This window comes from Lactiplantibacillus daoliensis (assembly GCF_005405005.1).
Classification (GTDB): Bacteria; Bacillota; Bacilli; order Lactobacillales; family Lactobacillaceae; genus Lactiplantibacillus; species Lactiplantibacillus daoliensis.
Map to the genome: position 1 here is coordinate 288,356 of NZ_BJDH01000002.1, position 57,671 is coordinate 346,026.

Below are 57,671 nucleotides of genomic sequence, written 5' to 3' on the forward strand. Positions count from 1 at the left end.
GGGTGAAAGATAATATCAGTAGAACCGCTTCTGAATTATTTAATCAAAAAGGCTATAACAACGTTACCTTCTTTTACCAGGATTCAGAAACAGCACGCGTTAACATTGATCGTTTTGGCAAAAAAAGGGTAATTCTGGGACAAGATTCCCAGCTCACGTATTGAAAAGGACTGTTCCGAGAAATCGATAATTTCTCGGAACAGTCCTTTTTTTGAATCTTATGTATAACACAGAGATGATAATCCCTGCTATTCTTATGGCACTGAACCCAAAAAGAAAAGAAATTATTAACTCTATGCAAATAAAATATACCAGTAATCAAACCACTTTAAAACTCAACTTAACTTGAAAACCACAGTCAAACAGCCTTGCTGGGCGATTAACACCATTGTCAATGATATTTCAACCAACGTTAATCAAACCAGTTTGACCCCGACTCTTTTTGCCATTAATCTTCCGAATCAACTTTAGCTTGATGTTGACGTTCCAACTCACGTAATTCGTTTTCAGTCGATACCATATGATCATCATAATGATTTAATTTATAATTCAGATGATCGATTGCCGCCTGTAAATCGTCACGTTTCTCTTCCATGACGGCCAGTTGCTCGGTCAAAATGGCTTTTTGTTCCTTCGTATTATCTTCCTGAGCATCGAATAATTGGATATAACGCCGCAAGCTTTCAATACTCATGCCAGCTGACCGCATTTGGGTGACAAAGCGAATCCGTTGCAAAATCCGGGCGTCAATATCGCGATTACCAACTTCAGTCCGGTCAATCGGCGGAATCAAGGATTCTTTTTCATAATAACGAATCGCCGCTGACGAAACGCCAGTCTGCTCACTAGCTTCTTTAATATTCATTTAAAATTCCTCCTAATAGACAGGCCGGTCTTCGCCCTGAGTGGCGGGATCAGCAATCCCAATACTATCACGACTGTATTTATCTGGACTAGCAATAACCTGTAGCACCACGTCAGCAATACTCTGCCGTGACCCAGAAACGCCATTATAAGGCTGATCCTTAGTTGTGACCGTGTACTTCACCACATCACGATCGTTCAACCATGGCAACCGCAACGTTGTGTAATCTAAACCAGAGGATTGCAATAAATCGTCTGAACGCCGTGCACTTGTCAAGCCGCTGCCAATCGAAGCAGCATTCCAACGACCAAATTCACCAGCAACTTCATTGTAGATCCCGAGGACATTTGTAAATAAGACCCGTTCCACATGGTTAGCCTGCATCCCGGCAATCACGTTTTTCGTCAATCGATTCTGAGCATCATGATCAACCACCGCCACAAAGACAATATCTTGGGCAACCATCGCCGCACTCACCGCCTGAGAATCCGTTAAATCACCATCAATCAACTTGACCCGCGGATTATCTGCTAAATCACTGAGCCAATTCGCATGGCGTAAGAACAAGGTCAAGTCGACGTCTTCGAATGCCGATTCCGTTAAAATCCGATGTTCAACCAGCTGGGCAATTTGACCATTTGCAGCTAAAATTAAGACTTTTTTCATTTGATTAACCTCTAATTTCTATTTGATGTGCTTAGCATAACCCCTTGCAGTAACTTCAAGGCAAGCCAGAAAGCAATATTAATTTTCTTTTTGCCACCAAGTTTGTAAAATCGTGTTTGCTTTAGCTAATTGCGACCCACTCAGCCCAATTCCCGCTTTAAAAGTTACGGACCCAGGCAATAATTTTTCGAAATCAGCTTCATAACTTCCTGGCGTTCCTGCATCCGTATAGAACGGCAACATGATGCCGCGAAAATCGCCTAACTGAGCTAAGAAGCGCCGCACGGGTGTCGCAACTTTGGCCGACCAAACCGGGCCACCGACTAAAATTGTGTCATATTGCCTCAAATCAGGTAACGAATTCGTTAATGCCGGTAACTTGCCACTCGCAAGTTGTTGGTTCGCAATATCCGAAGTCGCGTACATATCTGTTGAAAATGTGTCCGCTGCAACAGTCAACATGACTTGATCAGCACCTGTTACTTGCTGTAAAGCCGTGGCCATTTTAGCGGTATTGCCGGACCACGAATAAGTCACAATTAATCTTTTAGTCATTATTACTATCACTCCTTATTTTTCAACTTCAAGCTCAGTTTAACCCTTAAAGTGAACTTTAACGCAACTAAAAAGCGGCATCCCCTTTGACAGGTAACGCCGCTAAACACACATACTAGTTAGTCACCGACTGGATGATAACCATTACGATCAACCATGGCATTTAAAGTTGCCATATCCTGATCATCAATTTCAAAATCAAGTTGCGCGTTGGCTTCAACATGAGCCATCGCCCGTGCCTTTGGTAATGGCGCAACACCATTTTGAATAATGAAGCGTAAGGCCAATTGTGGCACGGAAACTTGATACTTGTCCGCCAACGCCTTTAAGCTAGCATTGTCCAACAAGCCACCGGTTGCCAATGGTGAATAGGCTTGAACCACGATCTGATTTGCTTCCGCCGTCTGTACGACAGTTTTCTGCGTATGACCAACATAATATTGAATTTGGTCAACAGCAGGTTTAACAGTTAAACCATCCCAAGTCAGCAAGTTTTCCAAATCAGCGGAATTAAAGTTTGAAACCCCAACCGATTTAGCCCGACCACTCTTATAAATATCTTGCATCGCACGCCAAACTTCACGATTTTCAGCATCATGGTTGGACCCCATCTGAGCCCATGGCCATGGCGCGTGAATAATGTATGAATCAACGTAATCCAAATCTAAGGCCGTCAAACTACTTTCAAAATCTGCCATAGTCGCGTCATAACTCTTAGATTCAGCAGGTAATTTTGTTTGGACAAAAATGTCTTCACGTTTGACATTGGCATCATGTAACGCCTCACCAACACTCTTTTCATTACGATAAGCTTTGGCAGTATCAATAAAACGATAACCAGCTTTCAGCGCATTGCTAACAGCATCATAGGTTTCTTGACCCGGTTTCGTCTGCCAAGTCCCAAAACCAACTTTTGGCATTTTTAAGCCGTTATTTAACGTAAAAGTCTCTGTAATTGTTGTCATGTAATCACTCCTAATTTGATGATTGACACTAGCTTACCCCCTTAGTCCTACACTAAGGCAATCTGCTTGTCTCAAAAAATTCAATCTTTTGATCATACATAAATAAGACCATTCCGAGCGTTAACCCAGAATAGTCTTATTAAATAATGGCACTACCTTAAAAATGAACGAATTTTAAAACTAAAGCGAAGTACAGTAAGACGGCGATGCCAACACCCAATGTATAGAGCAACGCCAACCATTGACCTTTAGCTGTGCGACCTGTTGGCCCAAAACAGAGTGCCACGCCACCACACAATACACTTAAAGTGCCAAGTTCTAGGCCCCAGTTATGATTAAACATCATGACAAACGGACCAATTAAGGCAGCCACGATGGCGACCCACTTAGCAATGACTAGCACCGTGCGCCCAACTTTTCGATCATAGGCATCATATTTTTGTTTGGCCATTTTTTCACCCCCCTAATTAATTTGTGCATACAAATCTTCTTAACTAGTATGCCGTAGATTGACCAATTGTTCAAGAAGGCGCTTACTTTTTCAAAAAAAAAAGAACCCTCGTTACCATTCGAGGATTCCCACTTAATTCCACTAAGTCTAACACTTGATAGCTTTTACAATCATTATCATAAATTTTAAAGTCCACTTTAAGTCAAGATCTATTTATAAGCTTGGGCAACTACATCCCAAGCATCGGCACCCTTAGCGGTATCTTGTTTTTCAAGTTGTCCGTTAGCATTCACCCGGAAAATGCCGGCTAAATGTGAAACTTGATTATTACCGGTTTCTCGAACTTCAATATAAACCAACCCGTCTGCCTTTTTCGTCTGATTAAAGCCAAAATCTGCTTTAGTGGTTTTAGTCCCTTGATATTCAGCAGCCAATTGTTGCCAGACCCAGTCATTGATCTGATCAGCGCTTAAGTTATCGGTTGCGACTGTTCCAGTGGCGCTCGTACTTGTCGCAGTAGTCGTCGGTTTTGTTTTAGCTGAACTCGACTGACTTGTTTCTGTGGGTGTTGTTTGCGACGAAGATGTTGATTTGCTTGAATCATTCGCCGACTGCTTCGAACTAGTCTTCGTTGATGCCGCCTTAGCGGCCGGGCTAGTGACTTTCTTAGTGACTGCCGAACTCGTCGTAGTCGTCGCAACTGGCGTGGCACTTTGGGACCCGTTTGGCCAAAGCAAATAACCGCCCCCCAAGACTGCTACGCCAACCAATACGGATGTACTAATCATTAATTTCTTCATTATGAGTCAACTCCCCAAAATTATTAATCTGACTCTTGAGACAAGAATACCTTAAGTTGTGTGAATTTACCAACCTTTTTCAGGATTAAACACAATCTTAACAATTCGAAAAAAAGAGCGAGCCGACTGTATAAATACAGTTAGCTCGCTCTAGTCACGGCGCTGGCAAAAAACCAACGGGGGTGACGCTCCACAACGTCATTGACCCAAACATTCCGAAATACGTCGGAAAAACATGTCCCGCTATCAATATTAGTCACAAGCCGCTCGCGCGGAACCACCATCACTGATGATCTGACTTTATCGACTCATCGCAATAGCAACTCTATCATCTTTCATCCCTAGTTGCAAGTTTTGCTCGTCATTATTCTTGGCGCTCCAACACAAAAATGGTATATTAAGTCGGTATCACAGGAGGAATTTTTATGACATGGCTTACCATTGCCTGGACGATTCTCTTACGTCCATTGAGTTACTTAGTTGCCATAACCAACCAAATTGGCGGTTGGTCTTATGGGTTACTGTTCACTATTATCTTCTTAGAATCAGCCTTTCTAGCGTTCGCTTTTTTGCCCGGTCAATCGTTATTGTTCCTCAGCAGTTCGATTGCCGCCAACGCAAGTTCACAGTTAAATATTTGGCTATTATTACTTATTTTTATTACCGCAGCCACTAGCGGTGCCATGTTGAAATACACTCTGACACGCCGTACCGAACGGCGACTGTCCCATCAAAATCGCCTTAAACGGGAACTAAACTCCCCAAAACTAGACGCGACCCGTACATTATTTGATGAACATGAAAAGCCCTCTATGCTGTGGGGGCGCTTTATTCCCTTCATTGGCTTATTTATTCCAGTGATTGCTGGCACCACGGCAATGGATTGGCGCCACTTTCAGTTTTGGAATTTCATGGGCGTCCTCATCTGGGTCGGCAGTTGTTGCTTCTTCGGCTACTATTTCGGAGATTGGCCCTTTGTGGAAAGTAATTTCACTTGGATCATGCTCGCCTTAATCTTTATTCCGATGCTTGGTCGTTATACCTATCAAGCCTTTAAACAGCACCATGTCGCCACAAATTAAAAAAGCCATCACCACTGATTGGGCGCTCTCCAATCAAGGGTGATGGCTTTTTCTCGTTCTGAAGGTATTAGTTTGGCTCTGATACCATGTTCACATTATAACTGATTAATGTAAATTTATCATTAAAGTGCTGTAAAGATTATTCGCCTGCAGACATAATTTCGTCTAACCGCTCTGTCTGTGTCGCCAACCATGTCGTTAGTAAATCTTTAGCCGCAACTCGATCAGCTAAGACTTTCTCAGCTGAACCTAATTCATCAATCCTGAGACCGGATCGAAAAGCTTCTGATTCAGCAATCATATACAGGTTGATTGGCATCGTTTCTTCTGCAACCGTCACTTTGCCGATTTCAGTCAAGTTCGCCAATGGTAAATTGATGACACTCGTTTCCAACCGAAAACTAATCGCTGGTTCATGCTCAGTGGTTAGCGTTGCCTGCGCCAATTTGTCCGCCTGCACGTTGTCTAAGAAGCCATCTAACCAATTAGCTACTTGCGCATCCAAATGCTCGTACGCGGCTTTCACAGTCGTCTGAGCAAGTTTCTCTGCAGTTACTTCATCAATAAATGTTTGTACGTTTCGTTGCATACTATCCCTCATTTAGTTAGTTTTGTGACGCCAACGAGTCAATAAGACTACCGTATAGAAGTTAACGACCAATCCAATCGCGGCCACAACTTCAAGTAGTAATTTGACTTCCATGCCCGCATTGCTCTGATAACCAGACATCAAAGCACTAATCAGCCCCAATGAATAAATCACTAAGACTAACCCTAGGACATAAAAACCCAGCATCCGATTCAGATAAACCGCTAGTGTCCCAAGTAAATACAGTACTAAGGCAATTAATAAGCCTTGCCACATCTGACCACTTGCGACCTTAGTCGTTTGTAGTTGCAAATGACTGGTCGACATCATCCAATTGACGATACCGTAACAAAAAAAGGAAACAAACGCAAATGCGACTAGTCGTGTGAGTTTCAAACAATCACTCCTGTTATTCGGCGATTAGGTCGATAACATCTTCGCGAGGAATTCCTGTAAAGTAACGATTCAAATCAAGGTCCGCTAACTTTTCAGCAATCACATTATGGTCATAACGTAGGCCAGTCAAGGCTTTTTCAACGTCATGCACGTCTCCGCTACCAAAGAAATCGCCGAAGAATTTAATATTTTGAATATGACCATCGGTGACTTGTAACCGCGCATCGATCGTCCCCATGTCAAAATGTTGACGCCGTTTTACTGAGAATTCAGGTGATTTACCGTAAACCCAGTCCCAATTAGCATAATAGTCTTCATAAATTTTATCAATGGCTTTTTGTTGTTCTGGGGTGACTTGATATTCTTTATCCTTGATTTCATCTAATGAATCAACATGGAATAATTTTGTCAATAACGTGTCCCGGAATTCTGGTACCGTGATATCTTGATATTCAGGTGCTAAGAATGGGCGCAAATTAGTGACCCGGCTACGTACCGATTTGATACCTTTAGAAGCAATCTTGTCCGTTGGTACCGTTAAAGCATTAGGCACAACGTTCAGATCAACATTCAACATCAAGGTTCCATGTGAGAACGTCTTACCATTTCGTGAATACATGGCGTTGCCAGAGAACTTTTTACCATCAACTAATAAATCATTGCGGCCACTGACATTGGCAGTCGTAGCGCCCATTTCATGCAACACATCAATAATTGGTTGCGTAAATGTCTTAAAGTCCCCAAATTCTTGACTGTCACTATCTACCACAAAACTAAAGCACAAGTTGCCAAGGTCCTGATAAACCGCCCCGCCACCAGAAAGACGACGAGTTACTGTAATGTTATGTTCACGCACATAGTCCGCATTGATTTCTTCCAATGTGTTTTGATTACGTCCAACAATAATACAAGGTTCCTCATAATAAAACAGGACTAATGGTTCATCAAATTCGACATTGTTCATCAAATATTGTTCAGTTGCTAAATTCCGACCAATTTCATGGTCTTTCATTGAAACATAGTACATTTAATATCAGCTCCTCAGCTTTAGGTTACCTTTATCATACTATACGAAATAAAAAAGAGCCCCACATGTGAGCCCTGTTTTGGAAGAATCATAAAATTGAGTGTGGAATTCTTCATCCCTCAAACATCATTGCGTCACAATCCACATCCTTGAGCATTTGATTGGCGGCTACATGCCCTCCATGGATATTTCGTGCCATCAATAGATGGAAGTTGGTCAGCTGGTTATCCGAAATTAGCGGAAACGCTGTATACTGCACTAGCTATCACTTGACGGGTTTGTTACAACAATTGGGTAACGATGCTACTGACCTGAGATTCTTCCGATGGATTTAGTATAGCAGACAATGTAAGCGATTGCAATGATTCGCAAAAACAACCCGGTTAGCTAATTGCCAACCAGGTTGTCCGTTTTCCATTCAGGAAATTTTTATTTATCTGACCTTGATTACGTTACCGTGGCACGTAATGCGTGGCACCTGAGTAACTTAGGTATTTCAGCCAAGTTCGGCCCTCAGCCTTAACCGTGCCATTATAGTAAACAGTTTCGCCTTGGTTATAGCGACCGACCACACCGGCACTCATGCTCGGTGCATTCCGGATTTCGGTTGTATTTGTGAATCGGAATGCCCCGCTATCATTAGTGACACTTGTTGTGCCAGCATTAGCAACACCACTGATGGCCACATAATGTGTCGCACCAGAATAAGCCTGATACTTCAACCACGTTTGGCCATTGGCAATGACTTTGCCGTTGTAATAAACGGTGTCACCAGCGCCATAGGTCCCGACAGTACTAGCATTGGCGTTTGGTGCACTCTTAATGGCTGTCGTCGTGGTAAAACGATAACTACCACTTTGCGCAATGTTTTGAGTTGGTGCTGAGCTGCTGACATTACCACCAATTGCAACATAGCGCTGAACACCAGAATTGGATTGATAACGTAGCCAAGTTTGACCATTTACCGTAACTTTACCGTTGTAGTAAACGGTGTTACCCGCATAGTAAGTTCCCACGGTTTGAGCGTTATTGTCAGGAGCACTCTTAATGGCAGTTGTTTCATTGAACCGATATGATCCGGTCTGTGGTAACACCACAACTGGCTTCGTATCCTGATTATTATTGTTATTACTTTCGTTAATAGCAACATAGTGTACAGCACCAGAATAAGATTGATAACGCAGCCAAGTTTGGCCTTCTGCTGAAACTTTACCATTATAATAAACGGTTTCCCCAGCGCGGTACGTCCCGACCGTTTGGGCATTGGTCTGTGGCGCAGTCTTGATTGCCGTATCATAGTTGAAACGATATGAGCCGGACGCTGGAACTACGGTTGGTTGATTTGGCGTTTCGACTGTATCACCGGTAGTTGCCACGTAGCGTGTTGCACCAGAGTAAGAGGTATATTTCAGCCAAGTTAAGCCTTCTGCAGTCACTTTTCCATTGTAATGAACGCTTTCGCCGGCATTATAAGTCCCGACTGCCTGTGCCGACTTGCTAGCCGCATTACGAATAGTCGTCTTGGCACTAAACTTGAAGTTGCCACTTTCAGTGGTAACGTTGGTCTGTCCACCATTATTGTTACCGTTATTACTATTGTTGTTATTTTCATTGCCATTGCCGTTACCACTAATTGCAATGTAGTGAGTCTTGCCAGAATAAGCTTGATACTTCAACCAAGTATAGCCATTGGCTTCAACCTTGGCCGAGTAGTAGACACTTTCACCGGCGTTATATGATCCGACAACTGCTGAAGACATGTCGGCTTCGGCATGAATATCTGTTTTGGCTTTGAAAACATAACGACCAGAATTAGTATCCGTTCCACTATTATTGTTGTTATTATTGCCACTGTTCGTATCACCTGGAACTGGATCTTTACCCGGTGTAATATTGGCAACCTCTTGATCCCAACTTTGCAGACCATAGCTATTAACCATATTGATTAAAGCATTCGCATAGTTAGGATCCGTCGCATAACCATCTTGTTGAAGCAATCGCGCAACCTTTTGATAGTCACGTTCACCTAGTAAATTACTGTAACGGGAATTTTCATCTAAGAAACGGCCGTGGTCTTCCACACTGGCTGACCAATTAGGGTATTTTCTAAACGCAGCATTAACCGTGTAATATCCATTTGGTCCCCATTCTTGAGTTGGGAACATAATTGATTGACCGTTGTAGCTCCCCTTAATCCCGAACAGGTTATTTCCTTGAGTTGACAACTGAGAACGCCCCCAGCCACTTTCAAGAATAGCCTGAGCAGCAGTGATTGACGGTAAAACACCGTACTTCTGCCAGCCTGAAATGGCGCCAGCTTTAATTTCACTAAAGAATTGGTCCTGATAACCAGCTAATCTTGGCGTAATCACAATATCATCGTAATACCCCGGTCCAAGTGTATTATTAGACTTAACTTTAGAATTATCTGGTGCAGGCGTCGTTGCTTCGGTCGCAGACTCGCTGGTTGCTTGCGAGCTTTGGCTGGTCGCTGAGCTTGCAGAACTTTGTGAACTTTGGCTTGTCTCCGAGCTGGCACTTGTTTGTGAGCTTTGACTCGTTTCTGAACTCAAACTAGCACTAGCCGGTGAAGTTTGACTCGTTGGTGCAGCCAAACGTGCTCTTGATGTTTGACCGGTTGCTGAATTAGGTTCAGCTTGTGATCCTTGGCTGGTAGCAGACCCGGCGCTGGCTGCTGATTCTTGACTAGTGGCAGAACCAGCGCTGGCTTGTGAACTCTGACTAGCGGTTGAGCTGGCTACGCTCCCTGCCAGTGGCATTGTTGCAGTACTATTGGCGACCACCGTCTTAGTCAACTCGGTCGAAACCGCTTGCTCGCGCAGTAGCGATGAGGAGACCACCACTTCTTCTGGATCAACTTGAGTTTCACTGGCCTGTACATACGTATTCTGCTGCTTATTCGTTGAATCAGTACTGCTATCATCCGCTTGGCCTGTTTTAGCCGTAGCTGGCTTGGAACCGCTTGTTGCTGAGTCGGCCTTACTGACAACTACCGGTAAAAGTGCTGTGCTAAGCATGAGCGATGCGATTACTTTTGTCATTCCCAGTTTCAATTGAAATTCCCCGAATCTTTCGTTGATTTTTTTAATTTTCCGTTCATTACAAAACTAACTTAATTTACTGAGCTTTGCTGTTACAGCAATTATAGTAGCATCTAGTCGTGTGACATTCAATTCAGATGCTGTAATATAAATCTATTAATATCGCCAAAAACAAGTAACCCGTATCTCATCCTATGAATAATTTGTTATTTTTATTATCTGTGTACATTGTCATCAAGTTTTTAAAAATGTCGTAATCAAGGTTGCCCCTTATATTAAAGCGATTACTTTTTCTTATTTTTATAATTTATATGATTAACTAGATTTTTTCAACTAAAAGCAAATCTGAATTAATCATGAACAGCATTCCCAAAACACCAATCATCGACGCTTACAAAAAAATTTCAAATTTTAATGATAATTACAATATCGATAGAAAACTTTACAATTTGTAACAAAGTCGGTTCTCGCTTACGAACTTCTGAACTAAAAGGCTTACAGTTCTGAAAATTAATGCTAAAATAAACATATTAATCACGAAACACAAACGGGGGTAACCATTATGTTACAACAATATCAAAATATCTTGGTACCAGTTGACGGGTCCAAGGTCACCGAAGAAGTTTTAAAACGTGGGATTGAAGTTGCTAAACGCAACCAAACTCACTTAGATATTCTAAATGTCTTGGAAGTCAATCAATTCAGTGATACGTATGGCGGTGCGGTCAGTGGCGATGTGATTTACAAGTTATCTGAAGATGTACAAAAACGCTTGGAAGAACTCAAACAACAAGCTATCGACGCCGGCGTGAGTGACGTTGAAATGCATGTCCGTTTTGGAAATCCCAAGACAGTCATCGCACGGGAATTTCCAGCCGATCACCACAACGAATTGATTATGATTGGCTCAACTGGGCTTTCAGCGGTTGAACGTCTCATGGTTGGTTCTGTGACCACTTACGTCAGCCGAAATGCCGTTTGTGACGTTTTAATTGTAAAGCCTGACAAATAACTAGCTTTGATAGCGCGAGTTTTCGCGCTATTTTTTTGACCAAGAAAGGGAAATTAACTCGTGCAATGGACATATCGATTAGCTATTCCAGCCGCTCTAAATAGAAAAACCGTTCGTGATTGCTTAAAGGAATGGTTGATTCCAAAACGAATTCAAGGACAACTACGGCAAGGACGACGCCTATGGGTCAATACTGTCCCCGCTTCAGTGGCAACCATTGTGACGACTGGTGATCAACTAACCCTGCAATTTTTACCGAGTGACTTTCGGACACCGACTTCCAATTATGCCCCGGACAGTCCGAACTCAGTCGTCATTTTATATCAAGACAACGATCTATTAGTCGTCAATAAACCGGCTGGAATCAAGTCTCATCCCAATCAGCCAGGCGAAGTTGGCTCGATTCTCAATCATTTAGCTGCCTTCCTGGCCCCGACTGATCAAGCCCCTTACATGGTCCACCGACTTGACCAAATGACTTCTGGTGCGATGCTAGTCGCGTTAAATCCAGTTGTCGTTCCGATCTTAGACCGTCTCATTAGCACCAAACAGATTCACCGCACTTACTACGCCTGGGTTCGTGGTCATTTTTCACAACCACAAGGTCAATTTAACGACGCAATTGGCCGTCATCCAACCGATAAACGTAAGCGCTGGATCAATGTTCCTGACGCGCAGGAGGCTCTGACCGATTATCAGATCATCCGAACGACAGCGCATCAGAGTCTCGTTAAACTAACGTTGCAAACTGGTCGCACGCATCAACTCCGCGTTCATTTAGCTGCCAACGCCCACCCGATTATTGGTGATCCCTTGTATGATGACCAAGCTGATACAGCACCACGTCTGATGTTACACGCCATTCAGCTGCACATTCAACGACCATTCAGTACTCAGATGGTTGATGTTTCTGCACCACTACCCTCACTTTTTCAAAATGACGATTTAATCGATACATTCTAAAAAAAGCTGCACGCAACGACCTTATCAGGTCAGTGACGTGCAGCTTTTTTAGACAATTTTGGTGTTAGAAATCAGCGTTACCGGGTGTCCGTGGGTAAGGGATCACGTCACGAATGTTTTCCATCCCAGTGACGTACATCAATAGACGTTCAAAACCAATCCCGAAACCGGAGTGAACCGTTTCGCCGTACTTTCGGAGTTCCAAGTACCATGCATATTCTTCTGGTGGCAACTTATAATCCTGAATCTTCTTGGCGAGTTGCGCTTGCCGTTCTTCACGTTGACTCCCACCAACTAATTCTCCAATTTCAGGGACCAGCATATCAACGGCCGCAACCGTCTTACCATCTTCGTTATCACGCATGTAGAAAGCTTTGATTTCTTTTGGATAATCCGTGATAAAGGTTGGGCGCTTGTAAACTTGTTCGCACAAGTAACGTTCATGTTCAGCTTGTAAATCTAAGCCCCAGTAAACAGGAACATCAAATTTAACTGGTGCCCTTTTCAATTCTTCAATTGCTTCCGTATACGTAATTTGCGCAAATTTTTCATCAACCGTTTGGTGTAACCGTTCGAGTAAATGTTCATCGACTGAACTGTTCAAGAATTCCAATTCATCCTTAGCATGTTCAAGTAAGTAGTTAACAACCGACTTCAACAAGGCTTCGGAGGTCACGATGATGTCGTGTAAATCAGCAAACGCCATTTCTGGTTCAATCATCCAGAATTCTGAGGCATGCCGTTGCGTATGTGAATCTTCGGCCCGGAAAGTTGGCCCAAAGGTGTAAACATTCCGTAATGCCAGTGCAAAGGCTTCGACAGGTAATTGACCACTAACCGTTAAGTTGGTTTCCTTTTTAAAGAAATCTTCGTGATCATCAACCTTACCATCCGCCGTCTTAGGCAAGTTGTTCATGTCTAACGTGGTAACCCGGAACATTTCCCCGGCCCCTTCACTATCACTGCTCGTAATGATTGGCGTATTCACATAAGTGAAGCCATGTTCTTGTAAATACTGATGAATGGCAAACGCTGCAAGTGACCGAATCCGGAAAACAGAATAGAACGTGTCTGTCCGTGGGCGCAAATGCGCAATCGTCCGTAAATATTCATACGTGTGCTTTTTCTTTTGTAAAGGATAGTCATTATCTGATGCCCCTTCTACTTCGATCGCAGTTGCATGAATTTCTAGTGGCTGTTTGGCCGTTGGCGTGTAAACAACCGTCCCGGTCACCTTAATGGTTGTACTTAAAGGTAACTTTTTGAATTCCTCAAAGCCTTCCAAATCGCTGGCCATGACAATCTGAGCATGCTTAAGCGTTGAACCATCACTTAATTCAATGAAGCCAACCCGTTTTGAACCCCGGGCAGTTTTAACCCAACCGTGTAGGACAACAGTTTCATCTTCAGCAAACTGCTGATCACTAAATAAATCTTTAACTAAAACTTCCGTCATCTTAAATCTCCTCCTATGACAACTAAAAAAGAGCCTTCATCCCTAATAACTAGGGACGAAAACTCTTTCCGCGGTACCACCCAAATTGTTCTTATTTCAAAACCAACTTTAATAAACGTCCATATAGACGTTCCCGCTTGATAACGTGTCGGTTACGGCTCAGCCTACTCTTTTCATTTCAGCCAGCAACAAAAACGGGGTTATCCAAACCGGACAGTTGACTAAGCTCTCACTATCCTTAGCTCGCTATGCACTGTTGCCGGCTCGGCGTTGACCGTTTCAATTCTTTTTAGTCTTATTTAACTTTTGTCAGCGTATCACAAAAAGACACGAAATACAACTTGGGCACGACTGACAAGTCATGAATTTTGGCAACGTGTTATCAACAAAAACTGCGATCAACTAACAAGCACAGCTCGTTAATCAATCGCAGTTTAATTAGCTTAGTTTAAATTCCTGAACAGCTTATTTCAAGCCTTTCCATTGCCAGTCATTAACCTCTGGCAAGTCGGTCCCAGCATCCCGAATGTATGCGTTGTGCTTAGCTAACATGTTATCCATGTCTTGAACAAAGGCTGCGCCGGTATCTTCCATTGCTGGTTGCGCCGCAATCGCTGCTTTTGCCAAGTCGAAACGGTCCATTTGGTTCATGACCCGCACATCGAATGGGGTCGTAATATCCCCATTTTCACGGTAACCATGCACATGAAGATTGTGGTTATGACGATCAAAGAAGATGTCACGAACCAAGTCTTCATAGCCATGGAAAGCAAAGATAACTGGTTTATTCTTCGTAAAGTAATGGTCGAATTCTTCATCTGACAAGCCTCGAGGATCTTTCTCAGGACTCCGTAACTTCAACAGGTCAACCACGTTCACAAACCGAATCTTCATGTCAGGGAAACTGTCATGCAACAATTGAACCGCGGCTAATGCTTCCAAAGTTGGTTCAGTCCCAGCAGTAGCGAAGACAATATCTGGTTCACTGCCTTGATCGGTACTTGCCCAATCCACGATACCTAAGCCATTATCAACCAATTGTTTAGCTTCTTCAATGCTGAACCATTGTTGACGTGGGTGCTTGGAAGTAACCACGTAATTAATTTTTTCTTGGCTTCGGAAAATAACGTCACCAACGGCTAACAACGTGTTCGCATCAGCTGGCAAGTATTCGCGGATATATTCAGGTTTCTTTTCAGCCAAATGAGTCAAAGCACCAGGATCTTGGTGGGTGTAGCCATTATGATCTTGTTGGAAAACAGTTGAAGCCGCAATGATGTTCAATGATGGGTACTTGTTACGCCAATCAAGTTCATTAGCTTTCCGTAACCACTTGAAGTGTTGCGTCAACATTGAATCCACGACCCGTAAAAAGGCTTCATAGCTTGCAAACAGACCATGACGACCAGTTAAGACGTAACCTTCTAACCAGCCTTCAGCTTGATGTTCAGATAACTGAGCATCTAAAACTCGGCCAGCTGGGGCTTCAAATTGATCACTGTCTGGATGAATGTCTTCCAGCCATTGACGGTTAGTCGCTTCAAAAATACCATAAAGCCGGTTAGACATGGTTTCATCAGGTCCGAACAAGCGGAAGTTATCAGGATTTTTCTTGATCACATCACGCAGATAATCTGACCAAACGATCATGTCTTGCTTAACATTTTCGCCGCGCTTAGTTGTATCAACAGCATAATCACGGAAGTTAGGTAAGTTCAAGGCCTTTGGATCAACCCCACCATTGGTGATTGGGTTAGCAGCCATGCGACTCTGACCAGTTGGAATAATGGCCTTGATATCATCCTTCAAAGTCCCATCTTCATTGAAAAGTTCTTCTGGTTTATATGATTCCAGCCAGTCAACTAAGGCTTCTGAATGTTCCATATCGTTTTGATCAACAGGAATTGGAATTTGATGGGCTCGGAATGAGCCTTCAATCTTTTCACCATCCCATGACTTAGGACCGGTCCAGCCTTTAGGAGCGCGGAAAACGATCATTGGCCAAGTTGGTAAACTTGGATCATTGTTTTCACGAGCATTCTTTTGAATGGCCTTGATCTTTTCAATCGCTTCATCCATGGCTTTTGCCAATAATGGATGAACCTTTTCAGGATCGTCACCAGTGACAAAGATTGGTTCCCAATTCATGCTTTCGAAGTATTTCGCGAGCTTTTCATCTGAAGTCCGACCAAAGATGGTTGGGTTAGAAATCTTGAAACCATTTAAGTTTAGGATTGGTAAAACTGCCCCGTCGTTGATTGGGTTGATGAACTTCGTGGATTGCCATGAAGTTGCTAATGGGCCAGTTTCGGATTCCCCGTCACCAACGACAACGGCGGCGATTTCGTCTGGGTTATCTAAGATTGCACCGGTACCATGTGAGATCGAATAACCAAGTTCACCACCTTCGTGGATTGAACCAGGTGTTTCAGGGGCAGCATGAGAAGCCACACCACCTGGGAATGAGAATTGTTTGAACAACTTCTGCATCCCTGCCTTGTCCTGCGTAATTTCAGGATAAATATCGGTATAGGTCCCATCCAAGTATGAATTAGAAACCATCACTTGGCCACCATGACCGGGACCTTCAACGTAGAACATCTTCAAGTTATATTTATTAATGACACGGTTTAAATGCGCGTAAATAAAGTTTTGTCCGGCAATCGTACCCCAATGGCCGATTGGATGGACCTTAACGTCGCTCGCTTTTAATGGTTGTTGTAATAATGGATTATCTTTTAAATAAAGTTGACCAACGGATAAGTAGTTGGCAGCCCGCCAATACTTGTCAACTTCTTGCAAATATGCTGGTGATGAGTAATCTGTAGCCATATTCAAAACACTCCTTAATTTGCTTTAAGTTATTGTCTGTAACCGACATTGTTTACAAGTACTATCTTAACAGCTTACTTGTAAAAATCAACCTTTTTGTCAATTGGGACGGTCCAATTAAAACGACTAATTTTATTGTGATACATAAAGGGTGTAAGACTCAAAAACATCACAAATGTCGCAGTACCAGTAACCGTTACGTTTAAAGTAGAATTTAGCGCTCCGTCAGTCAGAATCGGTGTACTGTGGGGGACGGCACCAGCCAAAGTCCGGTCTGCCACCTCAATTCCAAGCCGATAAAACACGTCTTTGAAGTGCCCCGCAAGATTAGTCAGCCAAGAACGCCGACTAATCTTGCCGACACTGCACACCGATTCTAACTGACTCCGCTAAGCATAAATAACAGATTTTATCTCTTGAAAACCACTGATTAGCTGGAGGTTGTTGCTGATAACATCGGACGTGCAGGTAGCGTTTGACCGGCGTTCTTTTAGCCGACCTTACACCACGGACGGCTCGGAAGATTTGCGGTTTTGGCAAAGTTTCCGAGCGAGGTTCAAGACGTTTCTACGGCTTGAACCGGTCCCTCGGCCGCTTGTTATCAGCAACAACCGGAAGTGGCAGTTATCGACTAGTTTTCATTACCTAATCGTTGATGTCCACGTGCAGACTGGCCATTTTTAACTTTCAACCTTTTGGTGATATATAAAAACCAGCATCAACCCTAGGGTGACACTGGTTTTTATCGATACCATTATTGTTCAGTTGAGACAAATGTTGTATATTTCATATACTTGTAATGCAGGCGCATATTGGAGACCTCAAACGGGGTTCCATCATCAAGAAAGAAAATCCCGCCCATGACGCCAACTGGCTCGGTGGCCTTCAGAGAAAGTAATTTTTGATCCGTTGCCGTCGAAACATCCGCCGAAATCGATAAGAAAGATTTAGTCACCGCCGACTTTAGCGCTTTTTGCACATATGAAAAGATTGAACCACTCACAATTTGTCGATTCAGTTCAGGGACAAGTTTAATCGGAATATAACCCGTTTCAATCATAAAAGGTTGCTCGTCCAATAGCCGCAACCGTTTGATTTCATAAACAAATTCATCCGGAGCTAAAAATAAATCTTGTTGCAACTCTTGACTTGCAGGAATCACCTGAAAGTCTAATAATTGAATACTGGGTTGTGCCCCTTCTGTATTTAAACTATCTGTAATTCCTAAATTTGTGCCTTCATACTTAAATGAAGATTGATTTTTAAGATATAATGGATTAATAAACGTTCCTGAACCCCGCTTCTTGAAAATGAGCCCTTGATTGGCTAACACGTTGAGGGCCCGCTTAATAGAACTACGGCTCACTTGGTACTGTTCACTGAGGCTCCGTTCATCTGGTAATTTCTTATCAACAAATTCATTGGCCATAATACGTTTGTTAAGGTCTGTGATTACTTGTTGATAAACTAAATCTGCCATCATGATTCCTCCTCGTCTTTGATTTGCTAACTAGAGTATAGCAGAAATTTGACGGTCTGCGTGAATTGCACCGGTCCATTTTAAAAATTGGGACGACTATTTTAATTGGTGAGGATGAATAACATGTCAAAAAAGCGTAAAAACAAAGACGGCTTAGGCAAAACCTTAGTTGAGAAGATTTTGGATAAGGCTAATATCAGTTATCAACAATATGAATTTCCAACCAAAACCGAGGGTGACGTTGAACAATTGCAAGTCGACCATCTGGGCGTTGACGAACATCATATTTACAAAACCCTCGCATTGATTGGCAATAAAACTGGACCATTAGTTGGCGTTTTGCCTATCGATGAACATCTGAGTTATAAAAAATTAGCCAAATTGTCCGGCAACAAAAAGGTCGGAATGATTCCGTTGAAAGACTTGGAACGCACTACCGGTTATGAACATGGTGCTAATACTCCGGTGGGAATTTGGGAAACTAAAAAGTTCCCGATTTACTTAAATGACAGTGCCAAAAAGCAAGGTCAAATCTTAGTCTCGTCTGGTAAGATCGGTCGCTCCATCGAAATCGACGCCGATGATTTACGTAAATTAGTCCACGGGACCTTTGGCGAAATAACGGAGTGATGACTTGGCACAATTTATCTGGAACCTCCTATTAGTACTTTTTACTTTATTGGGATTACCGGCTGGATTGGCTTGGTTGCTAACCATCGTTAATCGCCATACTAAAGCAAACTTAGTCAATCGATACGGCATCAACAGCCAAGTTTATCTGGGTTGCTTAGGTATTATGATTCACGAACTGAGTCATTTAATCTTGGCAGTCGTTTTCCATCATCACATTCAATCAGTGCGACTCCTCAAATTACCGCACCTAAATCAGGATACTGGCGCTCCTGAAGATCTCGCACTGGGTTATGTGAATCATACTTGGAGTCAGTCAAGTATCTATCAAAATGTCGGCAATTTATTCATCGGCGTTGCACCAATCTTCGGCTGTACCGCTAGCTTGCTAGGCTTAGATGCCCTACTCTATCCAGGCTTAGCCCAAGCCATCTTCCGACTAGCTGATCATCCCTTCGATCCAGATTGGTCCGGCAGTTGGACGGCTTTAACGACCAACGTCAGTAGCTGGTGGCAATTATTATTATTGCTTATCCTAACAATTCTAATCGTTATCGGTGGTTTTGATCTCAGCCCCGCCGACTACCAGAATAGTTCATTAGGCTTATCCACGATGTTGATTTTCTTAACTGTCGCCACTATTATTTTTTCGATTTTTGATCAGCAAGCGCCCATCATTTTAAAGGCGATCACCTCATTTGGCTTCACATTAGCCATGATTCTAGGCTATTCACTCCTAGTTTCAATTGTGGTAATGCTGATTACGCGGTTACTACCGCAACGACGACGCTAAAAAGGCTCAGGGAAAAATTCCCTGAGCCTTTTTTTAACCAGTCATAATTTGATTAATCAGGCCAACCGTTATTTGACCATTTCTGTATGCGTCGCCTTAGCTAACTTTTCAACTAAGGAGATGCCGGGATTCAAATCTGCATTACCATTCGTATAAATGGCAATCACATACCCTTGTGGATCCTGTTTACTATAGACATGACCGATACTATCCACAATCCAACTATTATCAGCCTCACTTAGCCAACCATTCTTCAACTGATACTTAGAAGCACCGCTTGAAATTCCCCAAGTCTGTTCAGTGCTAACAGTTCCCATCAATTGTTGGACAGTTTGTCGCGATTCTTTTGACAAATAATCTTTTTGATAATAAATCATCCGTAGTAATTTAACTTGATCAGCTGCCGTTGTCTGTGTGTGTCCCCAGTGACCAGCGGCCATATCCTGAGTGTTCGTCATCTTCAAGTTTGAAAATAAGGTGTTCAAGTTTTGATAACCACCTAAACGACTATCAAGTAAAAAGGTGGCCGCGGCATTATCACTATTTTGCATCATGGTTGTCGCATTAGCCATATCGTTATCATCAAACGTCAAATTTCCTTGATCACGTTCATGCAAGACCTGTGTCAAGATACTAACTTTCACCGAACTGGCAGTGTAATATGGCGTTCCGCTGGGATCTTTGCTGTATTGATAAACTTGCTGCGTCTTTGGTGAATAAACCGCAACATCAATTTTTTCACGATGTGGTGCGATGATTGTTTTCCAAGTAGTTTGTAATCGCTGGCCCAATTCAGGTTTTGCATTTACCTTCGCTGACGCTTGCTTTTTAGTTGTCACTTTCGTTGTTTTTACGTTTCTAGGATTAGCGGTGGCCGTTGATTGCTGTACTGAAAATACCCCTGTTACTGCAACTAAACAGCCTACTGCCACGGCCAAGAAGCGCCGCTGTTGTTTGGCACTGGCCCCGACACAGAATCGTTCAAAAAAGGTCAAGCTTAGTGCCCCGCAACCTAATGCGAGTATGGCGGCTACTATAAATTTCATGCTAGTTGTTTTAACTGGCAGCATCATGAAAAATGGCCAGAAAAATAAATAGCTCAGTACACCCCCACGTAAAACTAAATCTGTGCCGGTGATTAGCCCTGCTTCATAAGACTTTTGAATCGTATAAACGATCAGTGCTGAACATAAACTGGCTAGTCCAAAAATGATTAAGCTCAGTCTGAGCCCTTTGAACTGTCCAAGACTGCCAAGTAACACGCCCACCAAGCCAATCAAGAATAGGCCTAAGTGAAAGGAAGTCGCCACAAAGACTTGCCGATGGCGCTGCTTGAAAAACTGCACTGCAATGATCGCCCCAAGTGAAAATGGCAATAAATAAGCGAAATTAATCAAGTCTTTAGCTGCCATCTCATTTTGACTAGCAATAATAACCAAAACAATCAGGCTCACGCCACCCATCACTAGGATGTAACGATTGAAAGCACTGACAAAGTTTGTCGCCTGCTTCGTTGCGAGCCAAGCACCGATTAACCATAGTACTAAAAACAATAGGTAGGTCCAAAATGGCCATAAATGTGCCAACCAACTCGACCGAGCAATTGAACGACCATCCGTCTGCGTCAAATACGCAAACAAACTGGGGGCACCGTTCCCAAAGCTTGGCGTCAAATGATGATTAACACTTAAATCTAGCGGTACCATGATTAGAAATAACCAGAATATTCCCTGTAGAATAAACATGAATTCAGTTCTAATCAACCGAATGACGCCTTTTCCTGTCACCGCTTGGGACATATCAAAAAATTGTTGAGTCAAAAAGAACCCCAACAAACAAAACACTAACGTAAAACTAATTAACTCACCACTAAAATTGCCTCGTAACAGATTAATTAGCACTAATCCAACGGTTACCCCGCCGATGCCTAACCACTTATCACCCTTCAAACCAATACCTTACAACATCCGTTCTCCAACCGAACTTCACCTTCAAAACAAGATGCGCCTTTCAAATATTAATAATATATTAGTAATGTTACCATACAAACCAACTATTCCCAGTTACAGTTTGATGTCAAAATAACTTGACTAAAGGTTGAAAGTTAAAAATTGCTTGGCTACACGATTACCTCAACAATCAGGTATCGTGCAGACTAGTCACTTACTACCGTTTCCGGTTGTTGCTGATAACATGCGGACGAGGGACCGGTCCAAGCCTGAGAAACGTCTTGAACCTCGCCCGGAAGATTTGCTAAAAACGCAAATTTTCCGGGCCGTCCGTGGTGTAAGTCCGGCAAAAGGTACGCCGGTCAAACGCCACCTGCACGTCCGATGCTATCAGCAACAACTTCCGGCTAATCAGTGGTCTTTAAGAGATAAATCAGTTATTTATTGCTTAGCGGAGTCAGTCGAAAGCGGTGTACAGTGTCGGTAAGATTAGTCGGCGTTCTTGGCTGACTAATCTCGCGGGGCAATTCAAAGACGTGTTTTGTCGGCTTGGAACTGAGGCGTCAGACCGTACCTCGGCTGGCACCGCCCCCCGGTTTTGGCTAACGGAGCGCTAAATTTAGGTGAGTCTACTTTAGACGTAGTAGTTACTGGTACTGGGACATTTGGGATGCTTTTGAGTTTTTCAAGCTTTAGATGGCTTGACATTTAAACATAAAAAAAGCAATCGAACTGGCATTATTTGCCAATTTGATTGCTTGATTCGTTGTCCAATTTTAATGATCATCCGCAGCCCATTCGGACTTGAATTGGGCCACAAAATCTCGCATAACTTGTGTGCGTTGATGTGCCAACTGCTGAGCTGTTGGGGTATTCATTAACCCTTCCAACTTAAATAGCTTTTCATAAAAATGATTAATGGCGGTGCCAGGTTCTTGCCGATACTGTGTCTTCGTCATATGCTCGCGTGGCGCGATTGCGGGATCATAAATTTTTTCACCCACATGACCAGAATAATATAAGGCCCGGGCAATCCCAATCGCCCCAATGGCATCAAGTCGGTCCGCATCTTGAACGATTTGACCGGCTAACGTTAACGTCTGGCTGCCCGCTAACGACTTGCTAAATGACATGTGATCAATAATGTCAAAAATAGCGGCCTGATCTGCTGGTGTGAGATGCAGCCCAGTTAATTCGTCGGCCAGGGCTTGATGTGCCTGAATCGGATCAGCCATTAATTTATCATCAATCACATCGTGGAGCCAAGCAGCTGCGACCGTCAAAGGCAAATCAGCCTTTTCAGCCTGCGCCAGCCGCGTCGCTAGTTGGACGACCCGTTCTAAATGATCACTCCCATGTCCACTGTGATCCTGTGCCAATCGCTGTAACGCATAGGCTCGAATCGCCATTAGTTGTGTCTGAGTTATCATCTAATCATCCTATTCCTGAGTTTGATAATACGCTCGTAACTTCTTAATTGTGCCGCGACTAAAGTCCAGTCGATCACCGTTAGTCATGGTAACCCAGCCTTTGCTAAAATCGACCGTTACAATTTTATTGAGGTTAAGGGCGTAACTCTGGAAATCGTTGAAAAAGTGACTCACATGAAGTTGTTCTTTAATCGTACTCAGATTTTTATGCACTAAATACGCCTGATTTTCGGTCACAATTCGTGCGGTTCGCAAACCATGCACTTTTTCACAATACACGATATCCTTCAAATTCAATTTTAATAGTAATGCCCCACTGTGTAAATTCAAAGTTGGTTCCGGCGCATCATTCAAGACTAACAAGCGCTTCTTGATCACTTTTAAAACCGCCCGAACCCGCGGCGTAAACTTTTCTTTATTGAACAAGTTCATCTTCGAAATAAATCCGGTTGGCGTTGTCATTGCGTTTAACGTTTCAGCCATCATGTCGTCGCGAACTGAGACGTAAACAATAAAGCCATCCGGATCGTAATCTCGAATTTTAGTAGCCAGTTCAATGCCATTAGTGGCCGCTTTCAAAACAATATCCAAAAAATAGATGTTCGGTCCACTGGTCCGCTTCACCGCTTGTAGCACATCGTCAGGCTGCCAGACTGGCGCCAACTCATAATTAAAGTTCAAATCATCAAGCTGGGCGGTAATGATATCGGTTAACCAGAGACGCTGTTCCTGCTGATCGTCACTGATAAACACCTTCATAATCAATCACTCTTTCTCATGGTAAACAAGCCTCACTAACATTCAGTGAGGTGAGATATTTACCTGCATTCTGATTCAATTGTTTGCAATCGACTGTAATACTCTTTAATCATACTAAACCCAAATCGTTACGGCAACTAAAAAAAGAGACCCGGCAAAATTTAGTACACTGCCCATGAGTCCCCTATTTCATCTTATTTTTCAATTTGTGTCGGTTGGATTTGTGCCTGATTCAGTCGTAACAACTCATCCGTTCTTAACTTGTCCACAATTAACTGTGCGGCCGCAGTCGTTAGACTCCCACTTAAATCTTGATCCGAAACGCGGGTTGGTTCATCTAAGTGATGTAATCGATCAACTAACGCCTCGATAAAACTGTCATAAGCCCGTTTAGGATACCCAGTGGCCGTGACTTGATCAATGCCCTGCCGAATCATATCTAATGGATAGCTCGGTTTCAACAGACTAATCACAATGATATCCGCCAACTGCATAATCTGATACTTTTTCTTGACCGGCGATAAAATCACCTTATGCTTCACATAATTATTAATCATCGCTGCAGTCACTGGATCGGCACCTAATGGTTGTAACGTCTCGTTAATGAGTAATAAAACTTGATCCATATACAAATCAAAATTAGGTAATTCCGTCCACTTTGGCAAGATGACTTTATTCATCCGATGCCGCCAATCTTCATATGTTTCCGTTGTCATTGCCATGGGTAATCCCTCCTCAACTCGTTACCATCATTATATACAGATTAACTAGTCATGTAAACTAGATTTCCTTGTAAATAGCATTAATAACGGAATATGGTATCATTTAAAGGTCGATTTAAATTTAATAGAAAAAGTGGTGCCAACTAATGTATGAAATGACCAAGAAACATCGTACTGGTGATGATGTCAAAGAACTGATCCCCCAACCCGTTATTGACGGCTTATGGGCTCGACTTAACGAGATGCGTAAGGAAAAATTACTCATCGATGCAAACATGGCAATCATGTTTAGTGATGACTTTGAAGATCACAAAATCTTCTTCATGACTTTACAAAAAGAAGGCAGTTTTGCCAACGAATACGAAATGGCCTATGACGGTCCAAAAGATTTTCTAGGCAAAGGAACCATTGTCATCTTCAAAGACCGGCCTAAAACAATTCAAATGAGTATTTCCGCCGCCAACAAAGCCACCACTGACGATTCCGAAAAATAGTGATTCGTCACCTCAAAAAACGACACAACATGACTTGGAATTATCCAAAATCATGTTGTGTCGTTTTTTTACTTAGTCAACTTCGAAAAAGGACTCAGTGTTGCCGACGACGAATGCCGAAGGCCCCAAGCGCACCTGCTAAACTCAACCCCAACCAAACTAAGCCTGAATTGGCTTGATCATTGGTTTGTGGTAAGCGCGTCGTTGATTTTGTTGCCACCATGGTTAACCCATCGTTAGCTGACAACTGGTCACTGCTAGTTAACTGAGTCGTCTTGGTTTGTTGACCAGCCACTGTTGCATTCGGTTGCCAAGCTAACTGTTTTTCCATGTTCCCAGCATTAAGTGTATCATCCTGAATCGTTGTTTCAGTTGTTGGGCGGACACGATAGATCCAGCTGATCGCCGTATCTTGACCAAATGTCCCGACAGTTGCACGTTGGCCCAAGACGTCATAGCCTCGAATCGACGGGGCGGTCGCAGCAAAGTTACTACCGTAATCCCCCGTCAAAATCGTGTCTGGCATGATTTTTTGACCATTTTCATCAACATGCTGAATCACGACTTTCGAAGTAGTGATTTGATAAATTACCGGTACAGTCCAATCGGTCATTCCACCAGTAACTGTAATCGCAGCAACCTGCTGCTGATTAGCCGTATAGCCAGCCAATGTTGGTGTGTTCACAGCCGTAAATTGCGACTGACCATCAGCGACGATGCGCCAATCGCCATAGGTCACTTCACCGGTAACTCGATCAACCGTCTTTGATCGTTCAAAAGTCACTGACTGCGTAACAGCCTGCCCCGCTTGACGGCCATCGGCAAATTGATAAGTAATGGTCCGTTTAACCGTTTTGGTATCAGTGCTGGTTACAATCGCGTGCTTTACCTTAATCGTGAATTGGCTAGCTAGTCCCAGCATTTCACCGTCACTATCATCTGAAACAATCTGGTAACCGGCGGCTTGTAAAGTTGCTTTTAACTGACTCGTATCGGCCGAACTGCCGTATTTTCCGTTCAAATCACTAGTCTGAATCACTTTACCAGTGATCTGATCAACGACCGTCACTGTGGCTTGAACCTTCGCAGGGACGTACGCGACAGTCATATCCTCAATCTGACCAGCCGTAATCGTCACTGCCGGTACCGCGCTTGTGGCAACATGGCCAGGCACATCTGGCAGGTGATAACTTGGCATTTCGGTTGCCGTATATGTCACTGCCCCCGTCACCAGGTCCGTGTCAGTTGGAACTTGAACCGTTTGAATGACCGGCGCTAAGTTGACACCCGTAAAATTAATTTTGCGTTGAACGGTTTGCGTCCCAGCAACGTGTTTGTGATGTAGAATCACCGTGTAAGTCCCACCGCTGGTCCCAAAAGTTGCTGGTAAATCACTACTACCAACCTCATAATTAGTGGGAACTGTCGGTGCAACTAATTGCCCGTCCGTCACGCCGGTTACTTGCTTACTCGTGACCAAACTATTTTGAGTATCCCCGTCTAAATAATTAATCGTGGCTGTCTGGGAATCAGCCGTGTAAGTCACGTTGCCGACAATATCATCGAGTGATGTCGCAGTCGTCAAAGTCCCGGCATTGGCATCCTGACTGACCGAATAACCAGCCACCTTCGGAATATCATAATCGTCAAAGGCCAACTGATAAGTAGTTACACCCGTCACAACATCTTGAGAGCCTTTCGCCATGATCGACTGTTTGACATCGGGAATCGCTTGTGGGGCACCATTAAAATGAATTATCCGTGCAATCGGTTTGGCTGAAATCACCTTTTTTTCATGGTGTAATGTCCAAGTTATTTGCATTGGACCATCACCGGCAACAACCTTGCCTGGGCCGTCATAACCAAGAGTTGTATAGCCCTCTTGCATATGATTAACTTGCCACATTAAGGTTCCAATCACCGCACCAATCGCCATCTCTTCCGAAGTTACACTGATTACCTTATTGTTGTCATCACCATCCAGAACCGTCGTGGTCACCGTCCGTGTGCCGGTGGTAGCGTCCCGCAACACTGGTGTCACTGAATTGGTCTTGGTCTGGTTAGTTGTGGCTGGCGTGGCAGTAGCAATCGAACTAGTATCAGCCTGTGGTGTTGCTGAGTTATCGGCCTGTCCTTGAACGGCCTGACTGAATGTCACTACTGAAAAAGCTGCGCCCGTCATCACCAGCGCATTGACTAACTTTTTGCCATCCTTGTACAGTTTATAAGATTGTGTTGCTTGCCGTTTGCTTATCTTCCGGTTTTGGCGGTGCATCTTTATCACGTTCCTTTTTATGAAATTATTCTGCAATTACTTTTATCAAAATCAATAAAAAGTATCATACACCATCTCGTCTATTTTGATAAACATATTGAATCATTAAACATGTTTTTATGACATTTTTTATATTAATTTACTTATTTGAGGAGCCGAACTGCTTATCAGCCACCAGCAATCGCTAATTTGGGCAAAAAAAATACCACCAACGACAACTTGTCGTAAGCGGTATTTCGGTTGGTCTATTAGAATTAATGATTATTGAATCGTAATCTTGCCAGCATCATCCGCAACCTTTTTTGGTAAGGTCACGGTGAGTAAGCCATCATTATAGTGTGCCTGAATCTGATCTTTAAGCACGTTCTTAAAACAGAAACGACGCGTTAAATCTTCAGCGGGACGCTCCCGATGTAACATCCGACCATCATCATCACGGTCTGGTGCATCTGTCGGTTGCGCGGCACGAATCGTCAGGCATTCGTCAGCATAGCGTACCGTAATCGCATTCTTATCATAACCGGGTAATTCAGCGGTCACGGTATAATCATCATCATGTTCTACCACATCAGTCTTCATGACCAAGTGGGCGTTCAAAACAGTCGTCACCTCGCGATGTGCCTGTTTGAGCAATGTTACTGGATTGAGGTCGGTAAGCCGACCGAATAAGTGCTGGCGCATGTTCAAGCCCCCTATAACAAATTAGTTTTAGTAAGCCTCTTGGTGGATCGCTGCTGCCAATAATTCCAACGCATGATCACGTGTGCCGACAACATCCATGTTGAAAATAATGGAATCAATGTCGCCACCCTTAAAATCAAACTGTTCGAAATAAATGTATGGATCTTCACCCTCGACCTTTGAGAAAGCGGCTTCAATTTTTTTATCAAACCCTTCGGCCCAATCTTCATCATCCATTTGATTGAAGTCTGTTCTCGTTACATAGCCATTGGCGCGGATTAAATCCATCGCTTTTTTGACATCGCTGTCCTGATAAACCAATTTCTTCGAATCCTCATGAATCTTAGTTTTCTTTTCAACTGGCATCACAAAAGATCTCCCTTAACTTGAGTTACCCTTAGTTTAGCACCATTTCATGAAAACGTTAAACATCTTTCTCTGATTGCAAATTATGGTGACAATCCTTATAATAATAGCTACTCAGCGTTATACTTTAAGTAACTAATTATATGAAATGAGGAATGTTTCTTTGGACAGTGGCCAGATAATATTAAATTTAGTCATTATTGTCATTACGTTCTGCGTCGCCGCTTTTTTCGTGGCCTGTGAATTTGCCTTAGTTCAGACCCGACCAAGCGCCCTCGAAGAAGAACAAAAAAAGCGTGATAAGCCTTCCAAGCGGATTGCGACTTCACTGCACATGGTACAAAATCTTAATGAATACCTCTCAACGACCCAAGTTGGGGTTTCATTAGCCGGAATTATCCTAGGCTGGATTGGTGAACAAACCACAGAACACTTTGTGCTGCAGTTGCTAGATGTTTTTCATCTGTCGATCAGCACATCGATTCTCCGTGGGATTAGTATCGTCCTTGGGGTCTTCATCTTGACATACCTAGAAGTTGTTTTAACTGAAATCGTCCCTAAGAACATTGCGATTGATATGCCACTCAAGGTTATGGCAGTCATTACAACGCCATTACGTTGGTTCCACGTTATCTTCTACCCTTTCGTGTGGCTACTCAATACCTCTTCGACCGGTGTCGTCAAAATGCTCGGGATTCCAGTTGCGAATGAAGACAATGATGTCTACTCTCAAGCAGAAATTTTAAACTTGTCACGAAATGCCGTTTCGGGTGGTCAATTAGACCGCGACGATTATTTGTATATGGAACGTGCTTTTGAATTTAACGATAAGATTGCTAAAGATATCATGATCGACCGGACCCAATTAGTCGTCATTGATATTAACGATACTGTTAAGCAAGCCATTCGTGTCTATCTTCAAAAACGTTTTAGTCGGCTTCCAGTTGTGGCAAATAATGATAAAGATAAGATTTTAGGTTACGTATACAACTACGATTTAATCCGTCAAGGTGAAGTTGACGATGAAATTCGTGTGAACAAAGTCTTACGTAATATCATTACTATCCCAGAAACGACCCCCATTCAAGCCATCCTACAAAAGATGATTGATAAACAAACGCCAATCGTCGTTGTCGTCGATGAATACGGTGGGACTAGCGGGATCGTAACTGATAAAGATATTTACGAAGAACTCTTTGGGACCGTCAATGATGAAATTGACAATGTTTCAACCGAATACATTGAAAAACAAGCCAATGGTAACTTCAGAATCAGCGGTAAAATGACCCTTTACGATTTCGAACGTTTCTTCAAGACCGATCTGCAAGAATTTGAAGATTCCGATGTGGTTACCTTAACCGGCTACATTCTGGATAACTTTCCGAAGATTCAAGCCGGCGATACCGTTCAAATTGCGGACTTCGACTTTAAGGCCTTAGACTTCGAAAATGCGTACATCAACTGGTTTGAAGTCAGTCGTCGTGAGACGCCTATACTTGCTAAAACCGATGATGACCAAGATAACTCAGAAAAATAACGGTTAGATTGAGCCCTAGTCAATATTGACTAGGACTCATTTTTTAACTAAAACAATGATTACTTCGGTTATTAAGCACAAAAAATAATTCGTTATTTGTTTGCAAAACACCTACTCACAGCGTAAACTTAACGTACAAATTGAGACAGAAATGAGGAACCAGTCGTGAGTGAACCCAACATCAATATTATCTACATTTCGATTGAAGGTAACACCCGCTCCTTTGTCACTGGCATGCAGGACTATGCCAAGACGCAGCACGCAGCGGATGAAACGAACCCTTTGATCACTTTAAAAGAAATTACGGAACAATCTGACTTCGCAATTGAAACTAAGCCCTACTTTGCCTTCGTTCCCACTTACTTGAACGGCGGCAATGGTATCGATAACGGTGTGACCGAATTGATGACTAATGTGCTTGGCGAGTACTTGAATTACGATCAAAATCCCAGCCTTTGTTTAGGCGTTGTAGGTAGTGGCAATCGGAACTTCAATGACCAATATTGCTTAACTGCTCGCCGTTACGCGGAACAATTAGACACCGACTTCATTGCCGATTATGAACTACGCGGGACTTCTGTTGATACAGAACGTATCTACAATGTCATGAAAGAACGCTTGGCTGCATTAACCAACTAACTTTGAAAACGAGCGCTAGTCGCTCGTTTTTTTGTGCTCAATTTGTCCGCCTACCGGTTGGGGACTAAAACCGGAAGCGGCAATAATCGACTAATCTCCACCGCCTGACTAATGTAACCAGTGACCAAATTCTAGAAACTAGGAATCATGGACTTAGCTGGCGATTGTCCCAAATACCATTCTTTACAGCCGACTAAAAAACGTTTTGAAACTGTCTCTACAGACAACTTCAAAACGTTTCACTAACCATTTAATAATTTTTCATGCTGAGCACGAATCAAAACAATGCCAAGTGTGACGAGCATCATCGCCGTCACAACTATGAATAGCACCGAATATGAAGACTGTGCAACCATCATTCCACCAAATAGTGGTCCGACCGCACGGCCCATCGAAAGCGCCATGTTGAACCGGCCTTGATATTTACCACGCTGTTCTGGCGCCGCCATATCATCGACCCAGGCCGGCACAATTGGTAAGCCAATTACCTCACCGATCGTTAACACAACCATGATAATAATAAAATCAACATATTGACGGGCAAAAACTAAGCCCAAGAAGGACAAGGCAAATAACGTAATGCCAAAGGCGACCTGTGAACCAATTTTAAAGCGTTCATTGAACAAGGTGACCACTGGTTGACTCAAAATAATTAATAGCCCGTTAACTGTCCAAACTTCGCTGTACCGTCGAAACGGAATGCCTAAATTCGTCATGTGCACAGACAGCAGGCTTTCCCACAATGCGTAACTCAAGTAAATGGTAAAAATCATTAGACAAATGAGCCAAATTAATTGGCGTTTACGTTTGGAAGTGTTGTCGACCGTGACTGATTTGGCTGTGGTCGCCGCCGATTTGCCGGCAGTCACACCCACGTTGAAAGTTGCGAGGACAATGACGAACAGTCCCACATAACAAACGGTCGTTACCATAAAGACCACACTAATGCCTAAATCAAGCAAATAACCCACTAACAAGGTCCCAATGACGACCCCAACGTTCAATGCCAAATAGAGCATATTGAACACGTAGCGATTGGACTTAGTTGTAACCGCGGCAGCATAAGCATTCACGACTGTCATGCTAATTCCGTCACCGAAACCGACAATAATCAACCCAGCGGCATACGGAATTAAACTGTGCCAAAAAATCAACGTCGCCAGCGTAATTGTTGAGATTGTAACACCAAGAATCGCCGTCCAGTATGGCTTCCAATGGTCGAATAAACGACCACCGACATAATTGCCAAAAATCATTGCAAGTGACATGCAAAACAACACAGTCCCCGAAAACGTCAATGTTTGCTTCAAATAATTATGCATGTAGACCATCGTTAGCGGCCACATGAACGCGGCACCGGCATTATTGAGCAGGTTTGCTAACAATAACCACCGTAACCGAACTTCCTTTTGCATTAACTTCACCTAAATTTTTCTAGTCTTGCCGTTCAATATTCGTCATCTTTAACGGGTCGACCCAATTATCAAACTCGGTTCCACTGACGTAACCACTCTTAAGAGCAGCAGTCCGTAGCGTACTGCCATCTTTTTCAGCCAGTTGAGCAATTTCAGCCGCATGGTGATAGCCAATATGGGGCGACAACGCTGTGACCGTCATCAGTGACTGGTCCACTAACTCACGCATTCGATCCTTATTGACCGTCAAACCGGCAACCAACTTGGTTGTAAAGCCATCAATCGTCCCACTTAACAACGTGGTTGATTCCAAGAAAGCATCAACCATGACTGGTTTATAAACATTCATTTCAAAATTACCTTGGCTCGCCGCAAAGCCAATGGTTGTATCATTACCCATTACTCGAGCAGCCGCCATCGTTAAGGCTTCGACCTGTGTGGGATTAACTTTACCCGGCATGATTGATGAGCCCGGTTCATTGGCTGGAATCGTCAATTCACCATAACCAGCCCGCGGTCCGCTGGCTAAGAACCGAATATCATTGCCAATTTTCACTAAATCCATCGCCAACGTCTTCAACGCACCATGGACAACCGTTAGCCCAGAATGGGCAGCTAACCCCGCAAAGTTATTCTCAGCTGGCACAAACGCAAGCTGATAAGCCGCAGCCAACTGCGCAATGGCCTTTTTGGCAAAGTCTGGCTGAGTATTTAAACCAGTTCCTACCGCCGTGCCGCCAAGTGGTAATTCCAATAAAGTCGGTGCCAATTGTTCTAAGTACTCACGGTCATGACGCAACATGCTGATCCAGCCGCTCACTTCTTGACCAAACGTTAATGGCGTCGCATCTTGCAAATGGGTGCGACCAATCTTAACCGTACGCCAATAGGTCTTTTCCTTGGCGGTTAGCGCCTCGATCAACGCTTGTGTTTGAGCCATCACTGGTTTCAGTGCCAATGAGGCCGCAATGTTCATGGCCGTTGGGAAAGTGTCATTCGAACTCTGCGATTGATTTATATCATCATTGGGTGATACTGGCGTCTCCGCATCAATCTTAGCGGCTACATGGGCCAAAACTTCATTAACATTCATATTTGTTTGCGTACCAGACCCGGTCTGATAGACATGCAGTGGAAAATCCGCCATCAACTGGTCATCATCTAAAGCCAACAATTGACGCACAGCCTGACTGATTACAACCGATTTAGCCGGCGATAGCGTTTCAAGCTCTTGATTAACCTCAGCCGCAGCCTGCTTAATTTGTAAAAGCGCACGAATTACAGCAACTGGCATCAACGGTCCATTTGGAAAATTGTGGCGGCTGCGTTCAGTTTGCGCCCCCCATAGTGCTGTTGCTGGAATCTTCACGGAACCAATCGTATCTGCTTCTTCACGAAAAGTTGTCATCATCAAATCCTCCTCGACTCTGATTACATTATTTCTTAGTATACTCCGACCAACCCAACCGGCCTAGCAAAGCGGCCAAAATAACCGGCACTGTCTTAAAAAATAATCATTTTCATAAACCAAATGTCGACATGCTCGCGTGATGATTGCTATAATAAATTTAAGCGCTATCGAACAGCGCTAATTTAATGAATGGCGAGGTGCGCAATGGCAGCAACGAGTTTTGGTTTAGCACCAGGCTTTTTGGTCATTTTGCTTATCTGGATCTATCAACGGGTGCGGATGCCCAAGATGCGCTCATTAGCCGGCTACATGTCACGTCGCGCCATCAAAAACGATGAAACCTGGCAATACGCCCAACATGTTTATACCCTATTTGGGATGGAATTGTTCACGATTTTATTGATTGGTGCCGTTTGGGGCGGTCTATTTAACGTTCGCTGGTTGCAAAGCATTAATTTGCAAGCGATGGGGCTGGCCGTTGCCTTAATTTTACAAAATGTCGCCACTGAACGTGAATTACGACATCAGTTTCCCACAGACAGGTCTGCCAAACACTAAACAGTGCGTTATGATTGACCACTGCTGGGAAATGCTTAATATTAGTCATGGTAGCTTTTACAATTTTGACTTAAATTCTAACAAAACACCGTATTCTATATTCTAGTAAAGAAGTGAATTTGATGAGTAAAGAAAAAATCGCCTTGTTCACCATTTTTGGTGGCACCGGAGACTTAGCCCAACGTAAGCTCTACCCTTCATTGTTTAAACTTTATCAAAAAGGGTATTTGCAAGACCATTTTGCCGTTATTGGGACTGCTCGGCGGCCTTGGACCGACGAGCATTATCACGAAATCATAACCGATTCATTGGCAAGCTTAGATGCCGATGCTGAAAAGGTTAAAGCATTCGCGAGCCATTTCTATTACCAATCCCATGATGTCACAGATGCCCAACACTATGTCACCTTAAAACGGTTGTCAGAAACGTTGGATGCCCAATACGGCTTACAAGGTAATCGGATTTTCTACCTTGCCATGGCACCAAACTTTTTTGGCACGATTGCGCAACATTTAAAATCAGAAAATATCTTGACCAACAATGGCTTCAACCGTGTTATTATTGAAAAACCATTTGGTCACGATTTCGAAAGTGCCAAAGTTCTGAATGATGAGCTCACCGCTACTTTTGATGAAAATCAAGTTTATCGGATTGATCACTATTTGGGTAAAGAAATGATTCAAAACATTTCTGCCATTCGTTTTGGCAATAACATTTGGGAATTCTTGTGGAACAACCGCTACATCTCAAATGTACAAATTACACTGAGTGAAAAACTCGGCGTTGAAGAACGCGCGGTTTACTATGACAATAGTGGTGCCTTGCGAGACATGGTTCAAAATCACATCTTGCAAATTCTCAGCCTATTGACCATGGATCAACCAGTTGAGTTCACCGAAAATGACATTAACATCGAAAAAGTAAAAGCTTTGCGGAGTCTCCGTCCCTATACGCCAGCCGAAGTTGCGGACAACTTTGTTCGTGGCCAATACGCGGCCGACGGTGATATTAAAGACTATCGTTCAGAGGATAAGATTTCCCCTGATTCAAATACAGATACCTTCGTTGCTGGTAAAGTAATGATTGATAATTTCCGCTGGTCAGGCGTACCTTTCTACGTGCGGACTGGGAAACGTTTAGCCGATAAATTTACGCGGATCGACGTCGTCTTTAAGCGACCAATCGTAAACATTTTCAATCATGATAATAATGCTTCCGATTCAACCAACGAATTGGCCCCCAACGTTTTAACAATTAACGTTGAACCAACGGAAGGCTTTGAACTCCGCATGAATGCTAAATGTGTTGGTCAAGGCTTTGCCACCACCCCAATTCAATTGGACTACGATCATGATTCCGAAGCAACGGCTAATAGCCCCGAAGCCTATGAACGGCTCTTGCATGATGCGCTAAATGGTGATGCCACCAACTTTACGCACTGGCAAGAAGTTGCTTATTCATGGAAGTTCGTAGATGTCATCCAGAAGTATTGGGATGAACACACCCCCGACTTTCCTAACTATCGCCCAGGAACGATGGGACCAGCCGCTTCAGACGAGTTATTGAAACGTGATGGTAATGAATGGGTTTATAAAGAATAAATAATTAAGTTAATTAAAAGAGTCAACCAGCATTTTGGGCCGGTTGACTCTTTTTTAACTAAAGGTTGCAAGTTAACAATTGCCAGTCTGCGACACTATGTCAATAATCAAGTGGTGAAAGCTAGTCGATGACTGCCGCTTCCGGTTGCTGCTGATAAACATGCGAACGAGGGACCGATTCAAGCCTGAGAAACGTCTTGCCCCTCTCCCGAAAGCTTTGCCAAGAGCGCAACTCTCCCGGACCGTCCGTGGGTAAAAAGCGCCCGTCAAACGTCACCTGCACGTCCGACGCTATCAGCAACAACCTCCAGCTAATCAGTGATTTTTAAGAGATAAATCAGTTATCTATGCTTAGCGGAGTCAGTCAAAATCGGTGTGCAGTGTCGGTAAGATTAGTCGGCGTGTTCTTAGCTGACTAATCTTACCGGGCAATTCAAAGACGTGTTTTATCGGCTTTGAATTGAGGTGCCAGACCGTACTGTGGCTGGCTCCGTCCCCCCACAGCATACCGATTTTGACTGACGGAGCGCTGAAATTGACAAGTCTACTTTAGATGCGACAGTTACTAATCCTGATATAGTTGTGAGACTCTCAGCCTTTAGTTTTTAAGTGTCTTTCATCCGTTTGAGCAACGAGCTGTTCACAGGTCGTCACTAAGATTGGAATTGCGACCTTCAGCTCAGCCAAGCTTAAGGCCGTAAACCCGAGTAAATAATAATCTTGCGTCGGCATTCCTGCCCAATTAGATGCTAACGGATAAATTCGAATTGATTGTTTAGCCAAAGCCGCCATCAAATCAGCTTGCTTAACCTGAGGAACCCGAATGACCAAGTGTAACCCTGCCCCAGTCAAAATCGGCTGAATGGCGGTCGTTTTCGTCAATAGTTTTGAGAGTAATTGGTACTTTTGCCGATTCAACGACCGACTCCGACTCAGATGGCGGTAATACGCGCCACTTTCAAAATAGTTAACCATCGCCTGCTGCACTAGCCCCGCCACCATCGCCGAACGATACTGATACTGCTGATGGTAGGTCGCCAGTAACCAATCTGGTAAAACCACATACCCCATCCGAGAAGTCGGATCGATTCCCTTCGCAAAAGTCACTAAATAAGCGACTTGATCCGCAGTCGCTAACGACTGTAACGCTGGCAGGGGGTGCGCATCGTAACGATATTCACTATCATAATCATCTTCAACAATTAGACACTGCTTTTCAGCCGCCCATTGTAGTAATTCCAAGCGTTGTGCGATCGGCAAGCCATATCCGAGCGGAAACTGGTGGGCCGGCGTTGTATACACTACTTGGGGTTGCTCCTGCTTAAGCACCGTCAAGTCTAACCCCATCGATGTCACCGGAATCCGGACTGTTTGCTGGTCATAACCAGCTGCCAGTGCCGTTAACCCCCGGTAGCCAGGATTTTCAATCCCGACTTTTCCAGCTGGCAATAAACTCAGTACTAATTCTAATCCCGATTTGGGACCGTTCGTGATCACAATCTGATCCGCGCGACACTGAACACCGCGTGTCTGTCGCAAAAAGGTCACTAACTGTTGGCGCAACTTGATCAGTCCCTGCGCATTCGGATACAGTGCCGTCGGCTGTTCTTCTGTCTGACGTAACGCCGCACGCACAGCTTTTTTCCAGCCGTTCCAACTTGGTGTCAAAAGTTCAGTAACGCCATAACGAAAATCATATGCCATCGGTTCAGCCGTAGTTACCGTCACAACTGGTACACTGACACGTTTATGTTGCTTTGGCCAATGTTGCAAATCATTAAAATAATAACCGCTACCCGGAATCGTATAAACATAACCTTCCGCGATCAATTGGTCGTAAGCTTGCTCAACAGTCGTTTTTGAAACATGCAAATTTTGAGCTTGTTTTCGAATCGACCATAATTTCTGATTTGCGGATTTCTGCGGCTCATAACTCTCGCGCAAAAGCCGGTATAATTGTAAATAGAGCGGTGTGTCCGTCTGACGATCCAAAGGCATGTTAAAACTGTCCTTTCATTTTTGACAAAACTGTCACTTTTAATCAAGTCAATTATTGCCTATTATAAACATTAATCATGATGAGAGGAAGTTTTAAGATGACTGATACCAATCAAATTATCAAAAAAATTCAAGTTTCCGGAATCCGGCGCTTCGATGAGGCAATCGGTGATATTCCAAATATTATCAAGTTAACGGTCGGCGAACCCGACTTACCAACACCGGAACATATCAAAAAAGCAGGTATTCAAGCGATTCAACATGATTACAGCCACTATTCCCCATTAATGGGCTTCCAAAAATTGCAAGCCGCCGCAAGTCATTATTTCAATCAAAAATACGGTTTGACCTATGCCCCTAGTGAAATTATTGCCACTGTCGGCGCAACTGAAGCCGTGGCAACCGCGTTAATCACGCTCTTAAACCCGGGTGACAGTGTCTTATTACCAACACCCAGTTACACGAGCTATGCGCCAGTCATTGCAATGGCTCACGCCAATGTGATTCCCATTGACACCACACAATCCGGCTACAAACTGACTCCTGAAAATCTACTAGCGGCAATCCAAGCCAATGCTGACAATTCGTTGAAAGCCATCATCTTAAACTATCCAACCAATCCAACCGGTGTCACTTACTCGCGAGCTGAACTCACAGCCCTAGTTGCTGTCATTCGACAAGCCGGTTTGATCGTGATAAGTGACGAGATTTACAGTGAGATCACTTATGATCAACCCCACACAGCACTAGGGACCCTATACCCTGAAAAAACCATTACAATCAATGGTCTATCAAAATCTCACGCCATGACGGGCTGGCGCCTCGGGCTAATCATGGCGCCACAAGCATTTATTAGTGAGATGAAGAAGACACACCAATACCTTGTGACTTCGACTAGTTCCATCAGCCAAGTAGCCGGTATTGAGGCACTTACCAATGGCCTCGATGACGGCCCCCAGATGCGCGCCATTTATCAAAAGCGCCGCGACTATTTGGTCGCCCGTTTGAGTGAAATTGGGATTAATTATGTCTATCCGAGCGGTGCCTTTTACTTATTTGCCCAGGTTCCAGCTAGCTTCCAAGGGACAAGTTGGGACTTTGCCACTCAGTTGGCACAACAAGCCCAAGTCGCGGTCATCCCCGGCTCGGCCTTTGGTGCAACTGGTGAAGGCTGGTTTAGAATCAGCTACGCGGCCAGCCAAACCGCACTGCGAGAAAGTATGAACCGCTTGGCAACCTGGCTCACTAACTTTGAACAACACTAATTTGGAGGGATTTAAGATGAACTTTACACATGCGACAATTATGACTGCGATGGTCACCCCGTTTGATAACCAAGGAAAGGTCGATAATGACCGCCTAGCTCAGTTAATCGATTACCTGCTTGCCCACCACACTGAAGGCATTTTGGTTGGTGGTACGACCGGCGAAGGCCCAACCTTGACCGATGATGAAAAAATTGCGCTATTTCGAGAGACTGCCGCACTCGTTCGTGGCCGCGTCCCGATCATGGCAAATACTGGTACGAACAATACTGCGGCGACAATTGCTTTCACTCGGCGTGTCAGTCAAATCGTTGGCATTGACGCAGCCCTTGTCGTTGTCCCACCGTACAACAAACCAGACCAAGCTGGGATGATTGCACACTTCACGGCCATCGCTGAGCGTGGCGGCCTGCCAATTATGATTTATAATATTCCTGGTCGCGTCGTCGTGAAGATGAGTGTTGAGACTGTTTTAACACTAGCAAAACAACCGAATATTATCGGCGTCAAGCAATGTACGTCCTTGGAAGAATTAGCCGCCATCGTTGAACACGCGCCGGCTAACTTCAACGTTTATACTGGTGAAGATTCACAAGCCTTGACCGCCAAAATTTTAGGGGCTCAAGGGGTTATTTCTGTTGCCAGCCATGTCTTTGGTAATGAACTAGCCGCGATGTACAACCAGCTTGATCAAGGAAACTGGCCAGCCGCCGGACGATTGCAACGCCAATTAATGCCCAAGATGGCCGCCTTATTTAGTGCTCCTTCACCGGCACCAGTAAAAGCCGCCTTGAACCAACGCCAAATTTCAGTTGGCTCACCACGCTTACCAATCCTACCGTTAACATCAGCACAACAAAAACAGCTCATGGCCCAACTCGCTTAAATATGATACTTATCCCAATGTCACAAACTTCGCAAAAAAATTCCTAACCCGTCATAGGTTAGGAATTTTTGAGTTAGGCTTCAATAGCATCTTTGATCGCTGTCTCGCCATTAATCAACGCGATTGTTTTACCGATTGTTCGGGGTGTACCTAAAGCTTTCACGGCAAAGGTCGCAACATCATCACGTGTAATCTCGCCGCCAACCTCAGGATTAACAGTGACTTTACCAGTCCCCGCATCATTCACCAGCGTCCCTGGTTGTAAAATCGTGTAATCCAATTGCGTCCGAGTCTTTAGCCATTCGTCCGCATAATACTTGGCAACGTAGTACGGTTTCAATGAATTGGGCCACTTAGCCCGATCCGCCGTAAATTCCGCACTAACAATCTCGTAGCGTTTAACTTGCGCTAACTCGGCTGCTTGCATGGTTTTAACCGCCCCATCAAGGTCAATCATGAGGGTCATATCATAACCAGTTTGACCGCCGGAACCCGCAGCAAACACAATCGCATCCATCCCTTTAAAGGCTTCCGCTAATTCGGCTGGTTGTTCAAGCAAGTTAAAGCTAACTGGCTGTGCACCAGCATCTTCAAAGGCCTCCGCTTGTTCTGGATGACGAATTCCAGCATAGACTTGATCACCTTGTGCGACCAACTTTGACACAATTTTCTTACCAATTTGGCCATGCGCACCAATTACGAATACTTTCATCTGCGTCACTCCCAGTGTTTAATAAGTCTTATTATAAAGCTAAACCAAACAGAATTAATACTAATCTGCTTTCCAATTTGTCACACTTCAATAACAGTCCTATAATAATTAACATTAATTTGTTTATTTTAAGAGAGAAGGATTTCTAATGACAAAATACGTCCGTCAAGCAGCCGCCGCTGACCTACCAGCAATGCTGGCAATTATCGAACAAGGTCGTGAAGCATTGGCTGCCGACCACATTCCTCAATGGCAAGGGACTTATCCACTAGCCAGCGACTTACAAGCAGATATTGACGCAAATCGGGCCTGGTTACTGCTGGTTGATGGTCAGATTGCTGGCACTGCCGCCCTGTTAACAACACCGGACCCTAATTATCACCAAATTTATCAGGGTAACTGGGCCGGCGAACCCGACGCCAGTTATACTTCAATTCATCGAATTGCAATTGCTAGTGGTTATCATGGACAACACCTAGCGGACACCTATTTCAGCAATTTGATGACGCTGAGCTATGACGCAGGCTTTCGCCAAATTAGAGTCGATACCCACGCGCTGAACCAACGCATGCAGCATATTATTACTAAGGCTGGCTTCGACTATCGCGGCATTGTCTACATGGCTAATGATGCCACCGATCAACGTAACGCCTACCAAATCATGTTATAAAAGCACCAAAAAAGCGCCAACTACGGCGCTTTTCGTTTACACATTTTTAGGAACGGGAATCAATTTTTGTTGAGTCAATGAATATAAATATTGACCAGCGACTTTTTGAGGCGCGTACATTGACGCTAAGGCAGCCGCATATAGCTTAACCTGACCCGTGTAGCGTTTCAACAACGCAGTGGGGTTGGTAACATGATCGGTCTTATAGTCAAATAAAATCAGCCCATCATCAGTTTCCAAATAACCATCAATAATCCCATGAATCAGAATTTTATTGGGATCATCTTTAGAAAAGTCATCGAATAACCGCCAAGTTGGCATCAATAATGAAAATGGCACTTCACGGTGAACCTGATCAGGCGCTGCTAAAATCTGTTGGCCCAAGTCACTCGCATAAAATCCTACTACTGAGTCAACATTAATTAACTTGGCCACTGCCTCAGTCAAAATGTTTTTCGCCACCAGTGCCGCAACAGTCGTTGCCACCACATCAGTCGTAACCGGTGCACCTAATGGTAACTGTTCCAACACAAGATGGGTCGCACTGCCGACTTCCGCCCCCGTTGGCGCTTGGGCGGTTTGTAGAAATTGTGGCGTCGCCAACTCATCCGCCACGTAGCGACTACTTGGTCGTGCTTGTGCAACGCTAACGGTTGGATTAGCTTGCATCAACGGCGTATCTGGATCTTCGAAGACCCGTTTAACTTCGGAAACCGACTGATAAGCAGTCGTGGCTGTGGCAACCTGATCCGGGTACTGAAAGTTCAATAAGTGTTGAATTTGCTGCTGGGTCACTTGATCGACGTCAACCTCAAGATTGGCCTCAACTAATTCAACTGCACTTGGCGTCTCAGCATCCTTGGGTGTCGCCTGCGGAGCAGTTTTACCAACCGAAGTTGGATCGCCTAACTCAATTGAAAGCTTGGTTTGATCCTGAGCCAATGAATAGGCCGGCTGTTCGCCATCCCAATAAGCTTTCAAATCAGGATGCCGAATCAACGTCATCCCTAGCCAGTCAAGGTCGCTTTTAGCCATAATCCGCGCTTGGGCATTCAGGACGAGTCGGCCATCAGCCAGCACTTGGCGCCATTTTTTGGTTGCGACATCAATAGATTCAACCGTCCCAACCAAGTATAATTGTTGCTCCGCCCGGGTGATGGCAACATACAACTTCCGCATTTCTTCGGCTCGTAATTTTTGACTCACAACTTGTTGCGTCAATAAGCGTGGTAAGGTTGGATATTTCACTCGCGTTTTCGGTTCCAAGTAAGTAATCCCAATACCAGCTTCCCGGTCCAACAAGGCCGATTGGCGCGTATCACTCTGGTTGAATTGCTTGTCCAAATCCATAATGAAGACAACCGGATATTCCAGCCCCTTACTCCCATGAATCGTCATCACACTGACTGCTTCCGTTTCAGTCTCTGAAACCGCAGCCGCCAAATCTTGATCTTTCTCCTGCATCCGTTTAATAAATCGAACGAATTGAAATAACCCTTTAAAGCTACCTTCTTCATAGGTGTGCGCCCGTTCATACAGGGCATTCAAATTTGCTTGACGTTGCTTACCAGCGGGCATGCCACCAACGTAATCCAAGAAACCGGTACGTTCGTAGATTCGCCAGATTAACGTCACAAGTTGATTCCGTCGTGCTAAGTCACGAAATTCCGTGAGTTGCGTCATAAAACGATCAACTTTAGCATAAATCTGATCACCATAGGTCTCATGTTCACGCGCCGGATACGCGTCATAGAAATCTTGCAAGGCTTGGAAATAATCACTGGTTTTATTTTGAATGCGTAAATAAACCAATTGATTTTCGTCCAGTTCCACCATCGGAGACCTTAAAACAGCCACTAACGGAATATCCTGATATGGATTATCAATCACACTCAGCAATGCCATCATGATTCGAATTTCAGTCGTTTGAAAATAGTTTTGCGCATCATTGACCACGATTGGAATCTGTAGTCGTTTAAAAATATCAATAATCGTCAAATTGTGATTTCTGGTTGGAACTAATAAAGCCGCATCACTATAGCGAAATGGCCGATAAGTTTTAGTTTGGCGATCATAAATAGGCCGATCCTGCGCCTTTAATGCCAGAATCTTTTGGGCTACCATGGTGATACTGCCCTCAGACGGATCATCAATTGAAAAGTTATCTGAATCGACGTCATCATCAGGTTCAGCAGCCTTTTCACCAGATTGGTACAACAACAAACTGGTTGTTTGGGCTAAATCAGCCGGATAATCCTTAGGACCGTACTTCAACTTTGCGGCGTCATCGTATTCAATTTGACCAACCGGCTCATCCATCAGCTGACTAAAAATCAAATTTGCCAAATTATCGATATTTTCAACCGAGCGGAAGTTTTCAGCCAACACGATGCGATCGCCATGGTCGGGATTTTCACCATAATCTTGATATTTATGCAAGAATAATAAGGGATCCGCCAACCGAAATTGATAGATCGACTGTTTGACATCGCCCACCATAAACATGTTACCAGGAGCTTTTCGCGCCAATAGTTGCAAGATTGTTTCTTGCAAACTATTAATATCCTGATATTCATCGACCATAATTTCATCGAACTGCGCCCGTAATTGTGCTAAGGCACCCTGCCCACTATCATCAGTACTCGTTAAAATTTGTAACGTTAAATGTTCCAGATCACTGAAATCCAAAACATGTCGTTGGCGCTTTTCAGCGGCAAAAGCTTCCTTAAATGCCAAGGTTGCTTTAACGAGTTCAGTGACTAATTCCGCTGACCCGTGCATGATCGCCAGAATTTGGGATTCATCCGCGGCAAAATAACTTTCAGTGAGCTGTTTGATCTGATCCTTAACGGTTTGTACCAGTTGCCCGACATTAGCCGCGGCACTCGTTCGCAACGGTTCATCTTTGTACGTTTTCTTCATGCGACCAAATTTGAACGACGCCACCTGATCACGCAACTCATTCCAACTGGCTGTCGTGAGTGCCGATTGTAGCTTTTCCACATCATGCTGGGCAGCCGTTAATGCTTTAATTGTTTTATCCTCTAGCTCACCATCCTGAGCCACGGCAATTGCCTGTGTTAAATTCGCTTGCATCTGCTGACAAGCTTGACTCAACAATGGCAATAACTTCGTTTGATAAAAATTCGATGCCGTCACAGTTGGCGTTTCGATAGCATAGGTTGCTGGTAATTCTTTGAGCCACTTAATAGGGTCAGGCGTTGACTGTGCAAAATCAAATAGGCGCATGATGAGTGCACTCAGACCATCATCACTGCGATCATTTGAAAAGTTCGCTGTTAACTGAGCAAATAACTGGCCATCCTCGGCATACAGTTTTTCACGAACATCGCTCCACACTTGGTCGCGGATGAGCAATCCTTCAGTATTATCCGTCAACAAGCGAAAAACGGGATCTAAGTCGATGACGTAATAATAGCGTTGAATCAGCCGCAAACAAAATGCATCCAAGGTACTAATATTGGCTACACCTAATAGGCTGAGTTGTTGTCGTAACCGTTGAATTTCCGGTGACGTTGTCGTCTTTCCCGTGGCCTCATTTAGCAAGGTTGACAACTTTGCGTTAAGTTGATTCTCCAATTTCTGTTTCATGTGTTTGGCGGCCAAATTGGTAAAAGTCACAATTAAGAGCTGGTCCACGTTTGTGCCAGCTTCAATTTTACGCATGATGCGTTCAATCAACACCGTTGTTTTCCCCGAACCGGCGGAGGCGGAGACGAGTAAATTGTTATCTTTTTGTTCAATTGCCGCTTGTTGACTAACTGTAAACTTAGTCATTTTGGACACCTCCAGTTGCGATTCGGTCTAAAACTTCGCTCGGCGTGAGCGGCTGTAGATCATGATAATTATTTTCAGGTAACATGGCATCAAACTGCATAATTGCCAAATATGGTGAATATTGCAAAGCGGTTCGCTTGTCGTTCAATCGCATCGGATTTAAATCCAATGAGCCCGCAAAAATCGCGGCGGCCGCTTCAATGATTAACTGTTGATTATGCCGAATCAATTGAGTTAACTGCTTTTCTGTCACCAAGGACGGCGTACGGGTATTCGCATGATTATAAGCACCAGAAGCTTTTCGACGGAATGGGTAGATTTTTGACACACCCGTCTGCTGTTGCAAATCAGTATCTAGCTTCTCCAACAACTCTGGATCGTCTAGCAAAATTCCCTTATACTTGTTGGCCTTCAACATTGCGGCTTCAAAGCCCGTTTTAACATCACTAGGTTTAAGCGTTGGATTTTGAATATGCATGTATAATGCGCCCGCTAATTTCACTTTAGCTTGTGGGTCAGCGACAATTTCGTGTTCATTACGCAAAACCGCATCCAAATAGGTCAACATTTGCATCGCAATGCCATAATAGGCTTCTTGGAAATCGAAGCGATGAACCGAGGATTTGTAATCAACAATTCCCAGATAACGTTGATCCGCAACTTGAATTTGGTCTAAGCGGTCAATCTTGCCACGCACATGGACACTATGTTGCGCATCCACTTGAAAATCTAATGCCTTGAGCCCCTGTTCTTTACCAACATTTCCAAATAATAATTCAGTCTGTTCAGGCTGGGCAGCCGAACGCAACCCCTGATTGCGAATTGCGTAGGCAATTTGGCTCACCGTATTAATTAATTGTTGGCGTAAATAAGCCATCCGGTTTGAACTCGATAAAATCATGAACTGTGGTTGTGCCAAAACTTCTGTCGTAATTTGGCCGAGGTAATGTTCCAACTGTGGGTCTGTCAGGTTAGCTAATGTTAATTGATCCGCTCGAACCGCTTTGACTAAACCATCTAGGACGGCATGGAAAAATTCACCGGTACTAGCCGCTGACAGTTCAAAGACATCACGCTCTTGCAACTTGAGTCCGTACTTCAAGAAATAGGCGTAACGATTGCGATAAAATTCTTCTAGTTTTGAAATTGAGGTATAAATTTGCGTGCCATAGAGTGCCTTAACAGACTCAGGTTTTAACGGCACTGGAATATTGCGATAGCTTAGCCCCGCCAACAGCTGTTGTGCTAATGGCCCAAATTCAAGGTCATTGGTCAATTGTTTGCGTAACCAAACCCAGATTGGTGCTGGCCGCAATGGCTCACCAACCCGATTACGATCCGTATTTGCCGTCAAAACATCCCGGTAAACTTGGATCACATGCGTCATCGTCCGCCGTTTCGTCCCTACAAAGGCGCCAATCTTAGTCGCCGTTGGGTCTGGCGTCCCTAAATAAATCGCTGTTGGTAGCTTAAAATGTTGTTGAATCTGTTTAATATAGTTAGATAATCCCAATTCAGTTTCCTGATCATCCTTCAATGGTGCGCTGAAAATCAGCCGTTCTGTCCCATTCATAAAAGCCAAGTAATTCAAACAACGCTCATCGCCTAATTGAATCACGGCCGAATCACTCAAATAATGGTCACCATCCAATTGATCGATATCTGGTTGCAAGGCTGCTTTATCAACATCACTCAACAAATCATTGGTCATAATTCGGTCCGGCATCACCAGATCCGTGGCACCAATCATAAAGACAATCTTGCGTTGCTGACTCTGGACCATGCCACTTTCAGAAATCAAGACCTGATCTAAGGTCGATGGAATTTGCGAATAACTGGCTCCTTCAAAACCGGCTTGCAATAAGGCTAGAAAATCAGTCAGTTCAAACGGCTCGTTTCCAAGTAACGTCACAAATTCATCTAACATATTACAGAAAGCTTGCCAAGTCTGTTCGGGTTCAGCCGCCGCAGCCACGTCTTGTTGGGCTAACGCTTGATCACGCCAAACCATCAACTGCCGATCAACCCCATTTTTGGTCAGAAAATCAACCAAAATCGTGGCAGCTGCCCGGCCATCTTTGGCGGCAGCGATTTTTTTGAAGAATGGTGGAAAAATTGCCGCTACAAAATGATGGATTAGATTAATCTGCTTGGTAATCGCTGCATTTTCGTCGGTTTCCACACCGGCATCACCGGCTGTAAACTGGAAATATTGCCAATCGGCCTTCTCCAACCAGCGCTGCCCAGCATAACCACTCTTTAAAATAAAGTTTTCCGTCAAATCAACGGCCTGACGATAAGCTTTGCGTGACATCGGTTGACCGTCAACCACTGGAATCAACAACTCTGTCTTCAACACCCGCATGACATCTCGGTATTGATAGTGGTTCGCATCTAAGTCAAATAACGCCCCAATCAACTCCACTAACGGATGGTCGGCCATCGAACGCTGTAAGTCGACAAAATACGGCACTTGCTGCGTTTGAAAAATTGGCGCTAACATCGTTTGATAACTCGTTAAATGCCGTGTAATCACTAAGAAATCACGATAACGATAGTGTCCTGACGCAACCAATTGGCGGATCTGACGGGCCACCTGAGCTAATTCCGTCTGCCGACTATCCGTCCGAAAAAGACTTAAGGCTGTATTTTTAGGTTCCTGTCCACTGGCATGTTGCGGCTGCCCACGCCAATAATCATCTAGCGCGGCTAATCCTGGACTGACACGCGTCTGAGTCGCTTTGATATCCATACCAACATGGATTTTACGGACCTGTGCATACTGAAATAATCGATAATACAAGCGGCCGGTTTGATAAAACAAACTGCCGTTTTCAGGTAATTGCTGTGTGACCGCCTTGTCCAACATCAAACTGATGGTCACTTGTGCCCCGCGTTCCAACATCGTGGTGATGAGCGCCTGTTGCTGTCCAGGCAATTGGGCAAATCCCGCTAATTCCAAATAAACGTGCATCTTACTTAAATCCTGGTGTTGCAGATAAGTATTCAATTGAGCCAAAATATCCGCCGGCTTCAAATACTTTCCCGCCGTGGCCGTCACAAAATCACTGTATACAATCGCTAAATCATGTAATTTGGCTTGCAAATCCCCTGCTGGTGCTTGCACGGCCAGTTGGGTGACTTCTTCCGGCGTCAAATTAGCCGTCTGTAACTCATTAATTTCTTTAGCCAGTTGGGTAATAAAACCCGTCTGCGAGACCTCGCCGCCAAATAATCGGAGTTCCTCCGCGTGTGCCCGCAAGATTCGATAGAGTAACATATCAATCCCAGCTGCCGATAGCCGCGGCACTTGATAAGCGGCCTCATTTTTCATCAAATACCAAGCCAGTCGCGTAAAGGAAAAGACCTGTACCTGTGTCTGCGCGTATAATTGATGATTTTGACCGGTTGCCTGTGCCAATTGATTTAAGACATCCACTTCTGTATCGAACTTAATATGGTTCGGCACCAAATAAAAAAATTGTTCATCAGTATGAGCCGTCTTTAACGCCACAACCAGTTGTTGTACCATTGTTTGGCGATGGTCATACTGTGCCGAACCCAGCACGAATTGTAAACTCACGATTAGTTCCTCCTTTAATCTGAACAAACGTTCTATGTAATTATGTCTCATTATCGCATATTTAAGCGACCAAAAACAGCGACGTTATTTAGAATTTTTCCCGCCAATTAGCCACGAAAAAAGGACTCGACAATTGTCGAATCCTTTAAGGCAATCTAGTGTTGCGCACCCCAACTGGCGGGATCTTGACGCCAAGCATGTAGCGAGGCTAAATCGTCAGCGGTAATTTCATCAGCCTGGCGAGCCACCTCAATCAAGCTGGTGTAATTCGTCAAACTAAACAGTGGCAGGTTAGCAGCTGCAAAGTTCTCCGTCGCTGCTGCTAATTGATAGCTAAAGATTGACCCAACAGCTTGAATATCGCCGCCAGCCGCTTGAACAGCTTTCGCTGCCTGCAGGACACTGCCCCCAGTTGAAATCAGATCATCTAACATAACGACTTTTTCGCCCGGCTTCAAGACACCTTCAATCTGACGTCCAGCACCATGATCCTTTGGCTTAGAACGAACATAAATCAACGGTAAATCCAGAATTTGTGCGACCCAGGCGGCATGTGGAATACCCGCAGTTGCGACGCCCGCAATCACCGCCGTCGCTGGATATTGTTCGCGAATAATCGCGGCAATTCCTTCAGCAATATGAGTCCGCACATCCGGATATGAAATCGTTAACCGATTATCCGTATAAATCGGACTATGCATCCCACTCGCCCAAGTAAATGGCTCGTTTGGTCGTAACGTCACGGCCTGAATTCGTAATAGATCACTGGCGATTGTTGCTGCAATTTTAGTCATTTGCTGCACTCCATTCTGTCAAAATCTGTTGATACGCTCGCACGGCATTTTCTGCTTGCGTGATTGGGCGACCGACAACTAAACCATTGCTGCCGGCTTTAGCGGCGGCGGTCGGTGTCATCACGCGCTGTTGGTCGTCAGCTGCCGCAGTGGCCGGCCGAATCCCTGGGGTGATGGCAATAAAGTCGGTCCCTACCGCCGCATGAATCGCGCCAACTTCTTGTGCGGAGCAAATCACCCCATCACAATCGCTGGCCTGCGCTAACTCAGCATAGTGAACCACACTGGCTTGCACCGTGCCGGGAATTTGTTGATCAGTGTTTAACATGGCTTGATTCGTCGAAGTTAATTGCGTTATCGCTAATAACTTTGGTGCAGGTAACCCTTGTTCCGCGGCACCGGCAACTAAACCACGCTTCGCCGCCGCCAACATCACATGGCCGCCAGCCGCATGGACCGTCGTATACCGAACTCCCAAGCGACCAATCACGCGCATCGCCGATTCAACCGTATTGGGAATATCATGCAATTTTAAATCAAGGAACACGGCATGACCACGCGCCTCGATGGCTTGGACAATCTGTGGCCCAGCCGCATAAAATAATTCCATCCCGATTTTGACCGTTAATTTGGTAGTCGCTGGAAATTGGTCTAAAAAGACCAAGGCTTGCGCTGCTGTCGGAAAATCCAAGGCAATAATAACTGGTCGACTCATCCTTGTACCTCCGCAATCAACTCACTCAAACTCGACATGCCATACTTGTCCATCGCTGCTGGTAGACCGGCAATAATGTCGGTACAGGCGGTCGGGTGCCCATAAGTGGCTGCACCCACTTGGACGGCATTGGCACCAGCCAAGTAAAACTCCAAGACATCCGCTGGTGTGAAGACGCCGCCAACCCCAATAATTGGTAACTTCGTTTGTTGACGAACGTCATGAATCATCCGCACAGCCATTGGATGCAGTGCCTTACCTGACAAACCACCCGTGCCGTGCGCTAAAATCGGCCGACGAGTCTTCAGGTCGATTCCCATGCCAGTTAACGTATTGATCATCGTTAATCCAGCAGCACCACCAGCTTCAGCAGCAGCAGCAATCGGCACAATATCCGTCACATTTGGGGTTAACTTCATAAACACAGGTTTATCGACCACAGCCACGATGGCTTGCGTCAAATCTTTAACTAGCACTGGATCCGTTCCAAATGCTAATCCACCGTGATCCACGTTCGGACACGAAATATTGATTTCTAATAACTCCACATTTGGTGCCGTCGTCATTTTTTGAGCGACAGCGACATATTCATCAAAGGTACTGCCGGCAACACTCCCAACAATCGGCAATGCCGGATAATGTTCAGCTAACCAAGGCAACTTTTCAGCGAGCACGTTGTCAATGCCGGGGTTCTTCAACCCAATCGCATTCAACCAGCCAGCCGTGGTTGGGGCCGTCGTCGGCCGTTGATTACCCTCGCGCGGTTCGGCTGTCGTCGACTTGATGACTAAGCCACCCAAAGCGCCTAAGTCCAATTGTGTCGCCATTGTTTGACCATAAGCGGCGGTACCGCTTGCGGGCATCACCGGATTTTTTAACGTGACGCCTGCTAAATTCACTGCTAATCGTTCCATGTCGATCCCCTTTTCGTGTTTATAAGGCTTGCGTGACAAATGATTGTGATTCTAAAACTTGTAAAATAGCTGCAACCGTATCAAGCGCCGTAAATAATGGAATATTATGCGCAATCGAGCTGTTCCGAATTAACGCCCCATCATCGGCCGCGTGTCCTTCATCTGAGACGGTATTGACCACCAATTGCACCTGACCGGCTTCCATTTGATGTAACAAATCGTGCTCACCACTATCGATCTTATCCACTACTTGTACCGGAATCGCTTGTTTTGTTAAATAACTCGCCGTGCCACTCGTCGCTAACAATTGATAACCTAGATTATGGAACCGTTGAGCCAATTTTAAGGCTTCCGGTTTGTCGTCATCCCGAACGGTAATTAAAACATTTCCGTGATTTGGCACATGCAATTTAGCCGCTTCAAAGGCTTTATACAGCGCCTTCGCCATCGTCGTATCGCTTCCCATGACTTCCCCAGTCGACTTCATTTCTGGTCCGAGCAAACTATCGACTTGGTTCAACTTCGAGAAGGAGAAGACTGGTGCTTTGACGTGCACGAGTGCGCCAGTTGGTGCCAAACCAGTTTGATAGCCCTGGCTTTCTAATGATTGCCCTAAAATAACGCGCGTCGCCACCTGGGCCATCGGAATACCCGTTACCTTGCTCAAGAATGGCACTGTCCGACTAGCACGTGGATTAACTTCAATGACATAGACTTGTTCATCGTGAATAACAAATTGAATATTCATCATGCCGACACAGTTCAAGCTAAGGGCTAATTGTTCGGTATATTTCACGATTTGATGTTGAACAGCCGCCGACAATGATTGGGGTGGATACACCGCCATCGAATCGCCGGAATGGACTCCAGCCCGTTCGATATGTTCCATAATGCCTGGGATTAAGACCGTCTGGCCGTCACAAATCGCATCCACTTCACACTCTTTACCAACCAAGTAGCTGTCAATTAAGACCGGATGATCGTGGGACACCTTGACCGCATTGTGCATGTAATAATCCAAGTCGGCTGGTTGCTTAACGATTTCCATCGCCCGCCCACCTAAGACATAACTTGGGCGTACTAATACGGGATAGCCAATCTTTTCAGCAATCTTTAGCGCGGTCGCTTCATCACTGGCGGTATCACCAGCAGGTTGTGGAATTTTGAGCGACTTGATTACTTTGTCGAATTCATCACGGTCTTCTGCTCGGTTCACATCCGTCACCGTCGTACCCAGAATCTTAACGCCGTGGGCTTCCAGCGGTGCCGCTAAATTAATCGCCGTTTGCCCACCAAATTGCACGATGACGCCAGTTGGTTGTTCGAGGTCAATCACGTTCATGACGTCCTCAATCGTCAGTGGTTCAAAATACAATTTGTCAGAAATTGAGAAATCGGTTGAAACCGTTTCAGGATTACTATTCATGATAATGGCTTCATAACCGGCTTTTTGAATCGCCTTAACAGAATGGACCGTGGCGTAGTCAAATTCAACGCCTTGACCGATACGAATTGGGCCAGAACCGAGGACTAAGACGGATGGTTTTTTAGTTACGAGGCTTTCATTCTCAGTCTCATAAGTCCCGTAATAATAAGGCGTTGTTGACGCAAATTCGCCAGCGCAAGTATCAACCATTTTATAGACGGGCATTAAATGATTAGTTTTTCGGAACTGACGCACTTCATCAATGGTTTCATTCCAGAAACTAGCGACGGTTTCATCGGCAAAGCCATTCCGTTTAGCAGTTGTGAGTACTGCTAAATCATCTTGGTGAGTCTGTAACTCACGTTCGATTTCAATCAAATGTAGCAACTTATCTAAGAAGAAGACATTGATTTTGGTAATCTCAGCCAAATCTTCAATCGTGTAACCCCGTCGAATCGCTTCGGCTAGGTAAAATAGCCGATCATCCTGAGCATGAATTAATTTATCACTCAGGGTATCATCGTCTACCTGAGCCAACGCCGGTTCATCAATGTAAGTCAGGCCAATTTCAAGCGACCGCACTGCTTTTAGCGTCGCTTCTTCAATGTTACGACCGATTGCCATGACTTCACCGGTGGCCTTCATTTGAGTCCCTAAGCGGCGATCCGCATGAGTAAACTTATCAAATGGCCAGCGTGGAATCTTGCAAACGACGTAATCCAAGGCGGGTTCAAATTCAGCGTAGGTCGTTCCCGTGACAGGATTTTTGATCTCATCCAAATGTAGCCCAACCGCAATTTTAGCCGCCATTTTGGCAATTGGATAACCAGTTGCTTTGGAAGCTAAGGCTGAAGACCGGCTGACCCGTGGATTTACTTCAATAATGTAATAGTTGAAACTATTCGGATCTAAGGCTAGCTGGACATTACAGCCCCCTTCGATCTTCAAGGCGCGAATAATCTTCAAGGACGCGTCCCGCAACATCTGTACTTCGCGATCGGCCAACGTTTGGACCGGCGCATACACAATCGAATCTCCTGTATGAATCCCAACTGGGTCGAAGTTTTCCATGTTGCAGACGACCATGGCGTTGTCTGCAGCATCGCGCATCACTTCAAATTCAATCTCCTTGTAGCCGGCAATGCTTTGTTCGATCAACACTTGCGTCACCGGTGAGAGCGACAAGCCATTTTCAGAAATAGTCCGTAATTCGGCTTCATCTTCAGCAATCCCACCACCGGTACCACCCATGGTGAAAGCTGGTCGCACAATCACTGGATAACCGGTCTTGGTGGCAAAGTCAACGGCCTCGTCCACCGTATAAGCAATCCCGGAGGCTGGCACTGGTTCCCCTAATTGCTTCATTAAAGCCTTAAATTGTTCCCGATCTTCGGCTTGATCGATGGCACTCAGTTTCGTACCCAACAACTCAATTTTGAGTTCGGTCAAAATGCCCGATTTCGACAATTCCATTGCCATGTTCAACCCTTGCTGTCCACCTAATGTTGGCAAAATGGCATCGGGATGTTCCTTACGTAAGATTTGTGAGACAAATTCTAACGTGATGGGCTCCAAGTAGACTTGGTCGGCAATTTCTTTGTCGGTCATAATGGTGGCTGGGTTGGAGTTTACTAAAACGACTTCATAACCCAGTTCTTTCAGAGCCAAACAGGCTTGCGTCCCAGAATAGTCAAATTCAGCGGCCTGACCAATGATAATTGGACCAGAACCGATCACCATAATTTTATGGATGTCTGTGCGTTTAGGCATTGAAATTGCTTCCTTTCCGGGCCGCTTCGTGGGCCGCCATTAAATCAATAAATTCATCAAAAATGTGATCCGCATCGTGTGGACCTGGCGCAGCATCTGGATGATACTGGACGGAGAATGCTGGATAGTTGCGGTGACGCACGCCTTCAACGGTGCCATCATTAATTTCCTCATGCGTGATCATTAAATCCGTTTTAGCGAGCGAGTCGCGATCGACCGCGTAGCCATGGTTTTGCGAGGTGAAGTCGATCCGGCCGGTGGCGATTTCGCGGACCGGATGATTAAAGCCGCGATGACCAAACTTCATTTTGAACGTATCCGCACCATTGGCTAAACAGAAGAGCTGATGGCCTAAACAAATCCCAAACAATGGGACTTTCTGTTCGACGGCTCGAATCATTTCCTGAGCACCCGGCACGTCTTTGGGGTCACCAGGGCCATTCGTTAACATCACCCCGTCTGGATTAAGCTCCAGAATTTCACCAGCAGTGGCGTTATACGGCAACACCGTTAAGTTACAGTGCCGTTTGGCCAATTCACGCAAGATTGAGTGTTTCAAGCCAAAATCAACGACGACGACATTCGGTCCAGTTGCTGGATTTGGATACGCATTATTGGTAGAACTTTCGGCCACTACCGCCGGATTCAAAACGGTCGCCTTTAATTGGGGCACCGTTTCAGGGGTCAGGTCATCTACGATCGTTGCTTTCATCGCACCCTTTTCGCGAATATGTTTCGTCACGGCCCGAGTATCAATATCGGCAATTCCTGGAATATTATTTTGTTTTAAGTAGTCATCTAAAGACATTTCACTCCGCCAATTACTAGCTCGGCGGGCTAATTCATGTACAACGACCCCTTTGCAACTAGGTTTAATTGATTCGTGATCGTCGCGATTGATGCCGTAATTCCCAATCAAGGGATAAGTAAACATGAGAATTTCGCCGTTATAAGATTGATCAGTGATCGATTCTTGATAACCGCTCATGCCAGTATTAAAGACGAGTTCGCCGACAGTGCCGGTGGTGGCCCCAAAGCCAGTCCCCGGATAGACGGTGCCGTCCGCTAAGACTAAATATCGTTTCATGCTTGCTGGTCCTTTCCATAAACCACTTGGCCGTCCACTAACGTCATCAAAACGTTGCCGTAAACGTGCCAGCCAATAAACGGTGAATTGTGGCCTTTCGAAACCATCTCGTCGGCCTTGATTTCATATTCATGTGCTAAATCGATAATCGCTAAATCCGCTGGTTGGCCTGGTGCCAAGCGCCCAGCACTTTTTAACCCAAACAGTTGCGCCGGTTTCGTACTCATCAAATCGACTAATTGGCCTAATGTGAACAGCTTTGTTTTAACCAAGGCCGTGTAAAGGGTAGCAAATGCGGTTTCCAGGCCAGTAATCCCAAACGCCGCCGTCTTCATGGAACCTTGCTTTTGGGCATCCGTATGCGGGGCGTGGTCGGTCGCAATCATATCGATCGTGCCATCAAGTAACCCGGCAATCAAGGCAGCGCGGTCTTTTGGTGACCGCAATGGCGGATTCATCTTCAACATTGGATTATCCATCGTAATATCCGCATCCGTCAGTAACAAATGATGCGGAGATACCTCGCAAGTCACGTTGATACCAGCCCGCTTGGCATCCCGAATCACGCGAACACTTTCTGCGGTTGAAACGTGACAAACGTGATAATGGACGCCACTGGCTTCCGCCAACAAGACATCGCGGGCAATTTGTGACGATTCGGAAATCCCCATGATACCGGGTAACCCGAGCTTGTCAGCGACGGGACCAGCGTTCATCACGCCACCCATCGTGAGGGAATCATCCTCAACATGGGCCGCTAAGGTAAGCCCAGCTTTAGCTGCGCCACACATCGCTTGATACATTGTGCCCGCCGTTTGAACGCCTGAGCCATCATTGCTGACAGCAAAAGCACCAGCTTTTTTCACACCATCGAAATCAACAAGTTCATCGCCCGTGCGGTTCGTTGTAATACTGGCATATTGGGCCACGTGGACGTGTGCCTTAGTTTGATTTTCAGCGACCATCAAGGCAATTTTTTCTGGCGTATCTGGGACCGGGTCAACATTTGGCATGGCGCCAATCGTGGTAAAGCCACCGTGAGCCGCTGCCATGGTGCCCGTTTCAATCGTTTCCTTTTCCGTCAATCCAGGATCGCGTAAGTGGACGTGGACATCAACCAACCCTGGTGTCACAAAGCGATCTGCTGCGCAAATTACATGGTCAGCAGAGCCATACTGTTGGTTCAAGTCATGTCCGATGGCTTTGATTAAACCATCTTCAATTAAAATATCTTGGGTCGTCAGTTGTTCAGCTTCTAAAATTTTGGCATTTTTAATTAAAGTTGACATTTGCCGCATCCTCCAATGTTTTAGCGTCTAGCAAACCTTGTTGAACTAAAATGTGTGAAACCATCGCCATACGCATATACATCCCATTCGTCATTTGCTGGAAAATTCGTGATTGTGGGGATTCTACTAAATCGCTAGCAATCTCTACGCCCCGATTCACAGGCGCCGGATGCATAATAATTGCTTGGGTCGGTAGCATGGCCGCCCGTGCCTCGGTTAAGCCATACCGCTGATGGTAAGTTGTCGCGTCAAACGTTTCATTATTAGTTTGCGTGAGGCGCTCATGCTGTACCCGTAATAACATCATGACATCGACCTGGCTGACTAACTCGTCAATTGGTAAATACGCGCCATATTTGGCAAAGTCAGCATTGAACCAAGCCTTGGGACCGCTAAAGTAAACCTTGGCGCCCAACTGTGTGAGCAAGGTCATATTGGAACGAGCGACCCGTGAGTGTTGTAAGTCACCAACAATCGCAACTTTCAAGCCGTTGAAATGACCAAATTCTTCATAAATAGTCAACATATCTAGCAGTGACTGCGACGGATGTTGACCACTACCATCGCCGGCATTGATCAGGCTCATCGGCAACTTCGCATCTAATAACGGTTGATAGTAAGCGTCTTGCGGATGACGAATAACCGCTAAATCCACGCCAATTGCTTGAATCGTTCGTAATGTATCCAGTAAACTCTCACCTTTGGTTACCGAACTCGTCTTTGGATCGAATGGAATGACTTGCATCCCTAGACGCCGCTCCGCCATTTCAAAACTGGTATGGGTCCGCGTACTATTTTCAAAAAACAAGTTCATGGCAAATGCTGGCCGGTTAAGCTTTACTGTTAAGCCATGCTTGAACGCTTGTGCCAAGTGAATAAAATGCATTACGTCTTCATTTGAAAATTGGTCCACACTCACAATATTAGTCATTGCTTGCATCTTTTTGCGTCTCCTTAGGTTTTAAAAAAGTCTAACCACCGTGCAAATAATGTTTTGCAAAGAGGTTAGACTCCGATTAAGACTGCCACGCATGACCAAACCGTTTCGTTCCTCTCTGGAAACAATTAAATGGTTAATTATTTAATTTTTCAATCGCAATACCGTCATGGCCGTCATGTTCTTCTAAGGCGACACTGACTTGTTCATCTAAAGCAGTTGGAATATTTTTACCAACAAAATCTGGGCGAATCGGTAATTCGCGGTGACCACGATCAACTAATACAGCCAAAGAAATCTTGGCGGGACGACCTTGGTCCATTAAGGCATCCAAAGCGGCCCGCACAGTCCGGCCGGTAAACAGGA

The 57,671-nt window shown here is 44.6% G+C and carries 47 protein-coding genes (1 of these 47 cut by a window edge); 13 read left to right on the forward strand and 34 right to left on the reverse strand.

The genetic code is table 11. The annotated features are described in order from the left end of the window. Positions 1 to 448: 448 nt before the first annotated feature. The 6 genes from FFM64_RS03735 to FFM64_RS03760 form a co-directional block, all read right to left on the reverse strand. Positions 449 to 865, reverse strand: a complete 417-nt coding sequence (locus tag FFM64_RS03735; protein WP_137606656.1) for a MerR family transcriptional regulator — start codon at positions 863 to 865, stop codon at positions 449 to 451. Positions 866 to 877: 12 nt separating this feature from the next. Continuing rightward, positions 878 to 1,531: an NAD(P)H-binding protein gene (locus FFM64_RS03740; RefSeq protein WP_137606657.1), complete on the reverse strand. Its 654-nt coding sequence runs from the start codon at positions 1,529 to 1,531 to the stop codon at positions 878 to 880. 78 nt (positions 1,532 to 1,609) lie between these two features. After that, positions 1,610 to 2,086 (reverse strand): flavodoxin, encoded by a 477-nt coding sequence (locus tag FFM64_RS03745; protein ID WP_223876882.1) that lies wholly within the window; start codon positions 2,084 to 2,086, stop codon positions 1,610 to 1,612. 119 nt (positions 2,087 to 2,205) lie between these two features. Next, positions 2,206 to 3,051 (reverse strand): aldo/keto reductase family protein, encoded by an 846-nt coding sequence (locus FFM64_RS03750; RefSeq protein ID WP_137606658.1) that lies wholly within the window; start codon positions 3,049 to 3,051, stop codon positions 2,206 to 2,208. A 157-nt stretch (positions 3,052 to 3,208) separates the two neighbouring features. Further along, positions 3,209 to 3,502 (reverse strand): hypothetical protein, encoded by a 294-nt coding sequence (locus FFM64_RS03755; protein WP_137606659.1) that lies wholly within the window; start codon positions 3,500 to 3,502, stop codon positions 3,209 to 3,211. Positions 3,503 to 3,711: 209 nt separating this feature from the next. Further along, the gene (locus FFM64_RS03760; protein ID WP_137606660.1) at positions 3,712 to 4,302 is read right to left on the reverse strand and encodes a hypothetical protein; all 591 of its coding nucleotides are present in this window, start codon (positions 4,300 to 4,302) and stop codon (positions 3,712 to 3,714) included. Positions 4,303 to 4,727: 425 nt separating this feature from the next. Between FFM64_RS03760 and FFM64_RS03765 the strand changes: the two genes are divergently transcribed. Continuing rightward, positions 4,728 to 5,384 (forward strand): VTT domain-containing protein, encoded by a 657-nt coding sequence (locus FFM64_RS03765; protein ID WP_137606661.1) that lies wholly within the window; start codon positions 4,728 to 4,730, stop codon positions 5,382 to 5,384. A 139-nt stretch (positions 5,385 to 5,523) separates the two neighbouring features. Here FFM64_RS03765 and FFM64_RS03770 read toward each other — a convergent pair whose 3' ends face one another. The 4 genes from FFM64_RS03770 to FFM64_RS03785 all read right to left on the reverse strand — a co-directional run bounded on the left by FFM64_RS03770 (position 5,524) and on the right by FFM64_RS03785 (position 10,458). Next, positions 5,524 to 5,973, reverse strand: a complete 450-nt coding sequence (locus FFM64_RS03770; protein ID WP_137606662.1) for a hypothetical protein — start codon at positions 5,971 to 5,973, stop codon at positions 5,524 to 5,526. Positions 5,974 to 5,985: 12 nt separating this feature from the next. Then, a complete protein-coding gene (locus FFM64_RS03775) occupies positions 5,986 to 6,369 on the reverse strand; it encodes a hypothetical protein (RefSeq protein ID WP_137606663.1) in 384 nt (127 codons plus the stop codon). A gap of 13 nt (positions 6,370 to 6,382) precedes the next feature. Then, on the reverse strand, positions 6,383 to 7,396 hold the full coding sequence (locus FFM64_RS03780) for a lipoate--protein ligase (protein WP_137606664.1): 1,014 nt from the start codon (positions 7,394 to 7,396) through the stop codon (positions 6,383 to 6,385). Between the two features lie 452 nt (positions 7,397 to 7,848). After that, complete coding sequence (locus FFM64_RS03785; protein WP_223876883.1) at positions 7,849 to 10,458, reverse strand: SH3 domain-containing protein; 2,610 nt, start codon at positions 10,456 to 10,458, stop codon at positions 7,849 to 7,851. Positions 10,459 to 11,020: 562 nt separating this feature from the next. On the opposite strand from FFM64_RS03785, the gene FFM64_RS03790 reads away from it, so the two are divergent. Together FFM64_RS03790 and FFM64_RS03795 are read left to right on the forward strand one after the other, a co-directional pair. After that, positions 11,021 to 11,470, forward strand: a complete 450-nt coding sequence (locus FFM64_RS03790; protein ID WP_137606666.1) for a universal stress protein — start codon at positions 11,021 to 11,023, stop codon at positions 11,468 to 11,470. A gap of 60 nt (positions 11,471 to 11,530) precedes the next feature. Continuing rightward, positions 11,531 to 12,433, forward strand: a complete 903-nt coding sequence (locus FFM64_RS03795) for an RluA family pseudouridine synthase (RefSeq protein WP_137606667.1) — start codon at positions 11,531 to 11,533, stop codon at positions 12,431 to 12,433. 64 nt (positions 12,434 to 12,497) lie between these two features. Here the strand turns inward: FFM64_RS03795 and asnS are convergent, their stop codons facing one another. From asnS to FFM64_RS03810, 3 genes are all read right to left on the reverse strand, one after another. Further along, the gene (gene asnS / locus FFM64_RS03800; RefSeq protein WP_137606668.1) at positions 12,498 to 13,889 is read right to left on the reverse strand and encodes an asparagine--tRNA ligase; all 1,392 of its coding nucleotides are present in this window, start codon (positions 13,887 to 13,889) and stop codon (positions 12,498 to 12,500) included. A 465-nt stretch (positions 13,890 to 14,354) separates the two neighbouring features. Further along, entirely contained in the window at positions 14,355 to 16,721 is a 2,367-nt protein-coding gene (locus tag FFM64_RS03805; RefSeq protein WP_137606669.1) for a phosphoketolase family protein, read from the reverse strand. Positions 16,722 to 17,475: 754 nt separating this feature from the next. After that, entirely contained in the window at positions 17,476 to 18,201 is a 726-nt protein-coding gene (locus FFM64_RS03810; RefSeq protein WP_137606670.1) for a GntR family transcriptional regulator, read from the reverse strand. 123 nt (positions 18,202 to 18,324) lie between these two features. On the opposite strand from FFM64_RS03810, the gene ybaK reads away from it, so the two are divergent. Then, positions 18,325 to 18,831: a Cys-tRNA(Pro) deacylase gene (gene ybaK, locus FFM64_RS03815; RefSeq protein WP_137606671.1), complete on the forward strand. Its 507-nt coding sequence runs from the start codon at positions 18,325 to 18,327 to the stop codon at positions 18,829 to 18,831. A 4-nt stretch (positions 18,832 to 18,835) separates the two neighbouring features. Then, positions 18,836 to 19,624, forward strand: a complete 789-nt coding sequence (locus FFM64_RS03820; RefSeq protein WP_137606672.1) for a hypothetical protein — start codon at positions 18,836 to 18,838, stop codon at positions 19,622 to 19,624. A gap of 68 nt (positions 19,625 to 19,692) precedes the next feature. Here the strand turns inward: FFM64_RS03820 and FFM64_RS03825 are convergent, their stop codons facing one another. The 4 genes from FFM64_RS03825 to FFM64_RS03840 all read right to left on the reverse strand — a co-directional run bounded on the left by FFM64_RS03825 (position 19,693) and on the right by FFM64_RS03840 (position 24,484). Beyond that, positions 19,693 to 21,573 carry a serine hydrolase gene (locus FFM64_RS03825; RefSeq protein ID WP_171000267.1) on the reverse strand — a complete coding sequence of 627 codons (1,881 nt, stop codon included), beginning with the start codon at positions 21,571 to 21,573 and terminating at the stop codon, positions 19,693 to 19,695. 776 nt (positions 21,574 to 22,349) lie between these two features. Then, positions 22,350 to 23,003, reverse strand: a complete 654-nt coding sequence (locus tag FFM64_RS03830; RefSeq protein WP_137606674.1) for an HD domain-containing protein — start codon at positions 23,001 to 23,003, stop codon at positions 22,350 to 22,352. A 9-nt stretch (positions 23,004 to 23,012) separates the two neighbouring features. Then, the gene (locus FFM64_RS03835; RefSeq protein WP_137606675.1) at positions 23,013 to 23,762 is read right to left on the reverse strand and encodes a LytR/AlgR family response regulator transcription factor; all 750 of its coding nucleotides are present in this window, start codon (positions 23,760 to 23,762) and stop codon (positions 23,013 to 23,015) included. 194 nt (positions 23,763 to 23,956) lie between these two features. Next, a complete protein-coding gene (locus tag FFM64_RS03840) occupies positions 23,957 to 24,484 on the reverse strand; it encodes a DUF1836 domain-containing protein (protein WP_171000268.1) in 528 nt (175 codons plus the stop codon). A 146-nt stretch (positions 24,485 to 24,630) separates the two neighbouring features. Between FFM64_RS03840 and FFM64_RS03845 the strand changes: the two genes are divergently transcribed. Further along, positions 24,631 to 24,978 (forward strand): hypothetical protein, encoded by a 348-nt coding sequence (locus FFM64_RS03845; protein ID WP_137606676.1) that lies wholly within the window; start codon positions 24,631 to 24,633, stop codon positions 24,976 to 24,978. A 94-nt stretch (positions 24,979 to 25,072) separates the two neighbouring features. Here the strand turns inward: FFM64_RS03845 and FFM64_RS03850 are convergent, their stop codons facing one another. From FFM64_RS03850 to FFM64_RS03860, 3 genes are all read right to left on the reverse strand, one after another. Beyond that, positions 25,073 to 27,253: a mucin-binding protein gene (locus tag FFM64_RS03850; protein ID WP_171000269.1), complete on the reverse strand. Its 2,181-nt coding sequence runs from the start codon at positions 27,251 to 27,253 to the stop codon at positions 25,073 to 25,075. Between the two features lie 261 nt (positions 27,254 to 27,514). After that, on the reverse strand, positions 27,515 to 27,934 hold the full coding sequence (locus tag FFM64_RS03855) for an Hsp20/alpha crystallin family protein (protein WP_137606678.1): 420 nt from the start codon (positions 27,932 to 27,934) through the stop codon (positions 27,515 to 27,517). A gap of 27 nt (positions 27,935 to 27,961) precedes the next feature. Next, positions 27,962 to 28,303, reverse strand: coding sequence for a hypothetical protein (locus tag FFM64_RS03860; protein ID WP_137606679.1), 342 nt, complete (start codon positions 28,301 to 28,303; stop codon positions 27,962 to 27,964). 160 nt (positions 28,304 to 28,463) lie between these two features. Here FFM64_RS03860 and FFM64_RS03865 point away from each other — a divergent pair, with 160 nt between their 5' ends. Then, positions 28,464 to 29,837 carry a hemolysin family protein gene (locus FFM64_RS03865; RefSeq protein ID WP_137606680.1) on the forward strand — a complete coding sequence of 458 codons (1,374 nt, stop codon included), beginning with the start codon at positions 28,464 to 28,466 and terminating at the stop codon, positions 29,835 to 29,837. Positions 29,838 to 30,002: 165 nt separating this feature from the next. Next, the gene (gene nrdI, locus FFM64_RS03870) at positions 30,003 to 30,476 is read left to right on the forward strand and encodes a class Ib ribonucleoside-diphosphate reductase assembly flavoprotein NrdI (protein WP_137606681.1); all 474 of its coding nucleotides are present in this window, start codon (positions 30,003 to 30,005) and stop codon (positions 30,474 to 30,476) included. Between the two features lie 242 nt (positions 30,477 to 30,718). Here nrdI and FFM64_RS03875 read toward each other — a convergent pair whose 3' ends face one another. Then, positions 30,719 to 31,891 (reverse strand): MDR family MFS transporter, encoded by a 1,173-nt coding sequence (locus FFM64_RS03875; RefSeq protein ID WP_137606682.1) that lies wholly within the window; start codon positions 31,889 to 31,891, stop codon positions 30,719 to 30,721. Positions 31,892 to 31,910: 19 nt separating this feature from the next. After that, a complete protein-coding gene (locus tag FFM64_RS03880) occupies positions 31,911 to 33,299 on the reverse strand; it encodes a class II fumarate hydratase (protein WP_137606683.1) in 1,389 nt (462 codons plus the stop codon). Positions 33,300 to 33,506: 207 nt separating this feature from the next. Here FFM64_RS03880 and FFM64_RS03885 point away from each other — a divergent pair, with 207 nt between their 5' ends. Together FFM64_RS03885 and zwf are read left to right on the forward strand one after the other, a co-directional pair. Beyond that, positions 33,507 to 33,860 (forward strand): hypothetical protein, encoded by a 354-nt coding sequence (locus tag FFM64_RS03885; protein ID WP_137606684.1) that lies wholly within the window; start codon positions 33,507 to 33,509, stop codon positions 33,858 to 33,860. 122 nt (positions 33,861 to 33,982) lie between these two features. Further along, a complete protein-coding gene (gene zwf, locus FFM64_RS03890; RefSeq protein ID WP_137606685.1) occupies positions 33,983 to 35,461 on the forward strand; it encodes a glucose-6-phosphate dehydrogenase in 1,479 nt (492 codons plus the stop codon). Positions 35,462 to 36,052: 591 nt separating this feature from the next. On the opposite strand, the gene pdxR is transcribed toward zwf, so the two are convergent. Further along, the gene (gene pdxR, locus FFM64_RS03895) at positions 36,053 to 37,459 is read right to left on the reverse strand and encodes a MocR-like pyridoxine biosynthesis transcription factor PdxR (RefSeq protein ID WP_137606686.1); all 1,407 of its coding nucleotides are present in this window, start codon (positions 37,457 to 37,459) and stop codon (positions 36,053 to 36,055) included. A 98-nt stretch (positions 37,460 to 37,557) separates the two neighbouring features. Here pdxR and FFM64_RS03900 point away from each other — a divergent pair, with 98 nt between their 5' ends. Next, positions 37,558 to 38,724 carry an aminotransferase class I/II-fold pyridoxal phosphate-dependent enzyme gene (locus FFM64_RS03900; RefSeq protein WP_137606687.1) on the forward strand — a complete coding sequence of 389 codons (1,167 nt, stop codon included), beginning with the start codon at positions 37,558 to 37,560 and terminating at the stop codon, positions 38,722 to 38,724. 16 nt (positions 38,725 to 38,740) lie between these two features. Continuing rightward, entirely contained in the window at positions 38,741 to 39,610 is an 870-nt protein-coding gene (gene dapA / locus FFM64_RS03905) for a 4-hydroxy-tetrahydrodipicolinate synthase (RefSeq protein WP_137606688.1), read from the forward strand. 73 nt (positions 39,611 to 39,683) lie between these two features. Here the strand turns inward: dapA and FFM64_RS03910 are convergent, their stop codons facing one another. Then, a complete protein-coding gene (locus FFM64_RS03910) occupies positions 39,684 to 40,322 on the reverse strand; it encodes an SDR family oxidoreductase (RefSeq protein WP_137606689.1) in 639 nt (212 codons plus the stop codon). 148 nt (positions 40,323 to 40,470) lie between these two features. On the opposite strand from FFM64_RS03910, the gene FFM64_RS03915 reads away from it, so the two are divergent. Next, positions 40,471 to 40,992 (forward strand): GNAT family N-acetyltransferase, encoded by a 522-nt coding sequence (locus tag FFM64_RS03915; protein WP_137606690.1) that lies wholly within the window; start codon positions 40,471 to 40,473, stop codon positions 40,990 to 40,992. Positions 40,993 to 41,028: 36 nt separating this feature from the next. On the opposite strand, the gene addA is transcribed toward FFM64_RS03915, so the two are convergent. From addA to pyrR, 10 genes are all read right to left on the reverse strand, one after another. Further along, positions 41,029 to 44,799, reverse strand: coding sequence for a helicase-exonuclease AddAB subunit AddA (addA, locus tag FFM64_RS03920; protein WP_137606691.1), 3,771 nt, complete (start codon positions 44,797 to 44,799; stop codon positions 41,029 to 41,031). Continuing rightward, entirely contained in the window at positions 44,783 to 48,373 is a 3,591-nt protein-coding gene (locus FFM64_RS03925) for a PD-(D/E)XK nuclease family protein (protein WP_137606692.1), read from the reverse strand. The genes addA and FFM64_RS03925 overlap by 17 nt, the downstream gene beginning before the upstream one ends. A gap of 155 nt (positions 48,374 to 48,528) precedes the next feature. Further along, complete coding sequence (gene pyrE, locus FFM64_RS03930; protein ID WP_137606693.1) at positions 48,529 to 49,167, reverse strand: orotate phosphoribosyltransferase; 639 nt, start codon at positions 49,165 to 49,167, stop codon at positions 48,529 to 48,531. Beyond that, positions 49,160 to 49,882 (reverse strand): orotidine-5'-phosphate decarboxylase, encoded by a 723-nt coding sequence (gene pyrF / locus FFM64_RS03935; RefSeq protein WP_137606694.1) that lies wholly within the window; start codon positions 49,880 to 49,882, stop codon positions 49,160 to 49,162. The genes pyrE and pyrF overlap by 8 nt, the downstream gene beginning before the upstream one ends. Beyond that, positions 49,879 to 50,796 carry a dihydroorotate dehydrogenase gene (locus FFM64_RS03940; RefSeq protein ID WP_137606695.1) on the reverse strand — a complete coding sequence of 306 codons (918 nt, stop codon included), beginning with the start codon at positions 50,794 to 50,796 and terminating at the stop codon, positions 49,879 to 49,881. The genes pyrF and FFM64_RS03940 overlap by 4 nt, the downstream gene beginning before the upstream one ends. Before the next feature lie 19 nt (positions 50,797 to 50,815). Continuing rightward, positions 50,816 to 53,992, reverse strand: coding sequence for a carbamoyl-phosphate synthase large subunit (gene carB / locus FFM64_RS03945; protein WP_137606696.1), 3,177 nt, complete (start codon positions 53,990 to 53,992; stop codon positions 50,816 to 50,818). Further along, positions 53,985 to 55,079, reverse strand: a complete 1,095-nt coding sequence (locus FFM64_RS03950; protein ID WP_137606697.1) for a carbamoyl phosphate synthase small subunit — start codon at positions 55,077 to 55,079, stop codon at positions 53,985 to 53,987. The genes carB and FFM64_RS03950 overlap by 8 nt, the downstream gene beginning before the upstream one ends. Next, a complete protein-coding gene (locus FFM64_RS03955; RefSeq protein ID WP_137606698.1) occupies positions 55,076 to 56,368 on the reverse strand; it encodes a dihydroorotase in 1,293 nt (430 codons plus the stop codon). Before FFM64_RS03955 ends, FFM64_RS03950 begins: the two co-directional genes overlap by 4 nt. Continuing rightward, positions 56,352 to 57,308 (reverse strand): aspartate carbamoyltransferase catalytic subunit, encoded by a 957-nt coding sequence (locus FFM64_RS03960; RefSeq protein ID WP_137606699.1) that lies wholly within the window; start codon positions 57,306 to 57,308, stop codon positions 56,352 to 56,354. The genes FFM64_RS03955 and FFM64_RS03960 overlap by 17 nt, the downstream gene beginning before the upstream one ends. 133 nt (positions 57,309 to 57,441) lie before the next feature. Then, on the reverse strand, positions 57,442 to 57,671 hold the final stretch of the coding sequence (gene pyrR, locus FFM64_RS03965; RefSeq protein ID WP_137606700.1) for a bifunctional pyr operon transcriptional regulator/uracil phosphoribosyltransferase PyrR. It continues 313 nt past the right edge of the window; only the last 230 of its 543 coding nucleotides appear in the window; its start codon lies off the right edge, out of view — the gene reads right to left on this strand; it ends in the stop codon at positions 57,442 to 57,444.

Excerpts from the sequence above, each read along its gene's own strand:
- FFM64_RS03780 (WP_137606664.1), bottom strand. The coding sequence starts at position 7,396 with ATGTACTATGTTTCAATGAAAGACCATGAAATTGGTCGGAATTTAGCA.
- pyrE (WP_137606693.1), bottom strand. The coding sequence starts at position 49,167 with ATGACTAAAATTGCAGCAACAATCGCCAGTGATCTATTACGAATTCAG.
- FFM64_RS03810 (WP_137606670.1), bottom strand. The coding sequence starts at position 18,201 with ATGGCAGATTTAGTTTATCAACAAGTAATCACAGACCTTAACAAACGT.
- FFM64_RS03735 (WP_137606656.1), bottom strand. The coding sequence starts at position 865 with ATGAATATTAAAGAAGCTAGTGAGCAGACTGGCGTTTCGTCAGCGGCG.
- FFM64_RS03790 (WP_137606666.1), top strand. The coding sequence starts at position 11,021 with ATGTTACAACAATATCAAAATATCTTGGTACCAGTTGACGGGTCCAAG.
- FFM64_RS03915 (WP_137606690.1), top strand. The coding sequence starts at position 40,471 with ATGACAAAATACGTCCGTCAAGCAGCCGCCGCTGACCTACCAGCAATG.
- FFM64_RS03835 (WP_137606675.1), bottom strand. The coding sequence starts at position 23,762 with ATGAAGGTGTTTATCAGTGACGATCAGCAGGAACAGCGTCTCTGGTTA.
- FFM64_RS03740 (WP_137606657.1), bottom strand. The coding sequence starts at position 1,531 with ATGAAAAAAGTCTTAATTTTAGCTGCAAATGGTCAAATTGCCCAGCTG.
- FFM64_RS03760 (WP_137606660.1), bottom strand. The coding sequence starts at position 4,302 with ATGAAGAAATTAATGATTAGTACATCCGTATTGGTTGGCGTAGCAGTC.
- FFM64_RS03785 (WP_223876883.1), bottom strand. The coding sequence starts at position 10,458 with ATGACAAAAGTAATCGCATCGCTCATGCTTAGCACAGCACTTTTACCG.
- FFM64_RS03750 (WP_137606658.1), bottom strand. The coding sequence starts at position 3,051 with ATGACAACAATTACAGAGACTTTTACGTTAAATAACGGCTTAAAAATG.
- FFM64_RS03855 (WP_137606678.1), bottom strand. The coding sequence starts at position 27,934 with ATGCGCCAGCACTTATTCGGTCGGCTTACCGACCTCAATCCAGTAACA.
- FFM64_RS03830 (WP_137606674.1), bottom strand. The coding sequence starts at position 23,003 with ATGATAACTCAGACACAACTAATGGCGATTCGAGCCTATGCGTTACAG.
- pdxR (WP_137606686.1), bottom strand. The coding sequence starts at position 37,459 with ATGCCTTTGGATCGTCAGACGGACACACCGCTCTATTTACAATTATAC.
- FFM64_RS03755 (WP_137606659.1), bottom strand. The coding sequence starts at position 3,502 with ATGGCCAAACAAAAATATGATGCCTATGATCGAAAAGTTGGGCGCACG.
- FFM64_RS03955 (WP_137606698.1), bottom strand. The coding sequence starts at position 56,368 with ATGTCAACTTTAATTAAAAATGCCAAAATTTTAGAAGCTGAACAACTG.
- FFM64_RS03845 (WP_137606676.1), top strand. The coding sequence starts at position 24,631 with ATGTATGAAATGACCAAGAAACATCGTACTGGTGATGATGTCAAAGAA.
- FFM64_RS03745 (WP_223876882.1), bottom strand. The coding sequence starts at position 2,086 with ATGACTAAAAGATTAATTGTGACTTATTCGTGGTCCGGCAATACCGCT.
- asnS (WP_137606668.1), bottom strand. The coding sequence starts at position 13,889 with ATGACGGAAGTTTTAGTTAAAGATTTATTTAGTGATCAGCAGTTTGCT.
- ybaK (WP_137606671.1), top strand. The coding sequence starts at position 18,325 with ATGTCAAAAAAGCGTAAAAACAAAGACGGCTTAGGCAAAACCTTAGTT.
- FFM64_RS03770 (WP_137606662.1), bottom strand. The coding sequence starts at position 5,973 with ATGCAACGAAACGTACAAACATTTATTGATGAAGTAACTGCAGAGAAA.
- FFM64_RS03850 (WP_171000269.1), bottom strand. The coding sequence starts at position 27,253 with ATGCACCGCCAAAACCGGAAGATAAGCAAACGGCAAGCAACACAATCT.
- FFM64_RS03875 (WP_137606682.1), bottom strand. The coding sequence starts at position 31,891 with ATGCAAAAGGAAGTTCGGTTACGGTGGTTATTGTTAGCAAACCTGCTC.
- carB (WP_137606696.1), bottom strand. The coding sequence starts at position 53,992 with ATGCCTAAACGCACAGACATCCATAAAATTATGGTGATCGGTTCTGGT.
- FFM64_RS03765 (WP_137606661.1), top strand. The coding sequence starts at position 4,728 with ATGACATGGCTTACCATTGCCTGGACGATTCTCTTACGTCCATTGAGT.
- FFM64_RS03960 (WP_137606699.1), bottom strand. The coding sequence starts at position 57,308 with ATGCAAGCAATGACTAATATTGTGAGTGTGGACCAATTTTCAAATGAA.
- FFM64_RS03885 (WP_137606684.1), top strand. The coding sequence starts at position 33,507 with ATGGCAGCAACGAGTTTTGGTTTAGCACCAGGCTTTTTGGTCATTTTG.
- zwf (WP_137606685.1), top strand. The coding sequence starts at position 33,983 with ATGAGTAAAGAAAAAATCGCCTTGTTCACCATTTTTGGTGGCACCGGA.
- FFM64_RS03940 (WP_137606695.1), bottom strand. The coding sequence starts at position 50,796 with ATGGAACGATTAGCAGTGAATTTAGCAGGCGTCACGTTAAAAAATCCG.
- FFM64_RS03950 (WP_137606697.1), bottom strand. The coding sequence starts at position 55,079 with ATGAAACGATATTTAGTCTTAGCGGACGGCACCGTCTATCCGGGGACT.
- FFM64_RS03880 (WP_137606683.1), bottom strand. The coding sequence starts at position 33,299 with ATGACAACTTTTCGTGAAGAAGCAGATACGATTGGTTCCGTGAAGATT.
- dapA (WP_137606688.1), top strand. The coding sequence starts at position 38,741 with ATGAACTTTACACATGCGACAATTATGACTGCGATGGTCACCCCGTTT.
- pyrF (WP_137606694.1), bottom strand. The coding sequence starts at position 49,882 with ATGAGTCGACCAGTTATTATTGCCTTGGATTTTCCGACAGCAGCGCAA.
- FFM64_RS03900 (WP_137606687.1), top strand. The coding sequence starts at position 37,558 with ATGACTGATACCAATCAAATTATCAAAAAAATTCAAGTTTCCGGAATC.
- FFM64_RS03910 (WP_137606689.1), bottom strand. The coding sequence starts at position 40,322 with ATGAAAGTATTCGTAATTGGTGCGCATGGCCAAATTGGTAAGAAAATT.
- FFM64_RS03840 (WP_171000268.1), bottom strand. The coding sequence starts at position 24,484 with ATGGCAATGACAACGGAAACATATGAAGATTGGCGGCATCGGATGAAT.
- FFM64_RS03805 (WP_137606669.1), bottom strand. The coding sequence starts at position 16,721 with ATGGCTACAGATTACTCATCACCAGCATATTTGCAAGAAGTTGACAAG.